51 protein-coding genes (1 of these 51 only partly in view) are annotated in these 57,208 nt (G+C 70.2%); 27 read left to right on the top strand and 24 right to left on the bottom strand.

The features are described from left to right. The 3 genes from ABZ406_RS02640 to ABZ406_RS02630 form a co-directional block, all read right to left on the bottom strand. A protein-coding gene (locus ABZ406_RS02640; RefSeq protein ID WP_357755541.1) for a lamin tail domain-containing protein crosses the window boundary here: on the bottom strand, positions 1-1,931 show its 5' portion. 1,348 nt of this gene lie to the left of the window's left edge; the window shows 1,931 of its 3,279 coding nt (coding positions 1-1,931); it begins with the start codon at positions 1,929-1,931; its stop codon lies beyond the left edge, outside the window. A gap of 91 nt (positions 1,932-2,022) precedes the next feature. Next, positions 2,023-3,039 carry a GNAT family N-acetyltransferase gene (locus ABZ406_RS02635; RefSeq protein ID WP_357755907.1) on the bottom strand — a complete coding sequence of 339 codons (1,017 nt, stop codon included), beginning with the start codon at positions 3,037-3,039 and terminating at the stop codon, positions 2,023-2,025. Positions 3,040-3,111: 72 nt separating this feature from the next. Continuing rightward, positions 3,112-4,425 (bottom strand): lytic transglycosylase domain-containing protein, encoded by a 1,314-nt coding sequence (locus ABZ406_RS02630; protein ID WP_357755906.1) that lies wholly within the window; start codon positions 4,423-4,425, stop codon positions 3,112-3,114. Between the two features lie 55 nt (positions 4,426-4,480). Between ABZ406_RS02630 and ABZ406_RS02625 the strand changes: the two genes are divergently transcribed. Together ABZ406_RS02625 and ABZ406_RS02620 are read left to right on the top strand one after the other, a co-directional pair. Then, the gene (locus ABZ406_RS02625; RefSeq protein ID WP_357755539.1) at positions 4,481-4,684 is read left to right on the top strand and encodes a zinc ribbon domain-containing protein; all 204 of its coding nucleotides are present in this window, start codon (positions 4,481-4,483) and stop codon (positions 4,682-4,684) included. A 152-nt stretch (positions 4,685-4,836) separates the two neighbouring features. Beyond that, positions 4,837-7,677, top strand: a complete 2,841-nt coding sequence (locus ABZ406_RS02620; RefSeq protein WP_357755538.1) for an adenylate/guanylate cyclase domain-containing protein — start codon at positions 4,837-4,839, stop codon at positions 7,675-7,677. A 173-nt stretch (positions 7,678-7,850) separates the two neighbouring features. Here the strand turns inward: ABZ406_RS02620 and ABZ406_RS02615 are convergent, their stop codons facing one another. Together ABZ406_RS02615 and ABZ406_RS02610 are read right to left on the bottom strand one after the other, a co-directional pair. After that, the gene (locus tag ABZ406_RS02615; protein ID WP_357755537.1) at positions 7,851-8,387 is read right to left on the bottom strand and encodes a phospholipase; all 537 of its coding nucleotides are present in this window, start codon (positions 8,385-8,387) and stop codon (positions 7,851-7,853) included. A gap of 178 nt (positions 8,388-8,565) precedes the next feature. Then, positions 8,566-10,224, bottom strand: a complete 1,659-nt coding sequence (locus ABZ406_RS02610; RefSeq protein ID WP_357755536.1) for a family 10 glycosylhydrolase — start codon at positions 10,222-10,224, stop codon at positions 8,566-8,568. A 206-nt stretch (positions 10,225-10,430) separates the two neighbouring features. Between ABZ406_RS02610 and ABZ406_RS02605 the strand changes: the two genes are divergently transcribed. Beyond that, on the top strand, positions 10,431-11,927 hold the full coding sequence (locus tag ABZ406_RS02605) for an amino acid permease (RefSeq protein ID WP_357755535.1): 1,497 nt from the start codon (positions 10,431-10,433) through the stop codon (positions 11,925-11,927). Between the two features lie 56 nt (positions 11,928-11,983). On the opposite strand, the gene ABZ406_RS02600 is transcribed toward ABZ406_RS02605, so the two are convergent. From ABZ406_RS02600 to ABZ406_RS02580, 5 genes are read right to left on the bottom strand one after another with little or no spacing between them, the layout of a single operon-like run. Next, entirely contained in the window at positions 11,984-13,012 is a 1,029-nt protein-coding gene (locus ABZ406_RS02600) for a glycoside hydrolase family 43 protein (RefSeq protein WP_357755533.1), read from the bottom strand. Then, entirely contained in the window at positions 13,009-13,866 is an 858-nt protein-coding gene (locus tag ABZ406_RS02595; protein ID WP_357755532.1) for a carbohydrate ABC transporter permease, read from the bottom strand. Before ABZ406_RS02595 ends, ABZ406_RS02600 begins: the two co-directional genes overlap by 4 nt. Before the next feature lie 10 nt (positions 13,867-13,876). Then, on the bottom strand, positions 13,877-14,839 hold the full coding sequence (locus ABZ406_RS02590) for a sugar ABC transporter permease (RefSeq protein ID WP_357755531.1): 963 nt from the start codon (positions 14,837-14,839) through the stop codon (positions 13,877-13,879). A gap of 6 nt (positions 14,840-14,845) precedes the next feature. Further along, positions 14,846-16,177 (bottom strand): ABC transporter substrate-binding protein, encoded by a 1,332-nt coding sequence (locus tag ABZ406_RS02585; protein WP_357755530.1) that lies wholly within the window; start codon positions 16,175-16,177, stop codon positions 14,846-14,848. A gap of 60 nt (positions 16,178-16,237) precedes the next feature. Next, complete coding sequence (locus ABZ406_RS02580; RefSeq protein WP_357755528.1) at positions 16,238-17,752, bottom strand: alpha-N-arabinofuranosidase; 1,515 nt, start codon at positions 17,750-17,752, stop codon at positions 16,238-16,240. Positions 17,753-17,906: 154 nt separating this feature from the next. Between ABZ406_RS02580 and ABZ406_RS02575 the strand changes: the two genes are divergently transcribed. Next, complete coding sequence (locus tag ABZ406_RS02575; protein ID WP_357755527.1) at positions 17,907-18,914, top strand: LacI family DNA-binding transcriptional regulator; 1,008 nt, start codon at positions 17,907-17,909, stop codon at positions 18,912-18,914. A gap of 15 nt (positions 18,915-18,929) precedes the next feature. Here ABZ406_RS02575 and ABZ406_RS02570 read toward each other — a convergent pair whose 3' ends face one another. The 3 genes from ABZ406_RS02570 to ABZ406_RS02560 all read right to left on the bottom strand — a co-directional run bounded on the left by ABZ406_RS02570 (position 18,930) and on the right by ABZ406_RS02560 (position 21,860). Then, entirely contained in the window at positions 18,930-19,655 is a 726-nt protein-coding gene (locus ABZ406_RS02570; protein WP_357755526.1) for a BON domain-containing class I SAM-dependent methyltransferase, read from the bottom strand. A 220-nt stretch (positions 19,656-19,875) separates the two neighbouring features. After that, positions 19,876-20,184: a hypothetical protein gene (locus tag ABZ406_RS02565; protein WP_357755525.1), complete on the bottom strand. Its 309-nt coding sequence runs from the start codon at positions 20,182-20,184 to the stop codon at positions 19,876-19,878. A 38-nt stretch (positions 20,185-20,222) separates the two neighbouring features. Continuing rightward, positions 20,223-21,860 carry an ABC-F family ATP-binding cassette domain-containing protein gene (locus tag ABZ406_RS02560; RefSeq protein WP_357755523.1) on the bottom strand — a complete coding sequence of 546 codons (1,638 nt, stop codon included), beginning with the start codon at positions 21,858-21,860 and terminating at the stop codon, positions 20,223-20,225. Between the two features lie 62 nt (positions 21,861-21,922). Between ABZ406_RS02560 and ABZ406_RS02555 the strand changes: the two genes are divergently transcribed. From ABZ406_RS02555 to ABZ406_RS02540, 4 genes are all read left to right on the top strand, one after another. Then, on the top strand, positions 21,923-22,693 hold the full coding sequence (locus ABZ406_RS02555; RefSeq protein ID WP_357755522.1) for an ROK family protein: 771 nt from the start codon (positions 21,923-21,925) through the stop codon (positions 22,691-22,693). Positions 22,694-22,823: 130 nt separating this feature from the next. Next, positions 22,824-23,192, top strand: coding sequence for a tetratricopeptide repeat protein (locus tag ABZ406_RS02550; protein WP_357755521.1), 369 nt, complete (start codon positions 22,824-22,826; stop codon positions 23,190-23,192). A 121-nt stretch (positions 23,193-23,313) separates the two neighbouring features. Beyond that, positions 23,314-23,568 carry a Smr/MutS family protein gene (locus tag ABZ406_RS02545; protein WP_357755520.1) on the top strand — a complete coding sequence of 85 codons (255 nt, stop codon included), beginning with the start codon at positions 23,314-23,316 and terminating at the stop codon, positions 23,566-23,568. Between the two features lie 156 nt (positions 23,569-23,724). Further along, a complete protein-coding gene (locus tag ABZ406_RS02540) occupies positions 23,725-24,276 on the top strand; it encodes a hypothetical protein (RefSeq protein ID WP_357755519.1) in 552 nt (183 codons plus the stop codon). A 674-nt stretch (positions 24,277-24,950) separates the two neighbouring features. Here ABZ406_RS02540 and ABZ406_RS02535 read toward each other — a convergent pair. Then, complete coding sequence (locus ABZ406_RS02535) at positions 24,951-25,394, bottom strand: hypothetical protein (protein WP_357755518.1); 444 nt, start codon at positions 25,392-25,394, stop codon at positions 24,951-24,953. After that, positions 25,381-25,776, bottom strand: coding sequence for a hypothetical protein (locus ABZ406_RS02530; RefSeq protein WP_357755517.1), 396 nt, complete (start codon positions 25,774-25,776; stop codon positions 25,381-25,383). The genes ABZ406_RS02535 and ABZ406_RS02530 overlap by 14 nt, the downstream gene beginning before the upstream one ends. 838 nt (positions 25,777-26,614) lie before the next feature. Here ABZ406_RS02530 and ABZ406_RS02525 point away from each other — a divergent pair. Beyond that, a complete protein-coding gene (locus ABZ406_RS02525; protein WP_357755516.1) occupies positions 26,615-27,859 on the top strand; it encodes an IS256 family transposase in 1,245 nt (414 codons plus the stop codon). Between the two features lie 233 nt (positions 27,860-28,092). After that, positions 28,093-28,659, top strand: a complete 567-nt coding sequence (locus ABZ406_RS02520) for an NUDIX hydrolase (protein WP_357755515.1) — start codon at positions 28,093-28,095, stop codon at positions 28,657-28,659. Positions 28,660-28,959: 300 nt separating this feature from the next. Here ABZ406_RS02520 and ABZ406_RS02515 read toward each other — a convergent pair whose 3' ends face one another. Then, positions 28,960-30,129, bottom strand: a complete 1,170-nt coding sequence (locus ABZ406_RS02515; RefSeq protein ID WP_357755514.1) for a helix-turn-helix transcriptional regulator — start codon at positions 30,127-30,129, stop codon at positions 28,960-28,962. 177 nt (positions 30,130-30,306) lie between these two features. Between ABZ406_RS02515 and ABZ406_RS02510 the strand changes: the two genes are divergently transcribed. Genes ABZ406_RS02510 through ABZ406_RS02500 form a run of 3 tightly spaced genes read left to right on the top strand, consistent with a single transcriptional unit; the run spans position 30,307 to position 31,041 of the window. After that, positions 30,307-30,606 carry a hypothetical protein gene (locus ABZ406_RS02510; RefSeq protein WP_357755512.1) on the top strand — a complete coding sequence of 100 codons (300 nt, stop codon included), beginning with the start codon at positions 30,307-30,309 and terminating at the stop codon, positions 30,604-30,606. Between the two features lie 46 nt (positions 30,607-30,652). Then, on the top strand, positions 30,653-30,871 hold the full coding sequence (locus ABZ406_RS02505) for a flavin reductase (RefSeq protein WP_357755511.1): 219 nt from the start codon (positions 30,653-30,655) through the stop codon (positions 30,869-30,871). Further along, positions 30,868-31,041, top strand: coding sequence for a hypothetical protein (locus ABZ406_RS02500; protein ID WP_357196421.1), 174 nt, complete (start codon positions 30,868-30,870; stop codon positions 31,039-31,041). Before ABZ406_RS02505 ends, ABZ406_RS02500 begins: the two co-directional genes overlap by 4 nt. A 99-nt stretch (positions 31,042-31,140) precedes the next feature. On the opposite strand, the gene ABZ406_RS02495 is transcribed toward ABZ406_RS02500, so the two are convergent. Then, the gene (locus ABZ406_RS02495; RefSeq protein WP_357755510.1) at positions 31,141-31,767 is read right to left on the bottom strand and encodes a class I SAM-dependent methyltransferase; all 627 of its coding nucleotides are present in this window, start codon (positions 31,765-31,767) and stop codon (positions 31,141-31,143) included. Continuing rightward, positions 31,764-32,252 (bottom strand): DinB family protein, encoded by a 489-nt coding sequence (locus ABZ406_RS02490; RefSeq protein ID WP_357755509.1) that lies wholly within the window; start codon positions 32,250-32,252, stop codon positions 31,764-31,766. The genes ABZ406_RS02495 and ABZ406_RS02490 overlap by 4 nt, the downstream gene beginning before the upstream one ends. 176 nt (positions 32,253-32,428) lie before the next feature. Here ABZ406_RS02490 and ABZ406_RS02485 point away from each other — a divergent pair, with 176 nt between their 5' ends. Further along, positions 32,429-33,877 carry an ATP-binding protein gene (locus ABZ406_RS02485; RefSeq protein WP_357755508.1) on the top strand — a complete coding sequence of 483 codons (1,449 nt, stop codon included), beginning with the start codon at positions 32,429-32,431 and terminating at the stop codon, positions 33,875-33,877. A gap of 45 nt (positions 33,878-33,922) precedes the next feature. On the opposite strand, the gene ABZ406_RS02480 is transcribed toward ABZ406_RS02485, so the two are convergent. After that, positions 33,923-34,633: a hypothetical protein gene (locus tag ABZ406_RS02480; RefSeq protein WP_357755507.1), complete on the bottom strand. Its 711-nt coding sequence runs from the start codon at positions 34,631-34,633 to the stop codon at positions 33,923-33,925. An 82-nt stretch (positions 34,634-34,715) separates the two neighbouring features. Beyond that, positions 34,716-34,964 (bottom strand): hypothetical protein, encoded by a 249-nt coding sequence (locus tag ABZ406_RS02475; RefSeq protein WP_357755506.1) that lies wholly within the window; start codon positions 34,962-34,964, stop codon positions 34,716-34,718. A gap of 222 nt (positions 34,965-35,186) precedes the next feature. Between ABZ406_RS02475 and ABZ406_RS02470 the strand changes: the two genes are divergently transcribed. Together ABZ406_RS02470 and ABZ406_RS02465 are read left to right on the top strand one after the other, a co-directional pair. Next, positions 35,187-35,960 carry a proline hydroxylase gene (locus ABZ406_RS02470; RefSeq protein WP_357755505.1) on the top strand — a complete coding sequence of 258 codons (774 nt, stop codon included), beginning with the start codon at positions 35,187-35,189 and terminating at the stop codon, positions 35,958-35,960. A gap of 16 nt (positions 35,961-35,976) precedes the next feature. Then, positions 35,977-36,918 carry a threonine/serine dehydratase gene (locus ABZ406_RS02465; protein ID WP_357755504.1) on the top strand — a complete coding sequence of 314 codons (942 nt, stop codon included), beginning with the start codon at positions 35,977-35,979 and terminating at the stop codon, positions 36,916-36,918. A gap of 23 nt (positions 36,919-36,941) precedes the next feature. On the opposite strand, the gene ABZ406_RS02460 is transcribed toward ABZ406_RS02465, so the two are convergent. Next, positions 36,942-39,017, bottom strand: a complete 2,076-nt coding sequence (locus ABZ406_RS02460; RefSeq protein ID WP_357755503.1) for a tetratricopeptide repeat protein — start codon at positions 39,015-39,017, stop codon at positions 36,942-36,944. A gap of 352 nt (positions 39,018-39,369) precedes the next feature. On the opposite strand from ABZ406_RS02460, the gene ABZ406_RS02455 reads away from it, so the two are divergent. Further along, positions 39,370-39,858 carry a hypothetical protein gene (locus ABZ406_RS02455; protein ID WP_357755502.1) on the top strand — a complete coding sequence of 163 codons (489 nt, stop codon included), beginning with the start codon at positions 39,370-39,372 and terminating at the stop codon, positions 39,856-39,858. A 49-nt stretch (positions 39,859-39,907) separates the two neighbouring features. On the opposite strand, the gene ABZ406_RS02450 is transcribed toward ABZ406_RS02455, so the two are convergent. Then, positions 39,908-42,280, bottom strand: coding sequence for a M28 family peptidase (locus ABZ406_RS02450; protein ID WP_357755905.1), 2,373 nt, complete (start codon positions 42,278-42,280; stop codon positions 39,908-39,910). 338 nt (positions 42,281-42,618) lie between these two features. Here ABZ406_RS02450 and ABZ406_RS02445 point away from each other — a divergent pair, with 338 nt between their 5' ends. From ABZ406_RS02445 to ABZ406_RS02415, 7 genes are all read left to right on the top strand, one after another. Continuing rightward, a complete protein-coding gene (locus ABZ406_RS02445) occupies positions 42,619-43,818 on the top strand; it encodes a fused response regulator/phosphatase (RefSeq protein WP_357755501.1) in 1,200 nt (399 codons plus the stop codon). Next, entirely contained in the window at positions 43,815-45,548 is a 1,734-nt protein-coding gene (locus ABZ406_RS02440) for an ATP-binding protein (protein ID WP_357755500.1), read from the top strand. The genes ABZ406_RS02445 and ABZ406_RS02440 overlap by 4 nt, the downstream gene beginning before the upstream one ends. Beyond that, a complete protein-coding gene (locus ABZ406_RS02435) occupies positions 45,545-45,997 on the top strand; it encodes a response regulator (protein WP_357755499.1) in 453 nt (150 codons plus the stop codon). The genes ABZ406_RS02440 and ABZ406_RS02435 overlap by 4 nt, the downstream gene beginning before the upstream one ends. Beyond that, on the top strand, positions 45,990-46,799 hold the full coding sequence (locus ABZ406_RS02430) for an inositol monophosphatase (RefSeq protein ID WP_357755498.1): 810 nt from the start codon (positions 45,990-45,992) through the stop codon (positions 46,797-46,799). Before ABZ406_RS02435 ends, ABZ406_RS02430 begins: the two co-directional genes overlap by 8 nt. A 186-nt stretch (positions 46,800-46,985) precedes the next feature. Further along, positions 46,986-47,996, top strand: a complete 1,011-nt coding sequence (locus ABZ406_RS02425; RefSeq protein WP_357755904.1) for a hypothetical protein — start codon at positions 46,986-46,988, stop codon at positions 47,994-47,996. A 36-nt stretch (positions 47,997-48,032) separates the two neighbouring features. Continuing rightward, positions 48,033-49,595, top strand: a complete 1,563-nt coding sequence (locus tag ABZ406_RS02420; protein ID WP_357755497.1) for a fused MFS/spermidine synthase — start codon at positions 48,033-48,035, stop codon at positions 49,593-49,595. 71 nt (positions 49,596-49,666) lie between these two features. Next, a complete protein-coding gene (locus ABZ406_RS02415; protein WP_357755495.1) occupies positions 49,667-51,322 on the top strand; it encodes a serine/threonine-protein kinase in 1,656 nt (551 codons plus the stop codon). A 46-nt stretch (positions 51,323-51,368) separates the two neighbouring features. Here ABZ406_RS02415 and ABZ406_RS02410 read toward each other — a convergent pair whose 3' ends face one another. Together ABZ406_RS02410 and ABZ406_RS02405 are read right to left on the bottom strand one after the other, a co-directional pair. Continuing rightward, entirely contained in the window at positions 51,369-52,001 is a 633-nt protein-coding gene (locus ABZ406_RS02410) for a TrkA family potassium uptake protein (protein WP_357755903.1), read from the bottom strand. A gap of 104 nt (positions 52,002-52,105) precedes the next feature. Further along, positions 52,106-53,440: a potassium transporter TrkG gene (locus ABZ406_RS02405; RefSeq protein WP_357755902.1), complete on the bottom strand. Its 1,335-nt coding sequence runs from the start codon at positions 53,438-53,440 to the stop codon at positions 52,106-52,108. A gap of 140 nt (positions 53,441-53,580) precedes the next feature. Here ABZ406_RS02405 and ABZ406_RS02400 point away from each other — a divergent pair, with 140 nt between their 5' ends. From ABZ406_RS02400 to ABZ406_RS02390, 3 genes are all read left to right on the top strand, one after another. Then, entirely contained in the window at positions 53,581-54,693 is a 1,113-nt protein-coding gene (locus tag ABZ406_RS02400; protein WP_357755494.1) for a glycerophosphodiester phosphodiesterase, read from the top strand. A 421-nt stretch (positions 54,694-55,114) separates the two neighbouring features. After that, on the top strand, positions 55,115-56,314 hold the full coding sequence (locus ABZ406_RS02395) for a substrate-binding domain-containing protein (RefSeq protein ID WP_357755493.1): 1,200 nt from the start codon (positions 55,115-55,117) through the stop codon (positions 56,312-56,314). A 2-nt stretch (positions 56,315-56,316) separates the two neighbouring features. Continuing rightward, a complete protein-coding gene (locus ABZ406_RS02390) occupies positions 56,317-57,060 on the top strand; it encodes an ABC transporter ATP-binding protein (RefSeq protein WP_357755492.1) in 744 nt (247 codons plus the stop codon). Positions 57,061-57,208 lie beyond the last annotated feature (148 nt).

The raw sequence follows: 57,208 nt of genomic DNA, 5'->3' as shown, positions 1-57,208 counted from the left end.
AACGGCGGGTTGACGCCCACACAGCCGGCGTTGCCGGTGAAGTCGCAGCCGTCGAACGGGTCGTCGCGGTAGTCGTAAAGGTTCTCCACGTTGTAGGTGGCAACGGCCACCTCCTGCGACCGGTCGGCCGGCTTCGGCGGGTTGTTCCTCGACGGGTCGGCCCCGGCGGCGAACTCCGCCCGCTCGACCTGGACGCCGTACTTCTCGAACGAGTAGTAGACGCCGCCCACCGCGTCCGAGCGCAGCATGTCGAACGTGTGCGCCGGCGGAAGCAGCGCGGCGCTGTCCCCGGCGGTGGCCTTCACGCCCATGCTGCCGAGCAGCGTCCGCTGGCCGTTGCCGTCGTCGAAGCTGCGCGTCGGGTCGTTGTCCAGCGGGTGCGAATCCCGGAAGACCCGCCGGGAGTACGGGTCGGCGCGGTCCAGCAGCGGGTCGTCGCGGTCGACCACCCACAACTCCGCGTCGGCGGTGGAGGAGAAGACGTCCCGGCCGCTCACCGCGCCGCTGCCCGCGCGTACCCGCAGTCGGGAGCCCTCGTGCCGTTCCCAGAAACGCTGCGCGTCGGTGAGCACGGCCGGCGGCACCGCGTCGGTCACCGCCACCGCGGTGTCCACGGCCAGGCCGCCGCCGATCAGGCGGACCAGCGACGCGCCGGAGAGCTGGGTGAAGTTGAAGTACTCCGACACCCGGGCCCGCAGCACGACCTCGTCGCCCACCGTCGGCACGTAACCGCCGATCAGCGACGTGAACGTGCCCATGAACACGAAGATGCCGTCCGAACTGGTCGGGTCACCGTCGGTGTCACCGATGCGGCTCTGCAGGAAGAACCCGTGCTGCTCCGCCCCGGCCGAGGTGCGGGCCAGGGTCAACTGGGTGATCACGCCGCGTACGTCGTACAGCGTGCTGCTCGTGCCGTTGCCGCTCGCCGGTGCGAGCGGCGACCTGTCGCTCGGGCCGGACTCGGCGTCGGTGGTCGGACCCTGCACCTCGCCGACGGTCAGCTCCCGGGTCACCTGCACGACGAGCGCGCAACTCGCGGTGCCACCGTCCGTGTCGGTCGCGGTGAGGGTGACGGTGTACGCCCCGGCGGCGAGGTCGGCGCTCACGCCGACAGTGGCACGGGCGGTGCCGCCCACCCCCTCGGCCGGGGTGACAGCGGTACGGGTGATCGAGCCGGAGGTCGGGGTCGGGCTGATCGCGGTCACCGCCAGGTCGACGATCGTGTCGTCAGGGTCGGCGGCGGTCACCTCGCGGCTCGCGGCAGTGCCGGTGGCCGTGACCAGCGGCCCACCGCAGGTGAGCGTGGCCGGCACGTCGACCGGGCCGCCACCGTCCACGGTGTGTGCGCCCAGCCCGTCGAACGTGTCGACGGGGAAGCCGGCCCACTGCGCGGCGGGGTCGAACGCGTCCGACGGGTCGGTGTCGCCGGCGGCCACGCTCGGCAGCCGGCGCAGGGTGTTGTCAGCGGTGCTGGTGACGCCGGAACCCCACTCGGTGCCCGGGTCGACGCCCACCTGGCCGATCGAGTCGAGCACTGTGGTGCCCCGACGCAGCACGATCGCGTCGTCACCATTGAAGAGGCTCGCCCCGGTGGTCTGGTCCGCCTGGGCGAGGATCGCGGCACCGGCCGAGGCGCTCGCGAACACGAACGTGTCACCGGCCGCCACGCTGCCGGTGAGGGCGACGGTGGTGGCCGTGGTGGCGCCGTTGAAGAAGAGCTGCAGCTGGTAGCCGCCGGCCGTCAGGTCGACGTCGGCACCCGTGCCGTTGAACAGCTCGATCGCCTTGTTGTTCGACGAACCCTCGACGTACTCCGAAATGAACAGGTCGGTGGGCGCGGCGCTGGCCGCGGTGGGTGCGACGCCGAGCGCCGTGAGGGTCACGGCGGCGGTGGCGGTCGCGAGCGCGGCGATTGAGCGGCGCGGGCGCATAGGGCCTCCACGATGGGTGGATGGGGTCAACGCACGTTAAGGGGCGCGACTGTCCACCGTCCATCCCCTAGTGGACAGTTTCGTGAATTCCTCAGCGCGGCGGATCGGGGCGGTGCACCAGCTCAGCGACGTCGACGCTGTATTCGCACCAGTCCCGATCGGGGCGGTAACCCAGCTCAGCGTTGACCTTGAGCATCGCCTCGTTGGCCTGCGCGTTCCAGGTCTGCACCTCGACCAGCTCCGGCTCGGCGGACCGCAGCTCCAGCAGCATCCGGGCCTTGATCGCCCGATCGATGCCGTAGCCCCGGTGATCCTGCGCCACGATCGTGTCGTACTGGTCGGCGCGGGTCGGGTGCTGCGCCGGCACCACCACCTCGGTCAGGCCGGCCACCTCGCCGCTCTGCTCGTGCCGGGCGAGCACGATGTACGGCTTCATGCCCCGCCGGTGCAGCGTGTCCAGGCTGTCGCGCAGCCGCTCCGGGTCGTAGGAGCTGGGTCGCAGCTCACCGTCGTCGACGTCGCGCACCTCGGCCTTGGCCCGCGCGTACGCCTCGATGAGGTCGTCCGGCGGGCCGCCCGGGAAGAACTCCAACTGGTAGCCCGCTCCGATGCCGGTGGCCATCTCGGACAGCTCGGCCCAGTCCACCGCGGTCAGGTCGAGCACGCTGCGCGTCTCCACGTATTCCCGGTTGAAGCCGAGCGACTCGTAGAACCCCACCGCAGGCGTGTCGCCGACGACCTCGACCCCGATCGACCGGAAGCCCTCCTGGTAGACCCGGCGTGCCGCACGCAACACCAGGTCGCGGCCGAGGCCGGTGCGCCGCACGGACGGGTGCACGAGCACCTCGAGCACGCCGATGTCACCCAGAAGGAGTACGTGCACCTGACCCAGCACCGCGCCCGTGTCGCCAGGGGTGGTCGTCTCAGCCTGGGCGATCCAGGAGATCCGCCGCTCGCCGGGCATCACCTCGGAGAGGTATTCCCGCAGGGACGTCTCCCGCCAGGGCGGATCCTGCGGCAGGTCGGCCGCCAGGACCGCGTTCAGCGTGGCCAACAGCGACGCGATCTCGGCGGACGACGCGGTCCTGGGGTCCCACTCGCGCACCATCACCCGTCTAGCTTGCCGCTAACAGAGGCCGGGGGGAAGTGTCCAGTTCTCCAACGTATCGAGACGATCACTTCACGCCCGACTGGCCCGTCCGTACCGGTTCGCGGTGTCGTAGACGTCCTGGGCGTACCGCCGTACATCGTTGTAGGAGAGGATCGCGTTCCACCAGTCGCCCGGGATGCTCAGGTTGCGCCCGCCCTTGCAGAGGTAGTTTCCCGCCGCCAGGGCGGCGTCGTCCAGGTCGTGCGGGTCCTTGACGCCGTCGTTGTCGGCGTCGGCGCCGATCTCCCGCCAGGTGGTCGGGATGAACTGCATCGGCCCGATGGCCCGGTCGAGGGTGGTGTCCCCGTCGAGCACCCCGCGGTCGGTGTCGATGATCCGCATCCGACCGTCCTTCCCGTCCAGCGGCAGCCCGATGATGTTGGGTACCGCCTTGCCGTCCTGCCCCAACCGCGCACCGTTGGCCGAGCCGTGTCCCGATTCGACCTGCCCGATCGCGGCCAACGTGGTCCAGCTCAACGCGCAGCTGCGGTTGGTCTGGGCGAGCACCAGCTCGGCGTAGCCGTACGCCTGCATGGCGATCGCCGGGACGCCGACCTTGGCACCGACCTGCTGTGCCCAGGCGGCCAGGGCGTCCGACGGTCGACCACCGATCACCGGCCCGGTCGGCAGCCCGTTGCCGGGCAACCCACCGCCGGGCAGCGGGACGGTCGGCAGTGGGCCGGTGGGCAGCGGCCCGGTGGGCAGGCCGGACGGTGCCCCCGGCGGTGCGACAGCGGGCGGGGTGGCCGAGACGTCGACCGCCACCGGGCGCGGTGCGCGGATCGTGGCCGGTACGAGCAGCGCTCCCGCCGCGGCGGTCGCGGCCACCAGCGCCAACAGGAAGACACCGGGCAGGGTCAGTCGACCGCTCGGCCGACGGGCCCAGGCGCGGGTCGCCCCGGCCGCGGCGGCTGCTGCCTGGCGTGGCGGCAGACGTACCGCGTGGGCGAACTGCACCCGCCGCCGACGGGTCGGGTCGGACGCCGGTACGACCGGGACCACATCCACAGTGGTCTTCGCCGGATCCGCGACACCGGTCTTCACGCCTTCGGCCTTCACATCCTCGGCCTTCGAGGCGTCGGTCTTCAGGTCCTCGATTTTTGCGGTGTCGGTCTTCGGATCCTCGGCGCTCGGGGCGTCGGTCTTCGCGGTTTCGGTCTTGACGGCGTCGGGTGTTGGCGCCTGCGCCTGCGCCTGCGCCGCACGCCCGCTCAGCCAGGGGCGGCGGGGGCGGGGCACCTTCGCCACCGGATCGGGCGCGGCTCCCGAGCCTTCGAGCGGCCCGTCCAGCGGCGCGGCCGGTCGTAACGGTTGCACACGCGTGTCGTCCTCGCCGTCCACCACCTGTCGAGTATCACCCATGCTCCGCGTACCGACAGATCCACGTACCCTGGGTGGCATGCCCCGGTACGAGTTCCGCTGCCGCGCCTGCGGCGACACTTTCGAGGTCAACCGTTCGATGGCGGCGGCCGGTGAGCCGGCCAGTTGCCCCCAGGGACACGCCGACACTGTCAAACTTCTCTCCGCTGTCGCTGTCACCGGCCGGGGTGGTGCCGCAGCACCCGCCGCCGGTGGCTGCTGCGGCGGTGGCTGCGGCTGCTGATCGGGCCGATCCGTCGCCGCCTGGTGGGCTGGCCTTGCCGGGAGCGGGTTCGAGTGGCACGTTGAGGCGGCACTTGCCCGACCGTTCTCACGATGTGTGATCGTCCGGACTCAGGCAGCATGAACCCGACGTCACGGGCGGAGGTTCCTCGCATGTCGCCACGGATTCAGCTTCCGAGCGGTTGGGTGACCTTCGTGTTCACCGATATCGAGGGCTCGACCCGGCTGGCCCAGTTGCTCGGCCCGGACTACCGGCCGGTGCTCGCCGAGCACCGCCGGCTGCTGCGTCGCGCGCTGGCCAGCACGGGTGGCGCGGAGCTACTGACCGAGGGCGACTCGTTCTTCCTGGCGTTCGAGGAAGCGACAGCGGCGATGACCGCCTGCCTGACCGCCCAGCGGGCGCTGTCCAGCCACGACTGGCCCACCCCCGAAGCCGCGCCGCGGGTGCGGATGGGCCTGCACACCGGCTACGCCGAGCCACGCGACGGCGAGTACGCGAGCGCCGAGGTGCACCGGGCCGCCCGGGTGGCCGCGGCCGCGCACGGCGGGCAGGTGTTGTGCACGGCGTCCACCGCACGTCGGGCCGAGCCGCTGCCGCCGGGTGCGGCCCTGCTCGACCTGGGCCTGCACCGCCTGCGCGGCTTCGACGACCGGGAACGACTGTTCCAACTGGTCGCCCCCGGTCTGGAGCGGCAGTTCCCCCGGCCCCGCACCGCCGACGCCGTGGCGCACAACCTGCCGACCCAGGTGACCTCGTTCGTCGGCCGGCAGACCGAACGCGTCGAGCTGGGCATCCTGGTGCGCAAGCACCGCCTGGTCACAGTGCTGGGCGCCGGTGGCGCCGGCAAGACCCGCCTCGCCGTGGAGTTGGCCGGCGGAGTTGTCGAGGCGTACCCGGACGGGGTCTGGTTCGTCGACATCGCCTCGGTGACCGACCCGGGGCTCGTGGCGTTCGCCATCGCCGCCGTGCTCGGCCTGCGTCCCGAGCCGGGCCGGCCGATGCTCGACACCCTCGTCGAGTACGCGGCCGGCCGCCGGATGCTCGTCGTACTGGACACCTGCGACACCCAACCGGCAGCGTGCGCGGAGGTGATCTCGCGGCTGCTGTCCGGCGGGGGCGGCGTGCGGGTGCTGGCGACCAGTCGTGAGTCGTTCAGCCTGCCCGGCGAGGTGGTGTGGCGGATTCCGCCGCTCTCGGTCGACCCGCACCCGGACGGTGCGGAGAGTGACGCGGTGGCCCTGCTGTTGGACCGTACGGCGGCGGCGCGCGGTGGTCGGCAACCGGAGCCGGCCGAGTCCGCGGACCTGCGCCGGGTCGTGCAGCGGCTGGACGGGCTGCCGCTCGCCATCGAGTTGGCCGCCGCCCGGCTGCGGGTGCTCTCCGTCGGCCAGCTCGCCGAGCGGCTGGACGATGTCCTCGGCACCCTGGACGCCGGCCGGGAGGACCCGGAGCCGCCGCCGGTGGAGCGGGGCTGGTCGGGCAACCAGCAGGAAACAGTGGACCTGGTCGCTGCGGCGGTCGGTGCGTCACCGCCCACCCCGGCGAGCCGGGCGGTGCAGCGTTCGGCCACCGAACGGCACCTGACGATGCAGGCCACCGTCACCTGGTCGTACCGGACGCTGGGGCCCCGGGCCGCCCGTCTGCTGCGGTGGCTGTCGGTGTTCACCGGCCCGGTGGATCTGGAGACGGTGGAGTGGCTGCTGGGTGACGACCCGCTGGACCCGCTCTCGGTTCTGGTGGACAAGTCGATGGTGTTGGCCGAGCTGCGTGCCGCCGGGAGCACCTACCGGATGCTCGACCCCATCCGGGCGTACGCGGCGCGGCGGTTGGCGGAGGCGGGTGAGGAGCAGGCTGCTCGGGATCGGCACGTGGCCTGGTCGGCGCACGCGTTGGACCGGGCGCACCTGGGCCAGGACGGCCGGCCGGTGACGTTGTCGTTGTACGCCCTCGATCCGTTGGCCGGGGAGCTGCGCGCCGCGCTGCGGTGGTGCGCCACCGGTGGCAGCGCCCGCGCCGGTCTCGGTCTGGCGGGTGGGCTGGACCAGTGGTGGTTGGAGCGGGGCCTGGCCCGGGAGGGCCGACTGTGGCTGTTCCGGCTGTACGGGCGGATCGCCGAGACGGGGGAGCGGATCCCGGAGGCTGAGCTGGCGGCGGCGTACCACATGCATTCCTTGCATGCGAGCGCCGACGGCGAGTTCGCCGAGGAGCTGCGCTACTCCCAGCGGGCCGAGGCGGCGGCCCGGCAGGCCGGCGACGCCGGGTTGCTGGCCCGGGTGCTCGCCGGCAGGGCCGCGCCGCTCGTGGACATGGGGCAGTTCGCCGAGGCGGAGCGGGTGTGCCGGGAGGTCATCGACTGGGCGCACGGGCAGGACGTGATGGGCGAGGCGCTGTTCGCGGTGTTCAGCCTGGCCGAGTTGCTCTGGCGGCGCGGCGCCCTGGAAGAGGCGGCGGAGCTGCTGGGTGCGGTGCGCCCGGTGGAGGCGGCCCGGCCCGTGGAGCGGGGCCGACGTTCCGTGGACATGCTGCTCGGCATGGTCGCGCTGGTACGGGGTGACGTCATCGCCGCGCACGAGCACCTGCTGGCGGCGCTGCGTTCCCGGATGGGTCACGGCTACCACGGCCGGGCGTGCGACACGTTGAACGCGGTGGCGGTGCGTTGCGCTATCGGCGGGGAGCGGTTGACGGCGGCCCGCCTGTTCGGGGCGGCGCAGGCCACCCGGGCGAGCATGCGTGCCACCCCCGGCATCTTCGGCGGTTACTGGGCGGAACAGCAGGCGGAGTTGCGTGCGGTGCTGGGCGACGCTGCCTTCGACGACGCGTACGGCGAGGGTGCCGAGTTGGGGCTGGACGAGGCCGCCGCGCTGGCACTCGACGTGGAACACCCGGACCTGGCCGCGGACTCGACCCGCTTCAGCACCGGCCTGTCCCAACCGACCCCCCGCCGTCCGGTCGACCCCGACCGCCACCCCGCCACCCGAACCGAACGCGCCTAACCCCCCTGCCCTTCCCACCCCACCCCTGCCCCGCCCCGCCCCACCCTTGTTGATCAAGAGGTTTGCGTCAGAAACCGGGCTCCCGGTGACCGAAACCTCTTGATCAACACGGGTGAGAGCGGGGGTGGGTGGGGGGCGGGGGTGGGGGTGGGGGCGCGGGGGCGGGGGTGGGGTTAGCGGGTTGCGGCGTTGGCTTCGGCTTGGGCCTTCATTCGGGCGGCGCGGTCGATGTCGGCCTGCTGGACGGCCGCTACCGAACCGAAGACCTTGACCGCCTGGTAGTAGGTCCAGGCCAGGCTGTAGCAGGCCGGCCGGACGACCGAGTTGTACGTGGTGCAGACGCGCTTGAGGTCCTCGTAGAAGGCGCTGTCCAGGCGGGACTTGTTGGCGGGGAACTGGCCGACCGCCTTGTAGTTGCGGTAGCCGAAGTCGTGCCGGTAGCAGCCCAGGTTGAAGGTGAAGCCGAGCGGGTTGTCCGGGCTGGACGAGCAGTAGTCGGTGGACCAGTTGAAGTTGTACTCGGTCCAGGGGGCCCGGTTGACGCGGGCGCTGTTCCACGAGTTGTAGCTGGAGGCGCTGGTCTGGGTCCAACTGGACAGCACGGAGAGCCGTTCGGCGGGGGTGACGGCGGCAGCGGGGGAGGCGACGGCGAGGGTGGCGAGCAGCGCCAGTGCGCCTGAGGTGAGCAGTGTGGCGAGACGTCGGGGCACGAATTACCTCCGCGGGGGTGAGCGGGTGGGACGGAAGTTACCGGCGGGTTACCGGATGTCGATGAGTGTCGATCAGCTGATCAACTAGGCGGTATGCGCGCCGCCAACTATTGGTGACAGGCGTCGAAACAGACGAATGCCCCGGACGCGCGAGGCGTCCGGGGCATCCAGGGGCGGATCAGCGCCTGACGAAGGCCGGCGGGCTCACCGTGCTCTCGTTGGCTGACCGGTCCAGCGCGGTCAGCTGGTAGGTGTACCGCCGACCGGGCTCCGCCGAGGTGTCCACCCAGGACTGGGTGGAGCTGGGGGTGGCCCGGACGGTGTCGACCAGGTGCGTGGCGTCGGCAGTGGCGCACCGGCCGGGCAGCGCGGTGCCGTCGAAGCGGTAGATCGCGTACGAGGTGGCGGTGCCGAGCGGGCCGACGCCGTCGGCTGGCTGTCGCCAGGTGAGCCGGACCCCGTCGTCCTGTCGGGCCGTCTTGGTGATCACCGGGAAGAGCAGCGGGCGGGCCGGTAGGTGCGGCATGGCCGGCACCAGCGACGGACGGGAGTAGTGCTCGGCCGCGTAGATGTCGGTGGCACCGAGCCGGTTGGCGCGTACCTGCACCGCGGAGAAGTGCACGTTGCCCTGCACCTCCGGGTACGACCGGTTGAGCGTCAGGTGGTCGGACAGCTCACGCGGGTTCTGCCAGTACGGCCCGTACGCCGGGTCGCCGCTCTTGTAGTCGGCCTGGCCGACATAGAGCTGTACGCGGGTGCCGCGCACCGTCTCGGCCCACCACGGCACCAGGCGGGCGTAGTCGGCGGCCGGGTACTGGCCGATGTACCAGTAGAGCTGCGGCACCACGTAGTCGACCCACTCCTGCTTGATCCACGTGCGGGTGTCGGCGGAGATGATGTCGTACGACTGGCTGCCGGTGGTGTCCGAGCCGAGCGGGTCGGCGGTCTTGTTGCGCCAGATGCCGAACGGGCTGACGCCGAACTTCACCCACGGCTTGGTCGCCTTGATCTTGCCGTTCATCTCCTGGATCAGCAGGTTGATGTTGTCGCGTCGCCAGTCGGCCCGGTCGGTGAAGCCCCGGTTGTGGGCCGCGAAGGTCGCGTCGTCGGGCACCTGGTAGGTGCCGCTGGGGTAGGGGTAGAAGTAGTCGTCGAAGTGGACTCCGTCGATGTCGTACCGCGTGACGGCGTCCATCATGGCGGTCTGGACGAACTCGCGGACCTCCGGAATGCCGGGGTTGTAGTAGAGCCGGCTGCCGGCCATGCCGGCCGGCGGGTAGGCGAAGGTCCAGTCGGGGTGCTGCTGCGCCGGGTGGCCGGGGGCCAGTTGAGCGAGGTCGGCGCCGGCACCGCCGGGGGCCGGCATCGAGACGCGGTACGGGTTGAACCAGGCGTGGAACTCCAGGTTCCGCTTGTGCGACTCGTCGACCAGGAAGGCCAGTGGGTCCCAGCCGGGGTTCTGGCCGCGTACTCCGGTCAGGTATTCCGACCAGGGTTCGTACGGTGACGGCCAGAGCGCGTCGGCGGTGGGGCGGACCTGCACCACGACGGCGTTGTGGTGCAGTCGCCCGGCCAGGTCGAGCAGTTCGCGGTATTCGGCCTGTTGGGCCGCGATCCGGTCCGGGTTGGTCTGGGATGCCTTGCTGGGCCAGTCGATGTTGACCACTGACGAGATCCACATGGCTCGGAACTGCCGCTTCGGGGTGGCCGGGTCGGTGGCGCAGGTGGTGTTCGTGGTGTCGACCGCGTCGGGTGCCGCGTGAGCGGGGGCGGTGGTGACCAGGGTGCCGAGCAGGGCTGCGGCCAGGCCTGCGGCTCCGAGTCGGATGGCCTTCATGCGGTGTGTCCCTTCGTTGGGGCTACCGGATGTTCCGCGCGGCACCCAATCGGCAAGAATCGCCGCTCGTGTCCGCGTCGCTGGTAGGAAATTTTCACACTCGGGTCACAACCGCAAGGGTTCGTGGTTGATCAATCGCTCCGCTGGGTAGCAACGCCGGTCACCGGCCGCCACCGAGGTGGTCGCACGGTGGGAGGGGTGATCAGGTGTCCGTGCTGCGCACAAAACCAATCAAGGACGTCATAGCCCAGGGTGAGGCGGACGGCAGCGACGGCCAACTGGGGCTGAAGAGACGTCTCGGCGCCGTAGACCTCACCGGATTCGGCATCGGCATCGTGATCGGCACCGGCATCTTCACGCTCACCGGGATCGAGGCCCGGGACAGCGCCGGGCCCGGCGTGGTGATCTCCTTCGCCATCGCCGGCGTGGTGGCCCTGCTCGCCGCCCTCTGCTACGCGGAGCTGGCCTCCAGCGTGCCGACCGCCGGCAGCGCCTACACCTACGCGTACGCCACGATGGGCGAGATCGTCGCCTGGATCATCGGCTGGGACCTGCTGCTGGAGTTCGCGCTCGGTGCCGCGGTGGTGGCCCGAGGCTGGTCCGGTTACCTCGCCGAACTGCTCGACCTGCCGAGCAGGTGGTTCGGTGAGGAGGGCAGCACGGTGAACGTGGGCGCCATCGCGATCGTGCTGATCCTCGGCGTCGTGGCGATCGTCGGCATCCGGGAATCCGCCCGGATCACCAACCTGCTGGTGCTGGTGAAGGTGGCCATCTGCGTCTTCGTTGTGGTCGCCGGGCTGTTCTTCGTGAAGGCCGCGAACCTCAGCCCGTTCATCCCGCCGGCGGAGCCCGCCGGGAGCGGCGACGACGGCATCAAGCAACCTGTCACGCAGGCGCTCTTCGGGCTGGAGCCGTCGGTCTTCGGCTTCGTCGGGGTGCTCAGCGCCGCCGCCGTGGTGTTCTTCGCGTACACCGGCTTCGAGGCGGTGGCCAACCTGGGCGAGGAGACGAAGAAACCCAAGCGGGACCTCACCCTGGGTCTGCTCGGCACGCTGCTGATCTCCACGGTGCTCTACATCGGCGTCTCGCTCGTGGTGGTCGGGATGGTGCCGTACACCGAGATCGACCGGGGCGCCCCGATCGCGTCGGCCTTCGAGTCGGTGGGCGCGGGCTGGGCAGCCGTGCTGGTCTCCATCGCCGCGGTCGCGGGTCTGACCAGTGTCATCCTGGTCGACCTGGTAGCGATGGGCCGGATCGGCTTCGCCATCGCCCGGGACGGGCTGATCCCGCCGTCGATCGCGAAGGTGCACCCGCGCTGGGGCACCCCGTACCGGATCTCGGCGATCATGACGGTGGCGGTCGCGCTGCTGGCCGGCTTCCTGCCGCTCTCCGCGCTGGCCGACCTCGTGAGTATCGGCGCGCTCTGCGCGTTCGTCCTGGTGTCCCTGGCGGTGCCGATCCTGCGCCGCAAGCGGCCGGACCTGGAGCGGCCGTTCCGGGTGCCGTTCTCACCGGTGCTGCCGATCGTCTCGGCGCTCGCCTGCTTCTACCTGATGCTCAACCTGTCGGTGGAGACCTGGCTGCGGTTCCTGGCCTGGATGCTCCTCGGCGCGATCATCTACTTCGGCTACGGCTACCGCCGCAACCGGCTGGCCCAGCACGAACCGGCCGTCGCCCCGGCGCCGCGCGAACCGAGCGCCTGACCCGAGGTACGCGTGAGGGCCCCCGGATCGTCCGGGGGCCCTCATCCGTGGCGGCTTCAGGGGCGGGACTGCGGCGTACCGGTCGGGCCCTTGACGACCGGCTTGCCGTCGACCCAGGTCACCTCGTCGAGCCACACCTGGCGGCCCGGGTCGGTGCTGCCCTCCTGGCCGGGCGGCCAGGCGTGGTACAGCAGCCAGGTGCGGCCGTCCTTGACCACCATGGAGGCGTGGCCGGGGCCGGAGGCGACAGCGTTGCGCTTCAGGATCGGGTTCTCGGTGGCCTTCACACACGGGCCGGTCGGGCTCTCGCAGACCGCGTAGCCCTCGGCGTACTCGGCCCTGTCGTACGCGTTGGCGGCGAAGAAGAGCAGGAGCCGACCGTCCTGGCGATGGAAGAACGGCCCCTCGATCAGGGTGCCCTCCCACGGTTCGGTCTGCTTGAGCAGCTTCGTCGGCCCGCCGACCAGGGTCAGGCCGTCGTCGGACAGGCGCTGCGACCACAGCCAGGTGTCCACGCCTGTCGCGTTGCCGTCGTTCTTCCACAGCAGCCACAGGCTGCCGTCGGTGTCCCGGAACGGGCTGGCGTCGATCGCCCCGCCCAGGTCGGCCTGGCAGATCAGCGGACCGGCGGCGTCGTCCCGGTACGGACCCTGCGGCGCGCTCGCCACCGCCCGCCCGACGCACTGCCGTCCCGCCTCCCGGCCAGCGACCGTGTAGTACAGCAGGAACCGGTCCGGGGCCAACTCGATCGCCTCCGGCGCCCACGTCCTGCCCGGGTCCGCCCAGTCCGGCAGCGCCGGCAGGGCATCCCCGGCCTCGGTCCAGTCGACCAGGTCCGTCGAGGTGAGCACGGGGACGTTGCGGCCCCCCGAGTTGGTGTGGAACAGGTACCAGGTGTCGCCCACCTGGATCGCCTGCGGGTCCGGGGCGTCGCTTCCGACCACGGGGTTGGTGAACATGCTGCTGTCGCTCCCGTTGCTCGTGGTGGGCCTGGGCTCGGTGTCGTCGGCGCAGCCCGCGACGAGCAGCGCGGCGGCGAGAGTGATCGCCGCCGTGCCGCGTCGCCGGGCGGTGACGCCCGTCATCCCTTCAGACCGCTGCGCGAGACGCCCTGGATGATGTGGCGCTGAGCCAGCACGAACAGGATCAGCACCGGCAGGCTGGCCAGCACCGCGCCCGCCATGATCACCGGGTAGTCGGTGACGTACGAGCCCTGGAGCAGGCCCAGGCCCGGTGGCAGGGTGAGCTTCTCCGGGCTGAACAACACGAAGATCGGCCAGAGGAAGTCGTTCCAGTTGGTGAGGAACGACAGCACGGCAAGGGTTGCCAGCGCCGGCTTGGACAGCGGCAGCACGACCCGGTAGAAGATCTGCCACTGGTTCGCGCCGTCGAGCGTGGCTGCCTCCTCCAGCTCGTTCGGCAGGGAAAGGAAGAACTGCCGCAGGAAGAACACCCCGAACGCGCTGGCCGCGCCGGGCACCACCACCACGGCGAGGGTGTCGATCCAGTTGAGCTGGTCGACGATCAGGAAGTTCGGGATGATCAGCGAGGTCGGCGGAATGAACAGCGTCCCGACGATCAGGGCGAAGGTCACCCCGCGTCCGCGGAACCGCATCCGGGCCAGGGAGTACGCGGCCATCGAGGCGGTCACCAACACCAGCAGCGAGTGCAGGGTGGCGGCGACCATGCTGTTGAGGAACCAGCGCAGCACCGGGTTGGCCGAGTTGGTGAGGATCTGCTCGTAGCCGTACCCGGCGATCGGGTTCGGCAGCCAGCTCGGTGGGATCTCCTGGGCGCCCGTGTAGGTCTTCAGTGAGGTGATGACCATCCACACCAGTGGGGTCACGAAGATCAGGGTGAGCACGACAAGGGTCGCGTAGAACATGACAGTGCGTGGCCGTGCGGCGGTGCCGTTGGTGGTCGGCGTGGGCGTCGTCATGGCGGTCCCCTCAGTCTTCCCGGTAGCGGAAGAGGCGGAAGTTGGCGAGGCTCACGACCGCCAGCATCAGGGCGAACACGATGCTCATCGCGGCGGCCTTACCGGCGTTGTTGTTGCGCAGACCCTCCTCGACGATGAACCACACCACGGTGCGGGTCTCCGTGCCGGGTGCACCCTGGGTGATCAGGAACGACTGGCCGAACATGTTCGCCGAGGCGAGCACCGTCGTGGTGATCACGAAGAGCAGCACCGGCCGCAGTCCGGGCAGTGTGACGTTGCGGAACCGCTGCCACGTGTTGGCGCCGTCCATGCGGGCCGCCTCGTACAGCTCCGGCGAGATGTCCTGCAGACCGGCCAGGTAGATCACCGCGTTGAAGCCCGACGTCCACCAGACGGTGACGCCGACCAGGGAGATCCACGCCCACGGCATGTTCGTCACCCAGGGGGTGTCCGACGGCAGCCCGATCACGCCGAGGATCCGGTTGACCAGGCCGAGGTTGGCGTCGAGCAGGAACCGCCAGAGCAGGCCGATCACCGCGACACCGAGCACGTACGGTGCGAAGTAGACCGCCCGGAAGAAGGTCCGGCCCGGGAAGGGACGGTTGAGGAGCAGGGCCAGCCCCAGCGGTACGACAACGAGCAGCGGCACCGACAGCACGGTGAAGATGGCCGTGGCCCGGACGCTCTGCCACCAGTCGCCGTAGATGACGGAGTCGCTGGAGAACAGCTCCTTGTAGTTGTCCAGCCCGACGAACGGCCGGTTGGGTAGCTGGAAGTCCCACTGGTGCACGCTCAGCCAGAGCCCGACGACGATCGGCAGCAGGCCGAAGACTCCGAACAGCACCAGGTAGGGGGCGAGGAACAGGTATGGCGTCGCCCGTCCGGCCCGGCCCTCCGAGGCCCGGCGGGCTGCGTTGGCCGCCGGGGGCGGCGCGTCACCGCGCGCCGCCCCGACCTCGATCACGTCCGCCACTGGCTATCAGCTCCCGTACTTCTTGCGGTTGTCCTCAAGCTGCTTGTTGGCCTTGGCCACGCCCTCGTCGAGCGCCTGCTTCGGCGACTTCTTGCCCAGCGCGGCCACGTTGAACGTGTCGTAGAAGGTCTTGATGACCTCGCCGAGGCCCGGGGTCGCCGGCGGGAAGGCCGCGTACTCCAGCTCGGGGGCGAGCGCCGAGATCTCCGGCAGCGCCTTGAACTCGGCGCTCTCGCGGACCGCCTTGCGGGCCGGGATCTGGCCGCCCTTGGCCCAGTCCAGCGAGTGCTGGCTCAACCAGTTGATGAAGACCTTCGCGCCGGCGGTCTTGTTGGCGTTGTTGGCCCGCTGCTTCACGATGGTGAAGTTGTGCGAGTTGGCCCAGGCGGCCGGCTTGCTGCCGATCTGGGGGAGCGGGGCGACGCCCCACTGCACCTCGGGGCTCTTCTTCAGGTCGTTGATCTGCCAGATGCCGTTGAAGGTGAAGGCGTTCTTGCCGCTCTTGAACGCCAGGTACTCGGCGTCCTGACCGACGTTCGCCGGCGAGTGACCCTGCTTGATCATGTCGACCAGCCAGGTGCACGCCTCGACCGCCGGGTCGGAGTTGAACGTCGCCTTGGTCACCTCGGCGTCGAAGAGGGTGCCGCCCCACTGGTTGAGCAGGGAGTAGAACGTCATGCCGCCGGTGAACTGGAACGGGCTGATCCAGAATCCCTGCACACCGGTCTTCTTGAACTCGCCCAACGCCGCCGTGAAGTCGTCCCTGGTGGTCGGCGGCTTGTTCGGGTCCAGGCCGGCCTTCTGCATCGCGGTCTTGTTGTAGTAGAAGCCGAGCGGGTGCATGTCCAGCGGGATGCCGTACCGCTTGTTGTTGTAGAGGCCGCCCTTCCAGACGGTGGGGGCGAAGTCCGCCTCGGAGAGCTCCAGGTTCTTGGCCACGTCGTCCAGCTCGCTGATGACGCCACGGGCGGCGAAGGTGGCGAGCTGGTCCATGTGCATGACCGCGATGTCCGGGCCGTTGCCGCTCGAGGCCGCACCGGGGAGCTTGTTGTAGTAGTCCTCCCACTGGTACGTGGCCACCGACACCGCGATGTTCTGGTGCTCGGTGTTGAACTGGTTCACGAGCGCCTTGAAGATGTCGCCGTCACCGCCGGTGAAGCCGTTCCACAGCTTCAGGTCCACCTTGGGGCCGGTGTACTCTTTGCCCCCGTTTCCGGTGGCCGGCCCGGAGGTGCTGTCATCGCCGCCGCCGCAACCCGCGAGGGTCAGCGAGGCCGCGGCGCCGAGTCCGAGACCGAGGCCGAGCAGGCGACGCCGGCTCATATCGTTCTGGATCATGCGTTATCTCTCCTTGAGGGGGAACGGAATGAATTGTGCCTGCTCAGGGCCGGTGCGCCATCAGGCGCTTGTCGGGCCGAAGCGGAGCACGCTCCAGGACACGGCGGGCAGGCGCACCGTGCACCGGCCGCCGTCGGGGGTGGGGGTGGGCAGGTCCCGCGGCATCACCCGGTCGGGATCGGCCTCGGTGTTCGTCGCCGACGGGTCGGACCCGGCAGCGATGCTTTGGAAGGAATAACCGGACAGACCCGGCAGGCCGCGCAGGTCGAGGTCCAGTGCGAGGTCCGTCTGGTCCCTGTTGACGGCGAAGACGGTCAACTCGCCGGTCTCCTCGTCGTGCACGGCGACGGTGTCGAGCACCGGCACGTCGCCGTACCTCTTGGTGTCGTAGCGCGGCGACACCGGGTCGGTGCGCAGCACGGTGCCCCGGGCGTACCGGGCGGTGAGCGCGAACGGGTGGAAGATGCTCTGCCGCCAGGCGGGGCCGCCGTTGCGGGTGCGGATCGGCGCGATCACGTTCGCCAGTTGCGCCTGCGCGGCCACGCCGACCCGGTCCGCGTGGCGCAGCAGAGTGATCAGCAGGTCGCCGACCACCACCGCGTCGACGGCGGTGAAGTCGTCCTCGATCAGCGCCGGAGCCTCGACCCAGCCACGGCGGTCCAGGTCGGCCTGGAGGCGGGACTCGTACCAGACGTTCCACTCGTCGAACGAGATCTTCAGCTTGCGCTTGTGTCGCTGCTTGGCGGCCACGTGGTCGGCGGTGGCGACGACCTCGGTGATGAAGCTGTCCATGTCGACGGCCGACGCCAGGATGCTGGCCTGGTCGCCGTCGGACGGGTCGTAGTAGGTGTGTGCCGAGATGTAGTCGACGTGCTCGTAGGTGTGCTCCAGCACCGTCGCCTCCCACGAGGCGAAGGTGGGCATCCGCCGGTTGGAACTGCCGCAGGCGATCAGGCTGATCGACGGGTCGATCATCTTCATCGCGCGGGCGGCTTCGGCGGCGACGCGGCCGTACTCGTCGGCGGTCTTGTGGCCGACCTGCCACGGGCCGTCCATCTCGTTACCGAGGCACCACAGCCGCACCCCGTACGGGTCCTCGGCGCCGTGCTTGCGCCGCAGGTCGGACAGCTCCGTGCCGCCCGGGTGGTTGGCGTACTCCAGCAGGTCCAGTGCCTCCTGGACCCCGCGCGTGCCGAGGTTGACAGCCATCATCGGTTCGACGCCGGCCTCGGCGGCCCAGGTCATGAACTCGTCCAGCCCGAAGGCGTTGGTCTCGATCGTCTTCCAGGCCAGGTCGAGCCGGCGGGGACGGTTGCCGACCGGGCCGACGCCGTCCTCCCAGCGGTAGCCGGAGACGAAGTTGCCGCCCGGGTAGCGGACCACCGAGACGCCCAGCTCGCGGGTCAGGTCCAGTACGTCGCGGCGGAGGCCGCGGGAGTCGGCGTTGGGGTGGCCGGGCTCGTAGATGCCGCCGTAGACACACCGCCCCATGTGCTCAACGAAGGAGCCGAAGAGGCGTCGGTCAGCCGGGCCGATCGAGAAGGCCGGGTCGATCGTCAGCTGCGCGGTCCGCAAGGGGGTGCCACCTTTCCTCGTGCCGATGCCCGGGGTGAACGGTGAGCGCGCTCACCGTTCACCGGGTGTCCATCGTTCTACAACGTTGTAGGCAACGTTGTAAAGGGTTGCCGAGGCGGTAGGGTGCGGAGTGTTACATCGGGGAGGTTGCGGAGTGCGACAAAGGCTCAAGGACGTGGCCGAACGGGCCGGCGTGTCGGTGAAGACCGTCTCCAACGTCGTCAACGGTTACGTGCACGTTCGGCCGGACACCCGCGCCCGGGTCGAGGAGGCCATCGCCGAGCTCAACTACCGGCCCAACCTCTCGGCCCGCCACCTGCGCAAGGGCCGCACCGGCGTGATCGCCCTGGCCGTCCCCGAACTGGACATCCCGTACTTCGCCGAACTGGCCCGCTACGTGGTCACCGCCGCCGCCGCCTACGGCTGGACGGTGCTGATCGACCAGACCGGCGGTCGGCGGGAGCAGGAACGCGTGGTCGCCTCCGGCATTACCGACCACCTGATCGACGGGCTCATCTTCAGCCCGTTGGCGCTCACCGCCGAAGACCTGGCCGGCCTGGACGGCACGCCCATGGTCCTGCTCGGCGAGCGGGTCGAACACGGCCCCGCCGACCGCGTGATGATCGACAACGTGACTGCGGCCCGGGAGATCACCGAGCACCTGATCCAGCTCGGCCACCGCCGGATCGCGGCCATCGGCTCCCAGCGCACCGACGAGGGAGCCAGCGCCCGGCTGCGCCTGGCCGGATACGCAGACGCGCTGCGCGCCGCCGGGCTCGACTACGACGAAACCCTCGTGGCGCCCGCGTTGGCCTGGCACCGCGCCGACGGCGCGACCGCCATGCGGGGCCTGCTCACCTCCGGGGTACGCCCCGACGCCGTCTTCTGCTTCAACGACACGCTTGCCCTGGGCGCCCTACGCGCCCTGCACGAGGCCGGCCTGCGGGTGCCCGAGGACGTGGCGGTGGTCGGCTTCGACGACATCGAGGACGGCCGGTTCTCCATCCCCACCCTGAGCACCGTCGCCCCGGACAAGGCGCGCATCGCCCACCTCGCCGTCGAACTTCTGGCCAACCGCCTCGACGGCGACCGCGCCGCCCCGGCGAAGGCGCTCTCGGCCCCCTACCGCCTGGAACTCCGCGAATCCACCCAGACCCGGTAGCCCTGTGCCGGCCCTTCAGTCGAAGAAGCGGGCCAGGTGGGTCTTCGGGGCGGTCTCGGCGTCCGGTGGGAGTGGGGTCAGGTCGGCGAAGATCGACGCGCCGTCGCATCCGGCATGCAGGGGGAACCAGCGCGGAGCGCCCGGCGGCCGGCCCTGGCAGATCCCCTTGAACGTCTGCACGTCCATCAGCCGGACGTGGGTCGGATCGGCCACCGCGTTCACGTGCCCCCACCAGGGGCTCATCACGTGCAGCACCCCGCCCGGGCGGAGCACCCGATGACACTCGTCGACCAGCGGCAGGAAGTCGATCAGGTGCTCCAGGATGTGCACAGCGAAGAGGACGTCAACCGAACTGTCGGCGAGTGGCAGCGAGCCGGACAGGTCCGCTACCGCGTTCACACCCGCCGCCGGGTAGATGTCCAGCCCCAGATTGCTCGACCACTGCTTGGTCGGCCCGCAACCGAGGTCCACCACCACCGGTGCACGCCCGCCGATGCCGACCCGACACCAGACGCCGTAGACCCCGGCGAGCCGCCCCACCAGGTCCCGCACCAGCCGTAGCTGGGCGGGCTCGGGCACGTCGCCGGTCAGGTGGGCCACCCCCCGGTCGAACCGCACCTCGACCGCCAGGTCCCGCAACCGGTCATCGTGGCGGACCTGGTCCGCCCACGCCTGAGCGAGGAATTCGTCGATCGCCCGCAGCCGGTCGGCCGAGGGTGGAGTCTGTGCCAAAGCGACCATTCGGGCCACCTCCCGCCGCGCGTTACCCGCAATCGCGCCCGCTATGCCCTACTCGTCCACCTCGTCACCTGCTGACGCGAGGTCCGCCCACGCGCGTGTCGCGGGTTGCGGGCCGAGTCGCAGTCATCGTGATGCCACACAGTCATCATGATGACTCCACAACATCACGGTCACCCAAGGCTTGGGCTCGCTCCGGCCGCCTCGGCCCGGAGCGGTCGGGTCAGCCGGAGATGGTGCGGCGGCCCCCACGCATCCGCTGCCGAGGCGGCGGGTCGGCGGCCTTCGGCCGCTTGAGGTGGTAGCGGTGCAGTTCGTGATGGCCGGGCAGGGACGGGTCCTCGCTCATCGCGACCAACTCCCAGCCCTGGTCGCCGGCCCGGTTCAGGTGGGCCAGCGAGGTGTCGCCGTACGGCGTCACGTCGACCATCGAGCCGTCCGGGCCGTACCAGACGAAGACGACCTCCCAGCCGAGGTCGTTCGTCGCAGCCTGACGGCGGCGGACCAGCAGGGCGTACTCCCACTTGAGCATTGCGTCATTCTCACCCCGCGCCGGCCCGTGGCCGCGGATCAGTCCTCGGCGATCCGCCCCGCGTCGACCCGCAGCCGCCGGTTGGTCTCGATGGCGGCAAGCATGCGCCGGTCGTGGGTGACGAGCAGCAGCGTTCCGGGGTAGTTGGCCAGCGCCGACTCGAGCTGTTCGATGGCGGGCAGGTCCAGGTGGTTGGTGGGCTCGTCCAGCACCAGCAGGTTGACCCCGCGGCCCTGGAGCAGGGCCAGCGCGGCCCGGGTCCGTTCACCGGGGGAGAGGGTGGCCGCCGGTCGCGGCACGTGCGCCGCCCGCAGGCCGAACTTGGCCAGCAGGGTCCGCGCGTCCGCCGGCGACAGGTGGGGTACGGCCGCCTCGAAGGCGTCGATCAGTGGTGCGTCGCCGAGGAACAGCCCGCGCGCCTGGTCCACCTCGCCGACCACCACGCCGGGGCCGAGCGAGGCGGTGCCGGCGTCCAGCGGCAGCCGGCCCAGCAGCGCGGCCAACAGGGTGGACTTGCCCGAGCCGTTCGCCCCGGTCACCGCGACCCGGTCCGCCCAGTCGATCTGAAGGTTGACCGGGCCGAGGGTGAAGCCGCCCCGGCGTACCACCGCTCCGCGCAGCGTGGCCACGACGGCGCCGGCGCGGGGTGCGGCGGCGATCTCCATCCGCAGCTCCCACTCCTTGCGGGGCTCCTCGACCACGTCGAGCCGTTCGATCATCCGATCGGTCTGCTTGGCCTTGGCGGCCTGCTTCTCGCTCGCCTCGGCGCGGAACTTGCGGCCGATCTTGTCGTTGTCGGTGGCCTTGCGGCGGGCGTTCTTCACGCCCTTCTCCATCCAGCCACGCTGGGTGCGGGCCCGCGCCTCCAGCCCTGCCCTGGTGTCGGCGTACTCCTCGAAGTCCGCGCGGGCGTGCCGGCGGGCCACCTCACGCTCCTCCAGGTAGGCCGCGTAGCCGCCGCCGTAGTGGTTGACCTGCTGCTGTGCCAGGTCCAGCTCCAGCACCCGGGTCACCGTGCGGGTGAGGAACTCCCGGTCGTGGCTGACCAGCACGGTGCCGGCCCGCAGCCCGGTGACGAACTCCTCCAGCCGTTCCAGCCCGGCCAGGTCCAGGTCGTTCGTGGGCTCGTCGAGCAGGAACACGTCGTACCGGCTGAGCAGCAGTGACGCGAGCCCGGCCCGGGCCGCCTGGCCGCCGGACAGCCCGGTCGTCGGGTGGTCCAGGTCGACGGCGAGCCCCAGGTCGGCGCTCACCTGCTCGGCGCGCTCGTCCAGGTCCGCGCCACCCAGGGCGAGCCAGCGCTCCAGCGCGTCGCCGTACGCGTCGTCGGCGCCCGCCGAGCCGGCGGTCAGCGCCTCGGTCGCCGCGTCCAACGCCGCCTGCGCGGCGGTCACCCCGGTCCGGCGGGCCAGGAAGTCCCGAACCGTCTCGCCCGGTCGACGTTCCGGCTCCTGCGGCAGGTGCCCGACGCTCGCCGTGGGCGGGCTGAGTCGCACGCTGCCGGCCTCGACCGGCAACAACCCGGCGAGGGTACGCAGCAGCGTCGACTTGCCGGCCCCGTTCGGCCCGACCAGCCCGACCACGTCGCCGGGGGCGACCACCAGGTCCAGTCCGGCGAAGAGTGGGCGGTCGCCGTGCCCGGCGGCCAGGTCCTTGACGATCATCGTGGCGCTCATCAGGACGGCAGCCTATCCGGCCCCCCGCATAAGACCGGTCGGCAGCGGGCAGACTCAACGACGTGGTGACCACACTGGCGATCGACTGCGGCGGCGGAGGCATCAAGGCGTCCGTGCTCGACGAGGCGGGAACGATGCGGGCCCGGCCGTTGCGGGTGCCCACCCCGTACCCCCTGCCACCTGCGTTGTTCGTCCAGACCCTGCGGGATCTGGGCGGGCGCCTGCCAACGGCGGACCGGCTCACCGTCGGCGTACCCGGGATGATCCGGCACGGCGTGGTGGTCGCCACGCCGCACTACGTGACCCGCAGCGGCCCCCGCAGTCGGGTCGACCCGGAGCTGCTCGCCGAGTGGTCCGGCTGGGACGCGCGCGGCGCGCTGGCCGCCGCGTTCGGGGTGCCGGCGCTGGTGCTCAACGACGCCGAGGTGCACGGTGCCGGAGTGGTCGCCGGCACCGGCTGCGAGCTGGTGCTGACCCTGGGGACGGGGCTGGGCAGTGCACTCTTCGACGGCGGGGTGCTCGCACCGCACCTGGAGCTGTCGCACGCGCCGGTGCGTTGGGGCACCACCTACGACACGTACGTCGGCGAGCCGGAACGGCGGCGGCTCGGCGACGCCTTCTGGTCCCGCCGCATCCGGCAGGTGGTCGACGGCCTCCGCCCGGTGTTCCGCTGGGACCGGCTCTACCTGGGCGGGGGCAACTCCCGACTGATCCGGCCCGAGCAACTGGCCCGGATGGGCGACGACGTGGTGGTGGTGCCGAACACCGCCGGGATCGTCGGCGGGGTTCGCGCCTGGGAACTCTCCGTCGGACGCCGGGACGCCCGCACCTGACCGTTCGACGCCTCTTCGGCGGCCTTCGGCGGCCGGGAGTGACCTGATCTCGACCCCGGGAACAGTCGCCAAACTCCCGGTGTTGTGCCAGCGTCGGAACAGGTGACGGTGCGACCCGAGGAGGTGGCAGATGGATCTTCTGGCGGACTACCGGCGGGCGACCATGTTCTTCGAAACCGGTGACCCCAGCGGGGCAGCCCGACTGCTGGAGCCGATCATCGACGCCGAACCCGGAAACGCGGCGGTCCGGCAGCTGCTGGCCCGGGCGTACTTCCAGTCGGCCCAGCTCACCCGGGCCGAGGAGCACCTGCGCGAGCTGGTCGAACGGGACCCGAGCGACCACTACGCGCACCACGTGCTCGGTCGGACGCTGGAACGGCTCAACCGGCACACCGACGCGCTGCGGCACCTGCGAATCGCCGCCGCGATGTACGCGGCCAACGACGACTACCGGACCGCGCTGGAGCGGGTGGAAACCCGACTGGGCGGCCGGCGCTGAGCGTGCGGCTCGACACGGCAGGGGCGGTCCTCCGGGGCCGCCCCTGCCGTCGTCCGACGGGCGGGCCGGCGGACGTGCCTAGGATGGCGGACATGGGACCTGACCGGCCGGGGGCTGCGGCATGAAGCTCAAGCTGGACCTGCACGAGATCTTCAACAAGGGCCAGGACATCGACCGGGCGTTGCGCGGGATCCTGGACGAGGCGGTGGCGAAGAAGGCCACCCTCGTCGAGATCATCCCCGGCAAGGGGTCCGGCCAGCTCAAGAAGCGGGTGCTGCGGTTCCTCGACCAGAAGGACGTCAAGCAGCTCTACCACCGCGTGGAGAAGGACTCGAAGAACTTCGGCCGCCTCTTCGTCCACTTCCGCTGGAAGTAGAAGCGGCACGGCTTTGCCTCCAGGGAGGTGCCATCCCGCTGCGGGTCCGTCCCGAGGGCTGGAAGGCTGTACCGTCCGGCCATGCAAAGCCCAGCGCCGGGGACCCCTACCGGGCCGTCATTGGCGGCTGCCTTTCCGGCCCATCTTCAGCGGGACGTGCAGACCGTCTTGAAGCTCCTGCCGTCGGCACCCTTGAAGCCGGCCCTGCCGTTCGGTGTAACCGTCGATGAGCAGCCACTGGTCATCCCGTACCGCATCTACCAGGCCGAACCCCCAGCCGATGCGGAGACCAGCCTGCCGCCGACCCAGCTCGCGATTCTCAACTGCCTCTACACGCGTCACCACGACGGTCGAGTACGGCAGCGACGGCTTGAGTACGTTCTGACGCTGAACGAGCCATGGGTGGTCCCATTCGTGGTCCGGCTCGTCGGGGAGTACGTCCTAGAGATCCTGCTCGACATCTGCCGTGAACTCGTCGAGCTCGACGACCCCACGACCCCGCAGCACGCTGTCTATGGACGGGTTCTCGCCGCCAACCCGTCCTTCCTCGCCGTCACCCGTCAGCGAGTGGCGAGCTACTGGGCCTGCTACTACCGGCATCTGTACTCCGACCGCCGTTACTACCCGGGCTTCACGCTCATCGAGTCCATGCGAGCCGCAGCAAGCCACCACAGCGCCCCCACCAGGTCACGACCTCCTCGTTTCTAGACGATGGGCAACGCGCCGTCGTAGTCCCTCCCGATCTCGCGGGCGAGTCCCAAGATGAGGCCGTATTCAGGCCGTCGGAGATGAACCAAGAGCAACGAACGTTGACCAGTGATGATCGATAAATGCAAAGCTCAGCCGTCTCTTGTCTGTGTTGATCGACCATGCCCTCACCGTTGATCAATACCGCTGGAAATAGCGGCGGCATAGCCCTTGACCTGTGATCTTTGTTTCTGATCTAGGCTGACTTGCGAAAACACCTCACGCGGCCGGCCTTCCAGTTTCTTCCGGGGGGTGTTGTCCCACCGGGGTGTACGCGCCGACGCGGCCGGCGTCCAAAGGAGTCATGGCTCCCGTGTATGTGGCGTAACCCGCCGGTCCGTCTTCGTGAGCCTCAACCTCTGCCTGGGTCTGGTCGACACCAGGCACCAGGTGTTCGTCATCTCTCAGTGGCCGCACCGTAGCCGGAGCTCATGCTGGCACCTCTATACGCCGAGGGGCGGGCGTGCCAACGCCGAGGCGGCCGGCCAGGCGCAGGTCATCCTGCAGGCTGCGGTCGAGGGCTGATCTGGGTCGGCGGATGTGGGACTGTGCCCGCCTGGTGCAGACGACGCGCGGTGGTCGTAGAAACGAGAACCGCCCCCGACCTCGAGGGCCGGGGGCGATTTCGCGTCTGGTCAGGCGGCTATTCGAGCCTGTTTGAAGACAACCGGATGCATCCACTCGTTCGGGATGTACTCGGCGCAGCGCCGGGCTGACGAGTAGAGCATCCCGATGCTGGTCTCGGAGTTGATGGGGATCTCATCTGCGTCGTGGGGCCGATTGCGGTGCCAGGGCCAACTCCGTCTGGTGGACGCGTGCGTGACCTCCATAAACATGAAACCGAAGCCGAAGCGCTCGCTGCTGCTGGGGATGGCGATCAAGCAGGGTGACGGAGTGTCGTTGTTAATGATCCTCGCGACCACGGCGGACACGGACTCTTCGTCGTCGGCGATAACAACGTGGTGCGCTGAAGTCCAGCCAATGTCATGAAGATACTTCCGGAACTCAGGGTCGCGTTGGCGGCGCACGAAGTCGAACCCGCTAGCCAGGTTTGCAGGGTCTACCTCACTCCTTGTCACCGTGCCACCTCCGTAAGTTGGCTTCCCACTCATTCTGCATGACCAACTCGATGCGCGTACACCATGAGCCAAGAAACTCACTTGTGCCGCCTTTTACTGGAATTACGTCCAAAACGGCCATCTCGTTGTCCCCCGAACGGGCGAAGTCATGCCGATGGACTGTCCCGTGATGGCAATCGACGCGGACGACCTTCTCCCACCTGCCGTCGATCTTGTGGGACTGCCAGACCGCGAAGTAGACCAGCTCAGACGTCCCGCGCATGTACATCTGCCGAGTACCCATGCGGACGTTTGCAGCGAGATCAAGTGTCGAGCTGAACTCGTCGCACTCTTCGTCTGGCGGAGGTTCGTAGCACTCGTCTTCGGCTGGCTGGATGGTCATGTCGGCGAGCCGACCCTTCCTCGGGCGCCCCTTCGACCTCGTCATCTGGGAGCTCCGATCGCACCTCAGCTGATGGATGTAGCCGGCAAGTTGAGACAGGCTACCCAAAGATTTCGATCAGTGACAGCCTGTGATGCTCTCAAGTGGAGCTCAGGCCATCGATCGGCGATCTTCTCCAGGAGGTCTTGATGTAGCGACGGCTGGGCCCGATACTGCAGCTGCCCTCAAGCGGATCTTGAAGGGCGCTGCCAGGCACGACATGAACTCCCTCAACTCCCGCAGCTCGTATGCGACCGCCAGCAGTCCCAACCTCACCGCCTTCAGCCTCACTGCCTGCGCCTTCTCTGGCTCGGTGTCTGACTCCTGAGCAAGAGCGGCGTAATTCCTCAGCACCCGCGCGAGGGGGTCAATCTTCGGAAGGGCTCTACTTCATCCGGTCGAGCGGCATCCCTTCGGGATCGTGTCGACCCACGGGATTGCTTGCTGCTCAGCTGTCGCGTACTGGACTCCTTCGCTCCTCCCAAAAATGGGCATCGGCGTCAGGCGAGCCCGGAGCCGGCAGATGCCCTCAGGTCCAGGCCGGGCCGGATCAGCCCGCCGTACCGGACGCCGTCCGACACCCTCGACGATCGCGCACAACGCCCGCCTCAGGCTGCTCCGTGGCATCCACTCTTCCGTTGCAAGACGTCCCGGCAGGTCCGTGGCCCTGCCGTCCGAGAGGGTTGCGTCCACGGGAGTGGTGTACGACTTGCCCGTGATGGGTGTGTTGCGTAGATGAGAGACGGCCATCGCGTCGATCCTTCAAGACGACCAAGTCAGAGAAGGAAGAGAGAACGCGATGGCCGCATCAGAGAGTGTGAGCCCTGTTGACCTGCTGCGCGAGCAGATCGAGGGCGCGTCGCCGGACGTGTCGCAGGCGATGATCAAGACGTTCGCGCAGGCGGTGATGTCCGCCGAAGCCGACGCCATCTGCGGTGCCGGCTATGGGCAGCGCAGCGATGAGCGGGTCAACTCCCGCAACGGGTACCGGGTGCGGGAGTGGGACACCCGTGCCGGGACGATTGACCTGGCGGTGCCGAAACTACGGTCCGGCTCCTACTTTCCGGACTGGCTGTTGACGCACCGGCGGCGAGCCGAACAAGCCCTGGTCTCGGTGGTGGCGACCTCCTATCTGCTCGGCGTCTCGACTCGTCGGGTGGAGAAGCTGGTCGAGCAGCTCGGCGTCCGGCAGCTGTCCAAGTCGCAGGTGTCAGAGATGGCCGCGCACCTGGACGCGCAGGTCGAGGCGTTCCGCAACCGACCTCTGGATGCCGCGCACTACACGTTCGTGTGGATGGATGCGTTGACGATGAAGGTCCGCGAGCACGGGCGCACGGTCAACGTCCACGCCCTGGTCGCTGTCGGCGTCAACGCCGACGGACAACGTGAAGTCCTCGGTCTGGACGTCGCCTCCGACGAGGACGGCGCCGGATGGCTGGCGTTCCTGCGGTCGCTGACCGCCCGCGGCCTGTCCGGTGTTCAGCTGGTCGTCTCCGACGCCCACCGCGGCCTGGTCGCCGCGATCGGCGCTGCCCTGCCCGGCGCGGCATGGCAGCGCTGCCGCACCCACTACCTGCGCAACCTGCTCACCAAGGTGCCCAAGTCGGCCCAGCCGTGGATCGCCACTCTCGTTCGGACGATCTTCGACCAACCCGACGCCGACGCCGTCCGCGCCCAGTTCAACCGGGTCGTGACCACGATCGAGGCGAAGTTCCCCACCGCAGCCGAACACCTCGACCACGCCCGCGACGACCTGCTCGCCTTCACCGGCTTCCCGCGTGAGATCTGGCGCCAGATCTGGTCGAACAACCCGCAGGAACGGCTGAACAAGGAAATCCGCCGGCGCACCGACGTCGTCGGGATCTTCCCGAACCGGCCGGCGATCATCCGCCTCGTCGGTGCAGTCCTCGCCGAGCAGACCGACGAGTGGACCGAAGGACGCCGCTACATGGGCCTGGAACTCCTCGCCAAAGCCCGCCTCGTCATGGTCGGCCCGGACCAACACGACACCGACCACGCCGATCCCAGCCCGATCGCCGCTTAACATCAAACCGGATCCCGCGATTGGCCGTCTCTTACACCACCAGCGCGGACGTGACCTCCGAGAGGCGCCTGGTAAGACCGCTGAGCCCTGATTGCGGCGAGGTTCGGGGACGCTCAGCGGCTTCGCCTACTGCTGTCTGACGTCGTCTAGCCCACGCGAGTTCGTTGGCGGGTGAGCCGAATTGTCGTGATGAGGCGCGGTGATCCGTCCTCGCCAGGTCGGATACTGGGCGGGTGACGGAGGAGCAGGTTAACGAGCCGACGCGCTGGACGATTCACGGTGAGCGGGTGGTGGATGGCAGCCGGCGGGCGCGGTTGAGTATCGCCGACGTGGAGCTGCCGGACGGGGTCCGATTCGAGCAGTACGTGATTCGGGCGCCCCGGTCAGCAATGGTTGCGGTGCTTGACGAGCAGGAGCGCCTGCTGCTGATGCGGCGGCACCGGTTCGTGTTCGACAGGTGGGTGTGGGAGTTGCCCGGGGGTTACGTCGACGACGGTGAGCAGCCGGCGAGCTGCGCAGTCCGGGAGGTCGAGGAGGAGACCGGTTGGCGTCCGGGTGCGATTGAGCCGATGCTGTCGTTCCAGCCGTGGGTGGCAACCGCGGACGCCGAGAATCAGTTGTTCCTCGCGCGCGACGCGACACATATCGGTTCGCCAGTGGACGTCAACGAGGCCGAGCGGGTGGCCTGGATGCCGTTGGCGGAAGCGCGCGACCTGGTGTTTCGGGGTGAGATCGTGGGATCCGGCACGGTGATCGCGGTGTTGGAGCTGGTCGCGCGCAAAGCCCGGGGTGAGTTGTAGTCAGCGGCGTTGACCGAGGGTCGCGTCGACGCGGTTGATGAAATGTCGGACGGCTGGCCGGCGGCGGTGCACTGTGAGTTCGGTTTGCAGGTCGCGTAGGTTGCGGACGGCTCTGGGCGGACCGCAGTTGAAACGTCAGCGTCACGCTTTGCCCCCTATAGCATTGGCGCGATCGGGCTCGCCGTTGTGTCGGCGGTGGTTGGCGGCCCAGTCTCGCAGCAGCCAGCCGATGGCCACGGTCAAGTGTGTAGAGCCTGTACTACCTCTGCCTGCTGTCTAGATCAAATTTGCCGCGAGCAGCTAACGAACCGCGTTCAGCGCGTCGCGGAAGTCGGCGGTGGCATGCTCGTGCGGGTAGCGACGGTGCAGTTCGACGTCAACCTCGCCAGCGACCAGCAGCAACGACGGCAGGGACCGGCGAGTAGCAGCGAACGCCGCCACCCCCTGCTCAACAGCCCGATCCAGCTCGCCAGCGCGCAGGGCAGTGGCGGCGAGAGTGAGTCGGGCCTCGGCCATCCGCATAGGTGAGCGTTCGATGCCGTCAGGCCCAGCGCCGAGGCGCAGAACCTCGGTGGCGTAGTGGTCGGCGAGAGCGTCGTGTTCAGCGAGACGGCAGGTATCCATCGCGTAGAACAGCCATTTAGCCGGATCGACCTCGAAGTGGTTGTCGGGGCGGTCGGGTGCACCGAGTTCGTCGAGTAGCCGCCGACCTCGATCGAGTGCCACCCGCGCGCCTTGGCGGTCGCCGAGCCGTGCCAGCGATTTGGCTTCCTGTGCGATCAGTTGAACCCCTACCCGCTGCCGGCCGGCGACTTCCTGGCCGGTTTGGGCGGCGGTCAGCGCCGCCTCGTGGCGGGACTGGGTGAGTGCGAACCAGGCCGCCATCTCCCACGCCCAGCCGGTGATGTCAGCATGATCGGCTTCGTCGCCGAGCTGGCGGGCGGCGATACGGGTGGCTTCAGCGCTGGCACGCATTCCGAGGTCGTACTCGACACAGCCAATCAGTAGTGCCAGCCTGCCCGCGCACACCAACAGTTCGCGGTGCTGCCGTAGCCCGGTCGGTCGTTGTAGCAGCCGCGCTACCTCACGCAGCCAACCCTGACCTTCGGCGCGGAGTTCCCCAGCATCGCGCCACCCGTATTGGCAGCACAGCTCGGTGATAGTCGCCTGCAACGTCTCGATGGTGGCGGGGGCGGTGTCGCTGGCGTGCATTCGATGTAGCAGTTCGACGGTCTCGGACGGCCGGGTGTCGGTGGCGGCGGCGACATCCAGGGCGGCGCAAGCGATCAGTTCCCCGCGAGTGGCGAGGACGTCGTCGATTCGGCGGGCCAGATCCTCACCGGGGCGGCGACGGCCGTTCTCAAGCCGGGAGAGATGCCCCTTATCGGCGGGCAGCCGCTCGGCGAGCGCGGCCAGGCTGAGGCCATGCGCTTCCCGCGCCTGTCGCATTCGGACGCCGAATGTTGGCATGTCTCACGCCTCCCACCGGAGTTGCCGGGTTGCCGGCGCAGGTTGGCAACCCGCAACCCGTCGACCGAGGTCAGCGTACCGCCGCAGGGTGTACCCAACGAGCACGCGCGGTGACTGGTGGGAGGCGTGGTGGCAGTTCACGCAGAGCGGGAATCTCGATGGCCGGCGGATGGCTTGGTGACGGACGACGTGCCGCAGAAAACACGTGCGTGCCAGGCCGAGCGGTCGGCGTCGGCACTGGATCGCCGGATGGGCGGGGAGCATCTGCCGCGTCGGCCGCAGTGGCAGTGCCTGATGTGCGAGGCGGGTACGCCGTGGCCGTGCCACCCGGCGCGGGTGCGCCTTGCCGAGGCGTACGGACCTGATCGCATTGGCCTTTCCACCTACGTCGGCGGCCTGCTTTTCATCGTCGCCGTGGAGTTGCCCGACGTGACGCCGGGCGAGCTGTACGAGCGCTTCGTGGCGTGGACGCGCTGATGGGCAGCATCATCCGCGGTCATTGGCCGAGTTTGGACGGCCCCCGATGACGAGCCACCTCGCGATCACCCCAACCTGGATCTGCGCCGGCTGTGGTGCGGACTGGCCCTGCCACACCCGCCGCCAGGAGTTGCAAGCGGAGTACTACCGAGCCCCGGTATCGCTCGCCCTCTACCTGGCCGCCCAGTTGGTCGACGCCGCCCAGGACCTGGCCCACGTTCCGGCCGGCCATCTGCACTATCGCTTCCTGGGTTGGACCCGATGAGCATCCTTCGTGCGGGTGACGAGAAGTTCCACTACAGCGACGGCTCCCACAAGTGGATCCCGCCGGACCCCGACTACGACCAGGACGTCTGGGACGAGCAGATTCGCCAGCACAAACACGGCCACCTGCGGAACGAGCGTCCGAAGGTCCGCATTCAGCGGCTGATCTGACGAGGAGCAGCGGCGGTGAGAAGCTGGCGAAGAGATCCGCTGGTGTGCGAGCGGGGTCAGCCCTCGAAGGCATCGGTGGAGCCTGCGGCTCGGGCCAGGTCAGCTCTGTGGGCGCTGCGCCCAGAAGAGGGTGTGCCCGCTGCCGCCCTCGGGGACGAAACCCTCGGTGCTGACTGTCAGCCCCGCCTCTCGCAGCCATGAACGGTAACTGGAAGCGTCGGCTTGGCTCCACCACATGGTGGCGTTGCCATCGAGCCAGTTGTCCTCGGTGCCTGTCCAGGCGCTGCTGCCGACGGTGGTGAGCAGCCAGCCGCCGGGGCGTAACCAGGTGGCGATGCTCTTGATGAGCTGCGGTTGATCGGCCAGCGGCAGGTGGATGACCGCGTACAGGCAGACCACGGCGTCGAACGACGCTGGCGGCAGTTCGAGCCGGGTGGCGTCGGCGCGGAGAAAGGTGCCGTTGGGCACCAGGCGGCGCGCCCGTTCGATCTGCACGTCGCTGATGTCGACGCCGGTCACGCGGTGTCCGGCGTTCGCGAGGAAGCGGGCGACCGGCACCCCGCAGCCGCACCCGAGGTCGAGGACCGCCGCTGCGGCAGGGATGCGTTCATGTAGGTCGGCCAGCCAGGGAGCGTACTGGCCGTCGTCAGCGTCGTCCGATCGATAGTGGTAGGAGAGCGCGTCGTACCCGCGTCGTACCACGTCACGCTCATCGCTGCTGCTCATGCGTCCTGCCAGCGGTAGAGGTCGCGCAGCAGGGAAATCTCGGCGCCGTGATGGATCAGCTCCCGGTTGACGTGCAGGACGATGCCCTCCATGGGAAACCGCTCGGGACCCACAGTGGGCGGATTCTCGAGCTGTCGCAGCGCCTCGTCGGCGGTCCCCGCGTAGGCGAATGTCTGGGAGTCCATCTCCTGGCCGCCGAAGTGCCATCCGACCCGATAGCCCAGGCAGGAGACGATGACGTGCGCCAGCCGCCAGGCAATCGTGGTCACGGGCGCCGGCACCGGGTCAGGGGACGCGGAGTCCATCGTCCATTCCCCCGAGCCGGCCGACATCGGTGCCGCCGACGTGCCCTGTGGGCGGATGCTCCAGCAGCCAGGCACCGGCTCCCAGAAGTACTCCTCATCGGTAAGACCGTGCAGCCGCGGACGCAGGTTCTGCTGCCAGTGCCGGTCCAACTGGCCGGCGAGGCGCTCGCTCCGTGTCATTGCCGCACGCTACCCAGAGCCGGCGACCGCGGTGACCCGCAGGAGCGGTCTGCGGCGGTCCCGCTCGGTAGGTGAACCACATCCCTGCGGGATCAGTTGTGGCTCACGGCCCTGGTCACCGACGGCTTTGGGTAGACTGGGTCGAAGTAAGATTGGATCTAGCTTCGGGAGGGTCGATGTTCGTCGGGCGGCGGCTGGAACTCGACCTGCTGGTCAAGCAGCTTGATCATGTGAAACGCACCGGCGAGGGTCGCTCGGTCGCCTTACGCGGTCGCAGACAGGTGGGCAAGTCGCGCTTGGTGCAGGAGCTGTGCGACCGGGTCGATCTGCCGTACTGCTTCTACACGGCGGTGAAGGGCGCATCGAGCATCGAAGCGGTGGGCTACTTTCTCGGTGCGCTGCGCGACTCGTCGCTGCTCACCTCCGGTGGTCGTGACCTTCTGCCGTCCCAGCCGCCGGCCGGTGGCTGGGGAGACATGCTGCGGGTCCTGGCCGGTGTCCTGCCCGATACGCCGAGCGTGGTCGTCCTTGACGAACTGCCCTGGATCTCCGAGCAGGACGCGACCTTCGACGGGCACCTCCAGGTTGCCTGGGACCGGCTCATCTCCAGCAAGCCAGTGCTCCTGCTCCTGCTCGGCAGCGATCTGCACATGATGCAGCGGTTCACCGAGTACGACCGACCGTTCTACGGCAGGGCCACGAACATGGTCCTCGGCCCGTTCAATCTTGCCGAAACCGCCGCAGTGACCGGGTTGATTGGCACCGACGCGATCGATGCGCACCTGATCACTGGTGGGCTGCCCGGCGTCGCCCTGGAGTGGTCCCCGGGAACGCCACCCACCGATTTCCTGAGTCAGGAGATCTCCAACAAGACGTCCGCGTTGTTCACCGTTCCCGAACAGTCCCTTGCATCGGAGTTTCCCGCCCCGGACACTGCCCGGCGCATCTTGGAAGCCGTGGGAGGGGCAGGTAGCCGCACGTTCAGCAACATCGCCGCTGCCGCCGGGGACCGCGGCGGCCCCGTCAGCTCCGGCACCCTGTCCCCGTTGCTGAACCGGCTCGTCGAGGACAAACAGGTCCTCGCTGTCGACAAGCCGCTGTCCACCAAGCCCAACAGGCTGGCCCACTACCGGATCGCCGACAGCAACCTGCGCCTGTATCTGGCGATTCTGCGCGACGTGCATCAACTGGTTCTGCGCGATCGGACGGCGGCCGCTCGCGCCGTGCTCGACAGTCGGTGGTCCTCCTGGCGGGGCAACGCCGTCGAGCCGATCATCCGTGATGCGCTCGCCATCTCAGCCGGTGCCGGAGGCTTGCCCTGGACCGACACGTGGGAAGTCGGCGGCTGGTGGAACCGGCAGTCCAACCCGGAGATCGATCTCGTCGGAGCCGATCGCGCCCCGATCGCTTCCCGCATCGCCTTCGCCGGCTCCATCAAGTGGCAGGACGGCCCGTTCGACAGGCACCATCTCGACGAGCTGCGGCGTCACGCCCCGCTGATCCCGGGTTTTCAGCCCGGGGTCAGTGGCCTGGTCGTGGTCAGCCGCTCCGGAGCCGACCTCCCGGCCGGGGCCGTGGACCTGGTCTGGGGGCCTGACGACATCGTCCAGGCGTGGTCGGCCTGACGCTGTCCAACGATGCGCGGGCCGCCCGGGGTGCTGCGGGGTGGGTCAGGCGGGGGGCGTCTGCTGGCGGCGCCGGCGCTCGATGTCCCGCTGAACCTCGGGATCCCACAGGGAGGCATTCCAGTCCTCCGGCTGCGTCTCGATGTCCAGCGGCGGCCGGGCCGGCTGGCTCCCCGCCTGTCCCGGCCGAGCTTCGTCCATTCGCTGTGGCGCGATTCCCGTACCGGTGGCGTCGTTCTGGTCTCGTGGCGGGATGTCTCCCGCAGGGGTGGCCGGGTCAGCGAGCCGGCGCGTGGCTCTGCGGTGGGTGACCAGAGCCCCGATGCCGAGCAGGATCGCGGCGACCGCCCGGACGATGTGGAAGGCGGTCGGGGTCTTCACCGGCAGCAGGTACGACACGAAGAGGAGCAGGCCACCCGCCCCGACCGCCCAGTGCCGGACCGTCGACGCGGCGATCGAGTGCGCGTCGATGACGCGTTTGGTGACATTCGACCAGGTCAGAAAAGCGGCGAACAGGGCCAGCGGTACGACGACCGACAGGGCGCTGATGACGTCGCCGCTCGGCGGCGTCAGCAGGTCGGCGGCGATCGCGGCGCGTACCAACGAGAGCCCTGCGAAGATCACCGCGAGCGTCACCAGCACCCACTGGGCCACCTGCCAGTGCGCAGGTGGCTGTGGCGGGGGCGTGACACCGCCGAGGCAGGTGTGCCCCTGCCCGGCATGGTCGAGCTGGATCCCGCAGTTCGAGCATTTCACGCTGCACCATTCCCCGTGCTGGCCGTCGCGACGCGTCAGGCTAGCAGCGCTGTCGGGGCGGCGGGGGTCGGTGTGTGGGGCGTCAGCCCGCGAGGACGTCCGCGCGGGTGCCGTGGCCGGCGGGGCGTCGGGACCAGCACTGTGGACGCTGCCGGACGGCGAGCTCCAGTGCCTGATGGTCGGACTCGATCATTTCCCGGGCTATTCGACGCGCCATTTCCAGGCGGTCGACGTGCATGTCAAGATCCGTCGGGCCGGCGCCTGCCATCTCGAACTCCTTGTCAGCGTTCGAACTAGTCGCATCATGCGTCACGCCGAGAATCGTCACCATTCCCCGATCGGCGGAAAGCTTCCGCCGTACGGTTCGGTGTCGCGTACCCCGGTTGCGCCGATGGTAGCGGTGGGCGTGCCACGCGGCCCGGAACTACGAATACCTCGTCTTGCTTGCGGTTTGTACATTGCACTGTGCGCGGGTCGGGGGGGCGCGACAAGTCCGGTGAGGGATCTTCGTTACGGGAGGACCGCCGTGCAGCATTCGAGTAGGACAGATCCCTTGTTCGTCGCCGTCGAATCAGAGTCGATCACCCGGGCGGATGTCGCCGGGCTCATCGCGGGGCGGCTGGCCGCCGTCCGGGTGCCGGGGTTGCTCTCCGCGGCCCGCTGTCAGGCGATCACCGCCGCCCTCGCCAACGCGCCGATGGACCGCTACGACGAGAGCCGGGTCTTTCCCGTCGTCGCCAAGTTCGGCCCGGCCATCAACGATCACCGGGCCGCCGGTGAACTCCGCGAGGACTACTGGGACGCGGCCCGCGCCGCCGACAAGAGCTGGTCGACGCTCGGCCTGGCGGACTCGCCCCGGGACCTGTGCCTGGCCGCGTTCCGAGGCGCTTGGCCGGACGTCGCGCCCGGCCGGCGGCAGGGTCGCGAGATGCACGTCGGCATCGTCCGTGAGATCAACGCGGGGCTCCAGGTGCACTTCGACGACGCGGTCCGGGAGTACGCGGGTCGACTGCTCGACGGCGAGGTGGTGGCGCAGTTGGCGTTCAACATCTACGTCCGGGTGCCGCCGGCCGGTGGGGAGACAGTGCTGTGGCGGCGGCGCTGGCAGCCCGGCGACGAGCCGCTGCGGATCCCCGGCGGGTATGGCTTCCAGGAGGCGGTGGCCGCGGACACGCAGTCGTTGACGCTGCGACCCGCCCTTGGGGAGGGCATCCTGTTCGATCCGCGGCACTATCACACGGTGCGTCAGGCGTCGGATGGCCGACGGATCTCCATAGGATGTTTCGTAGGGCTCACCGACGATGGTCGACTGGCCCTCTGGTCGTAGTGAAGGGCGTTTCCCCATGGTGGACAGAAGCGACGTCGAGGCTGCCGCGGCCCTCGTCGAGGGACGGGTCCGGGAAACCCCGGTCATCGCCGTCGACGGTGCCGATCTGGGTGTTCCCGGGCAGCTCAGCCTCAAGTTGGAGCTGCACCAGCACACCGGCTCGTTCAAGCCGCGTGGCGCGTTCAACCGGATGCTCCAGGGGGCCCTGCCCTCGGCCGGGGTGATCGCCGCCTCGGGTGGCAACCACGGCCTCGCCGTCGCGTACGCGGCCCGGTCGCTGGGCGTGCCGGCGGAGGTCTTCGTGCCGGTCACCGCCTCGCCGGTGAAGGTGCAGCGGCTGGCCGGGTTGGGTGCCCAGGTGCGCCAGGTCGGTCAGCACTACGCCGAGGCGTTGGCGGCGAGCACCCAGCGGGCCGGGGAGACGGGCGCGTTGGTGGTGCACGCGTACGACCAGCCGGAGGTGGTGGCCGGTCAGGGCACCGTCGGCCGTGAGCTGGAGCGGCAGGTGAACGGGATCGACACCGTGCTGGTGGCGGTCGGCGGCGGCGGGTTGGTGTCCGGTGTCGCCAGTTGGTTCGGCGGTTCGGTACGCGTCGTCGCTGTGGAACCCGAGCGGATCCCCACCCTGCACTCGGCCCTCAAGGCGGGCCGGCCGGTCGACATCGAGGTGGGTGGCATCGCCACCGATTCGTTGGGTGCCCGGCGGATCGGCGACATCGCCTTCGACACCGCCCGCCGCACCGAGGTGGTGTCGGTGCTGGTCCGCGACGAGGACCTGGTGCGGGCGCGCCGGTTGCTCTGGTCGGAGCTGCGGGTGGCCGCCGAGTTGGGTGGCGCTGCGGCGCTGGCCGCGCTCGTCGGCGGCGCGTACGTGCCGCAGCCGGGGGAACGGGTAGCCGTGATCATCTGTGGTGGCAACACCGACCCGAGTGACCTGGGCCCGGCCGCGCCGCACTGATCGGCCGTGCCGGCGCCTACCGTTCAGGCGCCGTCACGTAGTCGGCGCAACGCGTGCTCCACCTGGAGGGTGTCCAGGTGGGTGTCGCCGAGGAGTCGACGGCGGTCGGCGAGCAGGTGCTCGTACACCTCGATCGCCGCGTCGACCTGCTCCTCCAGCAGCAGCACCAGGCCCAGTGTGAACCGGATCGCGAGCACCTCGCTGCGGTCCGCGTGCCGGGGTTCCACTGTGGCCAGGGTGGCCCGCAACTCGGCCTCGGCCTCGGCGAACCGGCCCTGAGCCTGCATACAGCGGGCCAGCGTGTGCCGGGCCTGCCAGGTCTCGGGTTGGTTGAGCGGCCACAACCGGTAGCGGACCTCCAGGATGGCGTTGAGCATCTCCTCGGCCTCGGGTGCCCGCTGCTGGGCGAGCACAGCCAGGGCCAGGCTGTGCCGCACGATCATGGTGTCCCAGTGTTCCGGGCCGCGTACCTGATCCTCGGCGGCGACGATCTGCCGCAGTTCCAGCTCGGCCTCCGGCCACTGGCGCTGCGCCATGATCGCCTTGGTGAGCTTGTGCCGGCTGGCCAGGGTGTCGGCGTCGTCGCTGCCCAGCACCCTGGTGCGGTCCGCGATCACCTCGCGGAGCACCCGGTCGGCCATCTCCGGCTGGTTGCGTTCCAGCCAGGTACGCCCCAGCTCGTGGCGCAGCGCCAGCACCTGCGGCCGGTCCAGGTCGTGGTCGTACGCGGCGCAGCCGCGCACGATGGGGTCGAGGATGTCGAAGGCCGAGCCGGGTAGACCGACAGCGATGAGGTAGCGGGCGGTGAGCCGGGTCAGCTCCAGTGCGCGGCGTACCGTCTCGGGGTCGTGCTTGTGTTTCTGCGGCACGAGGTATTCCCGCACGGCCTCGACCAGGTGTGGCACCAGCACGTCCCAGTTGGTCCAGGCCGCCGAGTCGTCCGGGCTCTGCCCCTCGGTGGCGGAAAGCAGCAGCTTCATCACCAGCGCGTGGTATTCGGCGATCTGCTCACGCACCTCGTCGCGGTCGCGGAACATCGCGTGGACCAGCGGGTGCAGCGAGAGCACGTGCGCGAACGCCGGGTCGCTCACCTCCTCCTGGACGTCAAAGTCGACGAGGGCAAGGTTGCCGATGCCTTCCAGCACCCGCACCCGTTGCCGGCCGGTGAGCCCCTTGAAGAGTGGCGACTCGGCCAGGATGGCGGGCTTGAGCACCACCTCGTAGGGCACCGGGGAGATGCTCAGGCAGGCCAGCACGTTGAGCAGTGGTCGGCTCTGTTGGAGCTGGCGGCGGGCCAGCAGGTCGAGGGAGATGTCGTCGACCTCGCGGACGATCTCCAGACCGAGGGACTCGTCGAGGTCGACGTCGGAGGCGTCGCGCGGCGAGCGGAACCGGCGCTGCACTGCCGTCTGATAGTCGGCGAAGGTGGTGATGGTGGACGAGCCGCGCCAGACCGGGCTGGCGTTCACCGACCGCAGGTAGTTGCCGGCAGCACGCAGGGCGAGGGGCAGCCCGCCCAGCTCACGGGCGAGTTCCCGGGCGTCGGCCAGCCCGCCGGCCTGCGCGCCGGCCCGGTCGATCAGCACCTGGGCGCCGGCGTCGGCGCCGAGGGGACGCACCTGGTGCAGCGTCGACCAGGTGCCCCAGGTGGCCCGGTTGCCGTCCCGGCTGGTCACGATGACCATGCCGTCGTCGGCTTCCGGGCTGCGCAGCCAGCCGGTGCCGTCGGCGAGCACCCCGTCGGTGGGGCCCAGGCTGGCGGGCTCGTCCGCACTGTCAAAGATCAACAGCCAGGGCTGCGCCGCCTGGTTGAGGTAGCGCCACACCAGGTCGGTGGCGCTGATCATCCCGGCCCAGGCCTGGTCGACCTGGGTCTCCGACGCGCCGAGCTGGCTGACCACCTCCCGCATCCCGGAGTTGAGCCGCCCGGCCTGCACCCACCAGACCGTCCGGCCGCCGGCCCGGGCCCGGCGGGCGATCTCCAACGCGACGTGGCTCTTGCCGGAGCCGCCCATGCCACACAGGATGTGCACCGAGGGCCGGCCCCCGGCAGCCTCCGGCCGGACGATCTCGTCGATCAGGTCGTCACGCCCGTGCAAGGGGCTGTCCAGTCGCCCGAGCGGAGGGTCGACTGAGACACGACTCGGCCGGTCGTACGCAGGCCGGGGCACGCCGGCATCCTCGGGTGGAACGTCCGCAGTCAATGCGGTCCCCCTTTGGTGGCGAATTCGCAATGGGCCGGCGGCGAAAATTCCTGTCCATCTGATGGACAGTCGGAGGGATTGCCACCCGCACCATGTCGACAGCAAGCGTATCCACCGCCGTACTGGGTTGCACACTCTCCGTTTAGGCCGCCCGACCGACCGGAATCGGTGCCGGAATTCCCACTTCGCTGCTGACTCCGGCCGATCCGCGTGCTCGGCGCTCGACACGTACCTCCACGATGGACCTATGAACTGGTCGCAGATCCAGGACGTTGTCGACTGGGGGAGCGTGCCGGACTGGTTCGGTGCGGTCGGCTCCATCGCCAGCGTGCTCTTCGTCTATCTCGGACTGCGGCGGGAGATTCGCGCCCGTCGTAACGACGATCTGCGGGTCCGGGCCACCCAGGCCCGGTTGGTCTCGGCGGTGGCCGAGATCCGCGGCACTTCGGTGCTGCGGCTCACGGTGGCCAACGAGAGTGACGCCCCGGTGCTGGACGTGGTGGTGCTGGCGCGACTCGTTCCGCCCGACGATCCGGACGCCCCGCCGATCGGGTTGGCCGGCGCGAAACAGGTCCGTCGGATTCCCGGCCGCGATAAGCACGAACTCTTCGTCACCGTCGGGGCGGACCACCGGCTCCGCACTGCCGACACCGTTCTGGTGGACCTCACCTTCACCGACCACGACGGCAATCGCTGGCACCGGATCGGTGCCGGCCAGCCCGAACCGGTGGGCTGACCGGAGGCGGTGGCCCGGCGACGAATACTCGCCGGACCACCGCCAACCGTCAGAGGGGATAGGTGCGGGCGACCGCCAGCATCTCCGAGCTGTGCGACCCGACGATGCCGACGGCCGGCGGCCGGGGCCGGAAGCCGGGCAGCGCGTCCAACCCGTCGCTGGCGTCCATCACCCGCAACGTGACCTGCCCGGCGATCGGGCGCACCGTCAACGTGACCTCCACACCCTCGGCGGGCGGGGCGTGGAACACCAGCCCGAAGCCCCACTTCCCGGCGCGGGGCTCCACCGGCACCGACCGCCCCGCCACGTCGGCGCGCAGCACGGTGGCCGTCGAGGTGTCGACGTGCAGGGTGGCCAGTCGGACCGCCCGCTGCGGGGTGAGCCGCAGCCGCAACGTGCGCTCGCCACCAGCCGTCGCGTCGGACACCACCTCCAGCTTCGGCGCCGGCAGGTTCGCCGAGGGCGCGGGGCCGGCCCGCAGCTCGCCGTCGCCGAGCCCAGGGAAGTCGTCGCCGACGTCGGTGACCCCGTCCACGTAACCGCCCGTCCACGCCTGCGGGTCGGTCTCGTGACTGAGCCAACGGGCCTGGCCGGTGCCGGCGTCCATGGCGTACATCAGGTGGGTGGGGGCGGGGTGGGCGGCGTCGAACCGGTCCACGGCCAGCCCGACGCCGGCGAGCACCACCGCCGCCACGGCGGCGGCACCGGCCGGCAGCACCGCGAGCCGCCGGGCCCGCAGCACGAGCAGGCCACGCTGGCCGCCGGCCTGCGGGTGCAGCAGGTCGACCACCGGCAGCGCGACCAGGCCGAGCAGCACCGCGACCAGCGCGGCCACGCCGCCCATCGCCATCCCCAGCGCGGGGAAGAGCAGCACCACAGTCGGCAGGAGGATCACCACACCGACGGCCGCGGCGGCCGTCACCGCCACCACCGGCCACGGCCCGGTCAGCCGGGTACGCAGTGCGACAAGCCCGCCGATGGCGCCGGCCAGCGCCGGCAGTGTGGTGAGGTACGCCCCACCCGGCACCGCCACGGCAAGCAGCACCCCGAGCAGAGCCAGCCAGGCCAGCCCGCCGACGGCGAGCGCGGCCGGGCCGACCCGGCGGCGGGTGAGCGCGTACCAGGCGAACAGGATGGCGGTGGCGAGCGCCAGGACGGCCAGCCGGTACCAGATCGGCCGGTACGGGTCGAGCAGTTCCGCGTACCCCGGTCGGATCGTGGTGATGGCCAGCCAGAGCAGTTGGGCGGCGACCGGCGCGGCGATGATCGGCACCAGGGCCAGCGCGAATCCGGCGGCCAGCCGGCCGGTGCCGGCCCGGCCGCTGCGGCGGGTCGCCCAGGCCAGGGCGGCGACCAGTGCCACCGCGAGCAGGGCCAACGGCAGGGTGAGCCAGCCCGGGTAGCGCACCAGCCCGCCGGGGACGGGAAAGTAGGTGGCGTCGTGCCCGGAGCGCAGGTCGGTCAGGTCGGTGCGACCGAACTCCCGGGCCAGCCCCAACGCGTTGTCCCCGTGCTGCTGGAGGCTGCCCCGGTCCATGGCGGCCGGAGTGTCCAACGGCGTGTGGTAGATCGCCCCGCCGTCGATGTAAGCCGAGTTCAACCCGACGAACTTCTGATCGAGGAAGGCGGTGAAGTCGGTGTCGTTGGGCAGCGCGCGGTAGATCTCCACGGCGAACGAGGTGCCGACCGGGTGGGGGGCGGCCCGACCGAAGATGTCCACCAGTTTCGCGTTGTTCCGGGACGTCTCGAACATGATCACCGGGCCGGTGGAGCCCCGCGCCTCCAGGTTGAGCACCACGCCGCCGTCGGCGGCCAGCGGGTGGCTGGTGGCGAACGCCGCCGCGCCGCAGAGGCACGCCTCCTCGGCGTCGGTGAGCACGAAGACGATGTCGTTGCGGGGCCGGGGGCCGGTGGTCAGCGCGCGGGCCACCTCCAGGATCGTCGACGTTCCGGCCGCGTCGTCGTTGCCGCCCGGCCCGGTCTGGACCGAGTCGTAGTGGGCGACCAGGAAGACCCGCCCCGTCGAGTCGGTGCCGGGCATCCGGGCCACCACGTTGCGGACCCGGGCCACAGTCGCCCCGCCCGCCGCCCCGCTGAGCTGACCGGCCTCCGGGGCCACGGTGTCCTGCACCTCGGTCTCCAGGCCCAGCCCTCGCAACTGCTGCTCAAGGTGCGCGCGGACCTGCTCGTTGGCCGGGCTGCCGGCGACGTGCGACCGGGCGGCGATCACCTGCACGTCCTCGTACGCCCGGCCGGCGCTGAACGCGCCAGTCGGCGCGTCGGCCGGCTTCGGGGCCGGGGTGCGCAGGTCGAGGAGGCTGCCGGCGCCGACCGCGGCCAGCGCGACCAGCGCCGCCGCGGCGGCCACGAGCCGCCGACGCGGCCGGGTCAGCGCGCGCTCGGCAGGGGGTACGCCCGGGATCGGACGGGGCGGCGTGCCCGTCGTGGCCGGGGTGGGGGGTGCGCCCACGGGAACTCCTCGGGGGTGGTGGGGCCTGGGGTGGGATCATCCTGCCCGTCGGCGGTCGCGCAGGGGATGGCCGGTACGTCAGGCGTCCATCAGCCGCCCGGTTTGTCAGCGGCCGGGGCAGTGATGCGCCCCATCCCCGCCCGCGCCGGAGGCATCGTGTTGTGTGCGACCGTTGTCTAATACAGGATCAGCAGGGCACTCGGAAGGAGCCCGACATCACCAGCGAACTCCCGCGTCTCGCGGCGGTGACCCGGCCGCACCGGGGGGCCGGCTCGGCCGGTTCCCCAGTCGTGCCGTACCCGCACGGAGGGTTGGCGCGGCACGCCAACCTGCCACCGGGTGAGCGGCTGCGCGTGCTGCTGGTGGAGGACGACGAGGGCGACGCCTTCCTGGTCGGTGAACTGCTCGCCGAGACCAACTCGATGATCGATCTTCAGGTCGCCACGAGCCTCCGGGAGGCCCGGCAGCGGATCACCGACGTCGACTGCGTCCTGCTCGACCTGGGCCTGCCCGACGCGCAGGGGCTGGACGGGCTCCGCCAGTTGCTGGAGATGTCCAGCGGCGCGGCGGTCTGCGTGCTGACCGGCCGCACCGACGAGCACCTGGGCGTGGTGGCGGTCGCCGAGGGTGCCCAGGACTACCTGGTCAAGGGCCAGGTCGACGGGGTGCTGCTGACCCGGGCGCTGCGCTACGCGGTGGAGCGTAAGCGCGCCGACGAGAACGCTCGCCTGCTGCGCGAGGTCGAGCTGCGCCAGGCCGAGTCGGCCCGACTCGAACGCGGCCTGCTGCCCCAACCGCTGATGACCACCGACCAGGTGGCGGTGAACACCTTCTACCGGCCCGGCCGGCACGCCGCGTTGATCGGCGGGGACTTCTTCGACGTGGTGCAGACGCATCCGGACCGCCTCGACCTGATCGTCGGCGACGTCTGCGGGCACGGGGTGGACGAGGCCGCGCTCGGGGTCGAGCTGCGGGTGGCCTGGCGGGCCCTCGTGCTCGCCCGGGTGCCGGACGACGAGGTGCTGCCCGCCCTGGAGCAGGTGCTGATGAGTGAGCGCCGCCTCCAGGAGATCTTCGCGACGGTGGCCACCGTCAGACTGGACCTGGCCGCCAACCGGGCCACCGTCCGGCTGGCCGGGCACCCGCCACCACTGCTGCTCTCCGGCGGCCGGGTCACCCCGGTGCCCGCTCCCGGCGGCCTGCTGCTGGGCGTACGACCGCGCCGGCCGATCGCCTACGACCTGGAGTTCGACACCGATGACTGGTCCCTGCTGATGTACACCGACGGCCTGATCGAGGGGCGGGTGGGTGCCGGCAACGAACGGCTCGACGTGCCGGGCCTCAGCGGGTTGCTGGACGAGCCCGCCAACCGCTCGGTGTCCCTGCCCGAGCTGCCGGCCTGGCTGGTCGGGCGTGCCGAGCGGCTCAACGGTGGCCCGCTCGCCGACGACGTGGCCATGCTGCTGGTCAGCCGGGGTGGTGGCCGGTGAAGCCGGTGGTCGGCGGCTGGAGTCTGCGCCGCCGGGTGATCACCCTGCTCACCGTCGTGGGGGTGTTGCTGATCAGCCTGGCCGTCGCGGAAGCGGCGATGGCCACCCGCAACCGCACCCAGATCGACGCGGTCCTGAACCAGACCGGCCCGCTGCGGGTCCAGTCGCAGGAGCTGCTCAACGCGCTGCTCGACCAGGAGACGGCGATCCGCGGGTACGCGGTCAGCGGCAAACCGGCCGACCTGGGCCCGTACCGGGACGGGCTCGCGCAGGAGCAGAGCGTCGTCGCCTCGATGCGGGCGCTGCTCGACGACTATCCGCAGATCGGCCAGGAGATGCGGATCGTCGAGGAACGCGCCGCGAACTGGCGGAAGACAGTGGCCGAGCCGGTGATCGCCACCACCGAGCAGAGCGGCACCCGCGCGGGCCAGGCACTGATCACGGACCAGGCTCGGCAGCAGTTCGACCAGCTCCGCTCGGCGGTCGGTGACCTCCAGCGGGAGATCCTGGTTGCCCGGGAGAAGGCCGCCGCCGACGTCCGCAGCAGCAGCAACGTGCTCGTCGTGCTGCTCATCGTCGCCGCCCTGGTGGTGGTCGTGGCCGGTGCGGTGCTCCTGCTCTCGCTGGACCGGATGGTGGTCCGGCCACTGACCGGCCTGGCCAACCAGGTCCGCGAGGTCGCCGAGGGCGACTACCAGCACCGCATCGCCACCGTCGGCCCGCCGGAGTTCATCCGGCTCGGCGAGGACGTGGACGCGATGCGGCAGAAGATCGCCGCCGACCTGGCCGAGGTCCGGGGTGCCCGCGAGCGCATCGAGTGGGTCAACAGTCAGCTCCAGAAGCAGGCCGAGGAGCTGACCCGGTCCAACCGTGACCTGGAGCAGTTCGCGTACGTGGCCTCGCACGACCTGCAGGAGCCGCTGCGCAAGGTGGCCAGTTTCTGCCAGCTGCTCCAGCGCCGCTACGCGGGGCAGCTCGACGAGCGGGCCGACCAGTACATCGCCTTCGCCGTGGACGGCGCGCAACGGATGCAGCGCCTGATCAACGACCTGCTCGCGTTCTCCCGGATCGGGCGGCTAACCACCGGCTTCGTCGAGGTCGACCTGAACAAGGTGATGGGCGACGTGGCCGGCCAGACCGAGGCCGCCCGACAGTACGCGGACGCCGAGTTGACCTGGACCGAGCTGCCGGTGATCTCGGGTGAGGAACCGCTGCTCACCAACCTGCTCGCCAACCTGGTCAGCAACTCGATCAAGTTCCGCCGTCCGGACGTAGCGCCGAAGGTGCACGTCTCGGCCCGGTTGGTGGGCGCCGAGTGGGAGATCACCTGCCAGGACAACGGCATCGGGATCGAGCCGGAGTTCGCCGACAAGATCTTCGTGATCTTCCAGCGGCTGCACTCGAAGGACGCGTACCCGGGCACCGGCATCGGGCTGGCGATCGTCAAGAAGATCGTCGAGTACCACGGCGGTCGCGTCTGGGTGGACACCGACGTGCCGGAGGGCACCGCGATCCGGTTCACCCTGCCGGCGCTCCCCACCGACGTCGAGGCGGCTGCCGCGGCCGAGGCAGCGGGGGAGCCGAACACCCCGACCACTGACGACCCGACGCCCTCGACCGGGGCGCCGGGGGCGCGGGCGGAGCAGACCGACGGGTCGGACCAGCCGGACCGGGCCGACGAGGGCCCGGAAAGCGGTAGAACGGGTGACATGAGGGAGACGGTGGGATGACCGCGCCGGCGGATGGCAAGAGCCCGATCGAGGTCCTGCTCGTCGAGGACGACCCGGGTGACGTGCTGATGACCCAGGAGGCGTTCGAGGAGCACAAGCTGCGTAACCGGCTGACTGTCGTCTCCGACGGGGCGGAGGCGCTCGCCTACCTGCGGCGGGAGGGCCAGTACGTCGACGCGGTGGCACCCGACCTGATCCTGCTCGACCTGAACCTGCCCCGGCGCGACGGCCGAGAAGTGCTCGAAGAGATCAAGAAGGACGAGAAACTGCGCCGCATCCCGGTCGTGGTGCTCACCACCTCACAGGCCGACGAGGACATTCTGCGCAGCTACCAGCTGCACGCCAACGCCTACGTCACCAAGCCGGTGGACTTCGACCGATTCATCTCGGTCGTCCGTCAGATTGACGAGTTCTTCGTCAGCGTGGTTAAGCTGCCGCCGCGTGGCTGACACCCTGCTGGACGACGTCGGCGGCCTGCTCTGGGAGGCCGCCGAGCAGGTCGTGCTGCCACTGTTCCGCAAACTCGACGACGACGACGTGTCGGAGAAGGCACCCGGCGAGGTGGTCACCGTCGCCGACCGCCGCGCCGAGGACCTGCTCTCCGCGGGGCTGCGACGGCTGCGGCCGGGCTCGGTGGTCGTCGGCGAGGAGGGTGTCGCCGACGATCCGGGGTTGCTGCGGCACCTGCGCGACGGCGGGGACGTCTGGCTTGTCGACCCGGTCGACGGCACCGCCAACTTCGCCGCCGGTCGCCGGCCGTTCGCCCTGATGGTGGCGCTGCTGACCGATGGGCGGCCGACCGCCGGTTGGATCCTCGACCCACTCGCCGACACGCTCGCCGCCGGCTCGGCCGACGAGGGCACCCTGCTCAACGGTCGTCCGGTGGCCAGCGCCGGTTCGGTGCCACCGCTCGGCGAGCTGCGCGGCGCGGCGATGACCAAGTTCCTGCCGCCGGAGACCCGCGACCGGGTCCGCGCCGGCGGTCGGCGGCTCGGTGAGCTGCTGCCCGGCCAGCACTGCGCCGGTCGGGAGTACCTGGACATCCTCACCGGCGAGCAGCAGTTCGTGCTCTTCTGGCGCACCCTGCCCTGGGACCACGCCCCGGGCACTCTGCTGGTCCGGGCCGCCGGTGGTGTCGCCCGCCGGTTCGACGGCGTCGACTACCACCCCTCCGACGACGGGAGCGGTCTGCTCGTCGCCGCCAACGAGCAGACCTGGGCCGAGGTGCGCGACGCTCTGCTCAGCACCTGATCAGCGCGCTGCGCGACCGGGTTGGGACGCTCCGTCGACATCGGGGCGGCCCGAGGGTCAGGGGGCTGGTCACCGGCCCGCAGTCCGGTATCGTGACCGGCGGTCTCCGCCAGCAGGCCGCCGACCGGCGCCGAAGTGCGATGTTCATCGGGGGCCGGCGGTCGACGGAAGGACGCTTTCGTGCCCATGACCACGCTCAGCCCGCGGCTCGGTCGCCGCACCCTGTTCTCGGTGCTCGCCGCCGTCGCGCTGATGCTCGGTGGTGCCGCCGCGCCCGCGTACGCGGAGCCGGGCGAGGGGGGCAGCAAGAAGCTGCAGGACGCACTGGAGCTGACCGCCAAGGGGCACATCGAGGCCAAGGCCAAACTGGACAATTCCAAGCGTCGTCAGACAGCGCTGACCGGCGAGCTGACCAACCTGGAGGGCCGGCTGGTCGGCCTCACCGCCCAGGTCGGCGAGGTGGCCGCCCAGTCGTACCGGCTGGGTCGGTTGAGCGCGGCGTCGATGCTGCTCAACACCGCCACGCCGGAGGCGTTCCTGCAACGTGCCGGCGACCTCGACCTGATGGCCCAGCGGGACAGCAAGCGGCTGCGGGACCTCACCGAGGCCCGGGAGCAGGCGCAGCAGGCCAAGGTCGCCATCGACGCCGAGGTCCGCGAGCAGCAGAAGCAACTCGCCGTGATGGCGAAGAAGAAGAAGGAAGCCGAGGCGGCGCTCGCCGAGGTCAGCTCCGGCAGCAGCAACGGGTTCAGCGGTGGCAACTCCACCTCGGCCAAGCCGGCCCCGCGTAACTCGGACGGTTCCTGGCCGTCGGAATCCTGCTCGGTGAAGGACCCGACCACCTCCGGGTGCATCACCCCGCGCACCCTCAACGCGCTCAAGCAGACCCAGGCGGCCGGCTACAAGCGGCACGTCTCCTGCAAGCGCAGCGGCGGCGGCGGTGAGCACCCGAAGGGCCGGGCCTGCGACTTCTCGGCCGCCACAAACGGCTTCGAGGACAAGAACGCGACGGGCGGTGACAAGGCGTACGGGGACAGCCTGGCCGCCTGGCACGTGCGCAACGCCGACCGCCTGGGCGTGCTCTACGTGATCTGGTACCGGCAGATCTGGCACCCCGGCACCGGGTGGCGCTCGTACAGTGGCAGTGGCAGCCCGGCCGCATCCCACACGAACCATGTTCATCTCTCGATGTACTGACCCGAAGCACCAGCTTCGCTGCGTACCATCCCGACGATGAGCTCCCCACCGTCCGACGTAGCGGCCCTGCCGGCCCCACCGGCCCCGCCCCTGCCGGTCACCGGCCGGGCGCTGCCCAACGGCCTGGCCGCCTTCCTGGTCTTCTTCTCCAGCGGTGCCGTGCTGGTGCTGGAGACCGTCGCCCTGCGCCTGGTCGGCCCCTACGTCGGGGTGACCCTCCAGGTGACCAGCTCGGTGATCGGCATCGCGCTGGCCGCCATCGCGTACGGGGCGTGGTTCGGCGGCTGGCTGGCCGACCGACGCAACCCACGCGGTCTGCTGGCACCGGCGCTGGTGCTGGCCGGCATCGCCACCGCTGTCACCCTGCCCGTCGTCAGGTACGCCGGTGAGGTGCTGCGCGGCGGCGCGGCCAGCGGCATCCTGCTGCTCGTCGCGCTCGCGGTGTTCGTGCCCGCCGCACTGTTGGCCGCCGTCACCCCGCTGGTGGTGAAACTCCAACTCGCCGACCTGCGCCGCACCGGGCAGGTGGTCGGTCGCCTCTCCGGGATCGGCACCCTGGGCGGCATCACGGCAACCCTGCTCACCGGGTTCGTGCTGGTCGCAGCCCTGCGCACCACAGTCATCCTGCTGGCCCTGGCGGTCGCGCTCGGGCTCGTCGGCCTCGGCCTCGGGTGGCACCTGCGCCGGCAGGAGCCCACCGAGCTGCCCGGTCCGGCCCGGGCCCGGGCCGCGCTCGCCGTGCTCGGCCTGGCCGGGGCGGGGCTGACCACAGTCGCGCCCAACCCGTGCGACATCGAGACGGCGTACCACTGCGCCCGGGTCACCTCGGACCCGTCCCGGCCCACCGGGCGGACGCTGCTGCTCAACTCCGCGCAGCACTCGTACGTGGACCTCGCCGACCCGAAGTACCTGGAGTACGCGTACACGAAGTGGATCGGCGCTGTCGCCGACGTCGCCGCGCCGGCCGGCCGGCGCGTGGACGCGCTGCACCTGGGCGGCGGTGGGTTCACAGTGCCTCGTTACCTGACCGCCACCCGTCCGGGCACCGACAACCTGGTGTTCGAGATCGACGGCGGGCTCGTCGAGCTGGGCGAGCAGGAGCTGGGCGTACGGCCGGGGCCGGACCTTCGAGCGGTGGTGGGTGACGCCCGGATGCTGGTGGCCGGGGAGCCGACCGACAGCCGTGACCTGGTGGTCGGTGACGCGTTCGGGCACCTGGTGGTGCCCTGGCACCTGGCCACCCGGGAGATGGCCGCCGACGTCCGACGGGTGACCCGGCCCGGCGGCGTGTACGTGCAGAACGTCATCGACTACCCGCCGCTGCGGTTCATCCGCGCCGAGCTGGCCACGGTGGCAGCCGAGTTCCGGCACGTCGCGTTGATCGCGCCGCCGGAGGCGCTCGCCGAGGAGCGGGGCTCCAACTTCCTCATCGTCGGCTCCGACGCGCCGCTGCCGCTGGAGGCCGTTCGGGCCCGGCTGGTCGAGGTGGACCCGAAGGTCAGCCTGCTCTCCGGGGAGGCGCTGACGGACTTCGTCGGTACGGCGATCGTGTTGACCGACGACTACGCGCCGGTGGACCAACTGCTGGCCACCGCCTGAACGGGTGACAATCGTGACCGATTCCGATCCTCCAGGTGTAGCACGGTTGATCCTGGGCAACAACGGTCACCATGGGCGGTGGGGACCGAAACGGCGCGCAGCTGCTCGATGAGCGGTACCGGCTCATCGAGCAGCTCGGCGCGGGTGGCATGTCAGTGGTCTGGCGTGGCTACGACGAGGTGCTCGGCCGCCAGGTCGCGGTGAAGGTGTTGGCCTCCCGGCTGGCGAGCGACCGGGCCTTCCGCCACCGCATCCGGATCGAGGCGCAGGCCGCCGCACGGCTCTGCCACCCCAACATCACCAACGTGTACGACTACGGCGAGTCCGAGCAGGTCGGGCTGACCGTGCCGTACGTCGTGATGGAGCTTGTCGACGGTGCCTCGCTGGCCAGCCGGTTGGGACGGGAGAGCCAACTGCCGTGGCGGGAGGCGGTGACCATTGGCGCCGAGGTCAGCTCGGCGTTGGCCACCGCGCACGCCAGAGGTGTGGTGCACCGCGACGTCACCCCCGGAAACGTCATGCTCACCTCGACCGGGGTCAAGGTGGTCGACTTCGGCATCTCCGCGCTCGTCGGCGAGAGCGAGAAGGGGCCGGACGGCGCCTTGCTGGGCACCCCCGCGTACCTCGCCCCGGAGCGGCTCGACAACGGCCAGGTCTCCCCGGCCACCGACGTGTACGCCGTCGGGCTGCTGCTCTACCGGATGCTCACCGGCCGACTGCCGTGGCAGGCCAGCACGACAACCCAGATGCTGCGCGCCCACATGTACAACGACCCGGCGCCGATGCCCACCGTGCCAGGGCTGCCCGACGGGGTCGCCGAGCTGGTCGAACGGTGCCTGGCCAAGCGGCCGGCTGACCGGCCAGCCACCGCCGAGCTGACCCGGACGCTGGCCGAGGCGGCCGGCATGCTCGCGGCGGTGCCTGTCTCCCCGGCCGGCGGGCCCCTGGACGCGGCGATGCTCGGCAGTGCGCGTACCACGATCCTGCCCTGGTCGGCGGCGACCGACGCGATGCCGTCGTTGTCGCGGACCCGCAACCGGGACCGTCAGGCGCTGCAGCGGGTGACCCGGCGTCGGCGGGTGGAGGCCGGGGTGGCCGCCGTCGGGCTGATCGCCGTCACCGGCGTGATGTGGGGGTTCACCTCCCGCAGCCCGGCCAGCGGCGGTGACCGGCCGACGACCGAGGCTCGGATGGGTCTGCCGGCGGCGGCGCCCTGCGAGGTGGCGTACGCGCTGCGCTCCGACTCGGGCACCGAGTTCGCCGCCGAGCTGACACTGACCAACACCGGTGCCCGTGAGCTGCGGGACTGGACGATGAGCTTCACCTTCCCCGGCCAGCAGAAGGTGACCAAGGCGGAGCCCGCGCCGGTGCACCAGCAGGGGAGCACGGTGCTCGTCCGGCCGGCTGCCCAGCGCACCACGCTGGCCCCCGGTGCGGCCGAGAAGGTGACCCTCACCGGTAGGTACAGCGGGGCGAACCAGTTGCCTGTCGAGTTCCGGCTCGGCGAGGCGACGTGCGGGGTCCGGGTGTCCGGGGTGGCCGGCAGTGTGCCGTCCACGGCCCCGCCGCCCAAGGCCGCCACAGTGAAGGCCCCGCCGAAGAAGGCGACGGCACGCGGCGGCTCCGGCGCGGGCAGTGGCGCGTCGAAGGCCAAGCCGCCGAAGCCTCCCAAGCCTCCGGCGAAGCCCAAGGCCGCCGGCGGTGGTCCGGGAAAAGCGGAAAGGTGACCAAGGGACCTGGTGGTCACCGTAAGAAGTAGGCGGGCCACAGCGGTCAGCGCATGCCCGCGAATCGCTGCACCTGGTCGATCCCACCCTCGACGATGAGCACCCCACCCTGGGGAAGCGCGGTGTCGTCGGACGCGTAGCGGAAGCGTTCTCCGGGCAGTTTGGCGCCGATCACGCGCACCCCGAAGCGCTCCTCGGGTCGCAGGGCGAGCAGTGTGTGCCCGACCAGGGACTCCGGCACCCGGACGGTGGCGATGGCGAAGTCGTCGTCGAACTCGATGAAGTCGAGCAACCGGCTCACGATGAGGTGCGCGACCCGGTCCCCGGTCTCCGCCTCCGGGAAGATCACGTGATGCGCGCCCACCGACGCGAGGATCTTGGCGTGCTTCTCCGAGGTGGCCCGCGCCCAGATCTGGGGCACACCCAGCTCGACGAGCGCCAACACGGTGAGCACACTCGCCTCCACCGAAGCCCCGATGGCCACCACCGCCCGTCCGAAACTGGTGATGCCCAGTTGCCGCAGCGCCCCCTCCTCGGTCGCGTCGGCCTGCACCACCCGGTCGAGCTGCGCCGACCAGCGCTGCACCTTCTCCGGGCTGCGGTCGATGGCCAACACCTCGCGGTTCATCCGGGTCAGCGACCCGGCCAGATGACAACCGAATCGACCCAACCCGATCACCACGATGCCGCCGCTGTCCGCCCGTCCAGCCGACACGTCGACCCTCCCTGCTTCCACTGGCGCGTCTCCGACGTGCGGGCCGGCCGACACGTCCGAAACACGCCCTAGCCGACAATTGGTTGCTCCTGGGGATAGCGGTAGAGCCGCCGTCGCGTGTTCAGGGCGATCGCCGACCCCAGGGTGAGCGTCCCGACCCGGCCGATGAACATCAGCACGGTCAGCGCCAGTTGGCCGCCGGCCGGCAGTTCGGCGGCCAGACCGATGGTCAGACCGGTGGTGCTGAACGCCGAGGTGATCTCGAACAGGGCCGCGACGAAGCGGACGCCCTCGGTGAGCAGCAGCAACAGCATGGTGCCGACCATCACCAGCGCGACGCTGAGCAGCGCCACGGTGACCGCCTGCCGCTGACTGGCGGTGGCCACCCGCCGGTGCCCGATCGTCACGTCGGGCTCGCCCCGCAACTCCGCCCAGATGGTGAACGCCAGCAGGAAGAACGTGGAGACCTTGATGCCACCGGCCGTGCTGGCACTGCCGCCACCGATGAACATCAGCACGATCAGCAGGGGATAGCTCTCCTCCTGAAGATCGGCGATGTTCAGGACGCTGAAGCCGCCGGTGCGGCTCAGCGCGATCTGCGTGAACGACGCGAGGATCTTTCCGGGTACGTCGTACGGGCCGATGGTGCCCGAGTTCGTCCACTCGGCGGCGAGAAGGCCGGCGAAGCCGACAAGCAGCAGCGCCGCGCTGCCCCAGATGGTCAACTTCGTTGCCACCGCCCAACGCCGCGGCTGACGCCACTCGCGGACCGCCTCGAACAGCGCGGGAAAACCGAGACCGCCGATGATCGCCCCGAGAGCCAGCGGTAGCGACACCCACGGGTCCCTACTGAAGGCCAACAGACCGTCGGTGTAGAGCGCGAAGCCACCATTGTTGAACGCCTGAACGGCGTGGAAGACGCCCGACCAGAGGGCCTGCCCGAGCGGATAGTCGTACGTCAGCCAGAGCCGGCCGGCGACCAGCACTGTCATCGCCGCCTCGCAGACGAAGACGGTGAGCGCGATCCGACGGAGAAGGCGGCCCACGTCCCCGATGCCGAACTCGCCCGTCTCGGCCTGCACCAGCAACCGGTTGCGCAGCCCGAGCTGGCTGGAGACCACCAGGATGACCAACGCCGCGACGCTGAGGATGCCGAGGCCACCGAGCTGCGTGAGCAGGGTGATCACCACCAGTCCTGCATCCGACCAGTAGTTCGGCGTGTCGGTGATGGCCATGCCGGTCACCGACACGGCCGAGGTCGCGGTGAAGAGCGCGGTGACCACTGGCGGGTGTTCGTGCTCGACAGTCGCCCAACGCGCCATGAGCAACCCGGTCCCGAGCAGGATCGGCACCAGGAACGCGAACGGCACCAGCCGCACGGGATTGCGGAAGAACCGGCGCACCACACAATCTTCCTGGCCGCCCACGACCCTCGGGTGGGAACGGGCGTTCCGGAGATTCATCTGTCGGTCAGCCATCGACCAACTCCTGGCCAATCACGGGCGATCTGCTTACCCGGACCAATCGATGACAGGAGACGGCGTTGCGACGTACCCTCTCGACCCTCGGCGTGACCGGCGCTCTGCTCGCCGCCGCCGTGGCCCTGCCGACACTCGCGGCCGCCGAACCGGCCACGAACGCCGAGCACTCCCGGGCCAACGACCGACCCATCGTGATCGGTCACCGGGGCGCCAGCGGCTACCGCCCGGAGCACACGCTCGAGGCGTACCGGTTGGCGATCCGGATGGGTGCCGACTACATCGAGCCGGACCTGGTCTCCACCTCCGACGGCGTGCTCGTCGCCCGCCACGAGAACGAGATCTCCGGCACCACCGACGTGTCGACCCACCCGGAGTTCGCGTCCCGCAGGGCGACGAAGACCATCGACGGTGTCGCGGTGACCGGGTGGTTCACCGAGGACTTCACAGTCGCCGAGCTGAAGACGCTGCGGGCCAAGGAACGGTTGCCGCAGGTACGCGTGGCGAACACCGCCTTCGACGGCCGCTTCGAGGTGCCCACCCTCCAGGAAGTCATCGACCTGGCCCGCACCGAGGGGCGGGCACGGGGCCGCACCATCGGCATCTACCCGGAGACCAAGCACCCGAGCTACTTCGCCTCGATCAACCTGCCGTTGGAGGAGCCGCTGCTCCGGGTCCTGCGGCAGAACCGGCTGGACCGGAAGAACTCCCCGGTCTTCATCCAGTCGTTCGAGACGGCCAACCTGCGTCGCCTGAGCCGGCTCACCGACGTGAAGCTCGTCCAACTGCTCGACGCGACCGGCCGCCCGTACGACTTCACCGCCGCCGGTGACGCCCGCACCTACCAGGACCTGGCCACGGCGGCCGGGCTGAAGTGGATCGCCGGGTACGCCGACGGCATCGGCGCGAACAAGAACCTGATCGTCCCCCGGAACGCCGCCGGTGCCCTGCTCGCCCCGACCACAGTGGTCCGCGACGCCCACCGCGAGCACTTGCTCGTGCACTCCTGGACGTTCCGCGCCGAGAACCAGTTCCTCCCGGTGGACTTCCGGATCGGCACCGACCCGAACGCCCGCGGCGACATCACCTCCGAGTACGAACTGTTCCTCGGCCTGGGCCTCGACGGTGTCTTCAGCGACCACCCGGACACCGCCGTGGCCGCCCTCGCCGGCCGCTGACCCCGCGAGTCGGTGGCGGGTCTCGCCGAGCTGACCTCGGCCCGGAGCTGATCCGTTCCGGGCCGACCACCGGGCCGACCACGCCCGGCCCACACGCTGGCCCGTCGTCCGCCACCCGGACGGCGGGCCAGCTCGGCAGCACCTGAGATGGGGCTGCGGGGTGGTCGGCGGCGTGCGTCCTACGGCCGGGCTGACCGGAGCCGGGCGGATGGCGTGGGACGACACACGGCTCGGGTGGTCCGTGGGGGTTCGGGCCATCGAGGGCAGGGCTGCCCGGCTGGTAGTGCGGCCCGTTGTAACCCTCGGCCACCTCAATCCTGTTACTTGTGTGTTTCCGCCACATAGCTCGTGGGTGACGTCACTTCTAGCGTGAGCCGTCACGAAGAAGTTATCTCCCTCTGAGTCCTCATGTGGAGTCGCAATGACGGTCCGGACGACGCGGCGGGCGTTCCTCTCCGCCGCCACGATGATGGCCGCGGCGTTGGCCGCCACGGCCTGTGGCAGCCCGCAGGACACCGCCACCGGCGGCGGCGACAACGCCGCGCCGGTCAAGGTCGGCCTGGTGTACTCCCAGTCGGGAGCACTGGCCAGCTACGGAAAGCAGTACATCGAGGGGTTCAAGGCGGGGCTCGACTTCGCCACCCAGGGCACCGGCAAGGTCGGTGACCGGAAGATCGAGCTGACCGAGGTCGACGACGCCGGCGACCCGGCCAAGGCGGTCTCCGCGGCGAAGGACCTGATCGGCAAGGGCACGAAGATCATCGCCGGTTCCACCGCCTCCGGTGTGGCGCTCCAGGTCGCGCCGATCGCCGCGCAGAACAAGGTCCTGTTCATCTCTGGCCCGGCCGCCACTGACGCGGTGACCGGCGCGAACAAGTACACCTTCCGCTCGGGCCGGCAGTCCTACCAGGATGTCGTTACCGCCAAGTCGTTCATCGGTGACCCGACCGGCAAGAAGGTGGTGGTCTTCGCCCAGGACGGCGCGTTCGGCGACGCCAACGAGGCGGCCGTCAAGGCCGTCATCGGCAGCGCGGGCGCGACGGTGAGCAGTGTCCGGGCCCCGGCCAGTGCCACCGAGTTCACCCCGTTCGCCAGCCAGATCAAGGCCGCCAAGCCGGACCTGCTCTTCGTGGCGTGGGCGGGCACGACCGCCCCGGCCATGTGGCAGACCCTCGACCAGCAGGGTGTCCTGTCGTCCACCACCGTCGTCACCGGCCTGGACATCCGCGCCTCGTGGCCGACCTTCGGTGCTGCCGGCGCGAAGATCTCCTTCCTGTCGCACTACTTCGACGGAGCCAGCGACACCGAGGCCAGCAAGGCGCTCAAGGCGAAGGTCAACACCATCGACCTGTTCCACCCGGACGGCTTCGCCGCCGCGCAGATGGTGGTTCGCGCCGCGCAGGAGGGTGGGGACGACGTCGACAAGATGGTCACCGCCCTGGAGGGCTGGAGCTTCGACGGGGTCAAGGGCAAGATGACCATCCGGGCCGCCGACCACGCGCTGCTCCAGCCGATGTTCCAGGCCAAGCTGACCGGCAGCGGCACCGCGTTCACCGCTACCGCGCAGAAGAGCCTCACCGGTGACGAGACCGCGCCGCCGGCCGTGGCCATGAAGGGCTGACCATGCTCGCCACCCGCGGTCTGACCTGGCGGATCGGTGAGGTCGCCATCGTCGACAGCGTCTACCTCGACCTGGCACCCGGGGAGTTCCTGGGCGTCATCGGGCCGAACGGCGCCGGTAAGACCTCACTGTTCAACCTGATCACCGGCCTGCGCCGGGCCACCGAGGGTCGGGTCGTCCTGGACGGGCAGGACATCGGGGAGCTGCCGCCGCACCGGCGGGCGCGCCTCGGTCTGGGCCGTACCTTCCAGGCGTCCTCGGTCTTCGGCTCGCTGAGCGTGCGGGAGAACGTCCGGCTCGCCGTTCAGGCGCACCGCGGGGGTTCGATGGCGTTGTGGCGGCGGGCGGCGGCCGACCGTGAGGTCGCCGCCGCCGCCGACGCGGCGCTCGACCGGGTCGGCCTCGCCCACCGGGGTACGGCCCTCGCCGGCACCCTGGCCCACGGCGAGAAGCGCAAGCTGGAGATCGCTCTCCTGCTCGCCGGTGAACCACGGGTGATGCTGCTGGACGAGCCGATGGCCGGGGTCAGCGCCGAGGACGTGCCGGAGCTGGTCGCCGTGATCAAGTCGTTGACCGGCGACAGCGGCCGGGCGGTGCTGATGGTCGAACACCACATGGACGTCATCCTGGAACTGGCCGACCGCATCGCCGTCATGCACCACGGCGCGCTGCTGGCCTGCGACACCCCGGAAACGGTGATGGCCAATCCCACAGTGCAAGAGGCCTACCTGGGGGAGCAGCTGTGAGCGCGAGGAGTGAGCCGGGTTTGCGAGCCCCGCAGTCGCGAACGGAAGCAGCGCTGTGAGCGCGAGGAGTGAGCCGGGTTTGCGAGCCCCGCAGTCGCGAACGGAAGCAGCGCTGTGAGCGCGAGGAGTGAGCCGGGTTTGCGAGCCC

This window comes from Micromonospora sp. NPDC005710, from assembly GCF_040630995.1.
In the GTDB taxonomy this organism is placed as follows: domain Bacteria; phylum Actinomycetota; class Actinomycetes; order Mycobacteriales; family Micromonosporaceae; genus Micromonospora.
The sequence above is the reverse complement of the archived record's forward strand: the minus strand, read 5'-3'. Positions and strand labels throughout refer to the sequence as shown.

Coding starts and splice junctions, on each gene's coding strand:
- ABZ406_RS02395 (WP_357755493.1), top strand. CDS start 55,115: ATGACGGTCCGGACGACGCGGCGGGCGTTCCTCTCCGCCGCCACGATG.
- ABZ406_RS02515 (WP_357755514.1), bottom strand. CDS start 30,129: ATGCCAACATTCGGCGTCCGAATGCGACAGGCGCGGGAAGCGCATGGC.
- ABZ406_RS02465 (WP_357755504.1), top strand. CDS start 35,977: ATGGTGGACAGAAGCGACGTCGAGGCTGCCGCGGCCCTCGTCGAGGGA.
- ABZ406_RS02495 (WP_357755510.1), bottom strand. CDS start 31,767: ATGAGCAGCAGCGATGAGCGTGACGTGGTACGACGCGGGTACGACGCG.
- ABZ406_RS02415 (WP_357755495.1), top strand. CDS start 49,667: ATGGGCGGTGGGGACCGAAACGGCGCGCAGCTGCTCGATGAGCGGTAC.
- ABZ406_RS02595 (WP_357755532.1), bottom strand. CDS start 13,866: ATGACGACGCCCACGCCGACCACCAACGGCACCGCCGCACGGCCACGC.
- ABZ406_RS02390 (WP_357755492.1), top strand. CDS start 56,317: ATGCTCGCCACCCGCGGTCTGACCTGGCGGATCGGTGAGGTCGCCATC.
- ABZ406_RS02560 (WP_357755523.1), bottom strand. CDS start 21,860: ATGAGCGCCACGATGATCGTCAAGGACCTGGCCGCCGGGCACGGCGAC.
- ABZ406_RS02600 (WP_357755533.1), bottom strand. CDS start 13,012: ATGACGGGCGTCACCGCCCGGCGACGCGGCACGGCGGCGATCACTCTC.
- ABZ406_RS02485 (WP_357755508.1), top strand. CDS start 32,429: ATGTTCGTCGGGCGGCGGCTGGAACTCGACCTGCTGGTCAAGCAGCTT.
- ABZ406_RS02545 (WP_357755520.1), top strand. CDS start 23,314: ATGAAGCTCAAGCTGGACCTGCACGAGATCTTCAACAAGGGCCAGGAC.
- ABZ406_RS02610 (WP_357755536.1), bottom strand. CDS start 10,224: ATGAAGGCCATCCGACTCGGAGCCGCAGGCCTGGCCGCAGCCCTGCTC.
- ABZ406_RS02570 (WP_357755526.1), bottom strand. CDS start 19,655: ATGGTCGCTTTGGCACAGACTCCACCCTCGGCCGACCGGCTGCGGGCG.
- ABZ406_RS02500 (WP_357196421.1), top strand. CDS start 30,868: ATGAGCATCCTTCGTGCGGGTGACGAGAAGTTCCACTACAGCGACGGC.
- ABZ406_RS02455 (WP_357755502.1), top strand. CDS start 39,370: ATGAACTGGTCGCAGATCCAGGACGTTGTCGACTGGGGGAGCGTGCCG.
- ABZ406_RS02525 (WP_357755516.1), top strand. CDS start 26,615: ATGGCCGCATCAGAGAGTGTGAGCCCTGTTGACCTGCTGCGCGAGCAG.
- ABZ406_RS02550 (WP_357755521.1), top strand. CDS start 22,824: ATGGATCTTCTGGCGGACTACCGGCGGGCGACCATGTTCTTCGAAACC.
- ABZ406_RS02530 (WP_357755517.1), bottom strand. CDS start 25,776: ATGACCATCCAGCCAGCCGAAGACGAGTGCTACGAACCTCCGCCAGAC.
- ABZ406_RS02475 (WP_357755506.1), bottom strand. CDS start 34,964: ATGGTGACGATTCTCGGCGTGACGCATGATGCGACTAGTTCGAACGCT.
- ABZ406_RS02505 (WP_357755511.1), top strand. CDS start 30,653: ATGACGAGCCACCTCGCGATCACCCCAACCTGGATCTGCGCCGGCTGT.
- ABZ406_RS02565 (WP_357755525.1), bottom strand. CDS start 20,184: ATGCTCAAGTGGGAGTACGCCCTGCTGGTCCGCCGCCGTCAGGCTGCG.
- ABZ406_RS02425 (WP_357755904.1), top strand. CDS start 46,986: ATGACCACGCTCAGCCCGCGGCTCGGTCGCCGCACCCTGTTCTCGGTG.
- ABZ406_RS02625 (WP_357755539.1), top strand. CDS start 4,481: ATGCCCCGGTACGAGTTCCGCTGCCGCGCCTGCGGCGACACTTTCGAG.
- ABZ406_RS02620 (WP_357755538.1), top strand. CDS start 4,837: ATGTCGCCACGGATTCAGCTTCCGAGCGGTTGGGTGACCTTCGTGTTC.
- ABZ406_RS02435 (WP_357755499.1), top strand. CDS start 45,545: ATGACCGCGCCGGCGGATGGCAAGAGCCCGATCGAGGTCCTGCTCGTC.
- ABZ406_RS02635 (WP_357755907.1), bottom strand. CDS start 3,039: ATGGTGCGCGAGTGGGACCCCAGGACCGCGTCGTCCGCCGAGATCGCG.
- ABZ406_RS02585 (WP_357755530.1), bottom strand. CDS start 16,177: ATGATCCAGAACGATATGAGCCGGCGTCGCCTGCTCGGCCTCGGTCTC.
- ABZ406_RS02420 (WP_357755497.1), top strand. CDS start 48,033: ATGAGCTCCCCACCGTCCGACGTAGCGGCCCTGCCGGCCCCACCGGCC.
- ABZ406_RS02490 (WP_357755509.1), bottom strand. CDS start 32,252: ATGACACGGAGCGAGCGCCTCGCCGGCCAGTTGGACCGGCACTGGCAG.